This is a genomic window from Flavobacterium kochi (assembly GCF_048286715.1).
Taxonomy (GTDB): Bacteria; Bacteroidota; Bacteroidia; order Flavobacteriales; family Flavobacteriaceae; genus Flavobacterium.
Map to the genome: position 1 here is coordinate 519,043 of NZ_JBLVPW010000001.1, position 57,671 is coordinate 576,713.

Annotated in this window: 53 protein-coding genes (2 of these 53 only partly in view); 22 read left to right on the forward strand and 31 right to left on the reverse strand. The window is 34.5% G+C overall.

The annotated features are described in order from the left end of the window. The 10 genes from ACNQGH_RS02185 to ACNQGH_RS02230 form a co-directional block, all read left to right on the forward strand. Positions 1 to 1,658, forward strand: partial view of a glycoside hydrolase family 3 protein gene (locus tag ACNQGH_RS02185; RefSeq protein ID WP_417954334.1) — the 3' portion only. The gene continues 673 nt to the left of window position 1, outside the view; only the last 1,658 of its 2,331 coding nucleotides appear in the window; its start codon lies off the left edge, out of view; the stop codon is at positions 1,656 to 1,658. 695 nt (positions 1,659 to 2,353) lie between these two features. Then, entirely contained in the window at positions 2,354 to 3,118 is a 765-nt protein-coding gene (locus ACNQGH_RS02190) for an SDR family NAD(P)-dependent oxidoreductase (protein WP_417954335.1), read from the forward strand. A gap of 58 nt (positions 3,119 to 3,176) precedes the next feature. Beyond that, complete coding sequence (locus tag ACNQGH_RS02195; RefSeq protein WP_417954336.1) at positions 3,177 to 4,031, forward strand: fumarylacetoacetate hydrolase family protein; 855 nt, start codon at positions 3,177 to 3,179, stop codon at positions 4,029 to 4,031. 22 nt (positions 4,032 to 4,053) lie between these two features. After that, positions 4,054 to 5,067: a zinc-binding alcohol dehydrogenase family protein gene (locus tag ACNQGH_RS02200; RefSeq protein WP_417954337.1), complete on the forward strand. Its 1,014-nt coding sequence runs from the start codon at positions 4,054 to 4,056 to the stop codon at positions 5,065 to 5,067. 19 nt (positions 5,068 to 5,086) lie between these two features. Continuing rightward, the gene (locus ACNQGH_RS02205; protein ID WP_417954338.1) at positions 5,087 to 5,884 is read left to right on the forward strand and encodes an SDR family oxidoreductase; all 798 of its coding nucleotides are present in this window, start codon (positions 5,087 to 5,089) and stop codon (positions 5,882 to 5,884) included. 10 nt (positions 5,885 to 5,894) lie between these two features. Continuing rightward, the gene (locus ACNQGH_RS02210; protein WP_417954339.1) at positions 5,895 to 6,731 is read left to right on the forward strand and encodes an amidohydrolase family protein; all 837 of its coding nucleotides are present in this window, start codon (positions 5,895 to 5,897) and stop codon (positions 6,729 to 6,731) included. 18 nt (positions 6,732 to 6,749) lie between these two features. Further along, positions 6,750 to 7,562 (forward strand): SDR family oxidoreductase, encoded by an 813-nt coding sequence (locus ACNQGH_RS02215; RefSeq protein WP_417954340.1) that lies wholly within the window; start codon positions 6,750 to 6,752, stop codon positions 7,560 to 7,562. A gap of 28 nt (positions 7,563 to 7,590) precedes the next feature. Continuing rightward, a complete protein-coding gene (uxuA, locus tag ACNQGH_RS02220; RefSeq protein WP_417954341.1) occupies positions 7,591 to 8,781 on the forward strand; it encodes a mannonate dehydratase in 1,191 nt (396 codons plus the stop codon). Between the two features lie 180 nt (positions 8,782 to 8,961). Next, the gene (locus ACNQGH_RS02225; RefSeq protein ID WP_417954342.1) at positions 8,962 to 10,086 is read left to right on the forward strand and encodes a PQQ-dependent sugar dehydrogenase; all 1,125 of its coding nucleotides are present in this window, start codon (positions 8,962 to 8,964) and stop codon (positions 10,084 to 10,086) included. 3 nt (positions 10,087 to 10,089) lie between these two features. After that, entirely contained in the window at positions 10,090 to 10,548 is a 459-nt protein-coding gene (locus ACNQGH_RS02230; RefSeq protein WP_417954343.1) for a c-type cytochrome, read from the forward strand. Positions 10,549 to 10,556: 8 nt separating this feature from the next. On the opposite strand, the gene ACNQGH_RS02235 is transcribed toward ACNQGH_RS02230, so the two are convergent. Further along, positions 10,557 to 13,199, reverse strand: coding sequence for an MGH1-like glycoside hydrolase domain-containing protein (locus ACNQGH_RS02235; protein WP_417954344.1), 2,643 nt, complete (start codon positions 13,197 to 13,199; stop codon positions 10,557 to 10,559). Positions 13,200 to 13,528: 329 nt separating this feature from the next. On the opposite strand from ACNQGH_RS02235, the gene ACNQGH_RS02240 reads away from it, so the two are divergent. From ACNQGH_RS02240 to ACNQGH_RS02260, 5 genes are all read left to right on the forward strand, one after another. Beyond that, positions 13,529 to 14,554, forward strand: coding sequence for a hypothetical protein (locus ACNQGH_RS02240; RefSeq protein WP_417954345.1), 1,026 nt, complete (start codon positions 13,529 to 13,531; stop codon positions 14,552 to 14,554). A gap of 14 nt (positions 14,555 to 14,568) precedes the next feature. After that, positions 14,569 to 15,411 (forward strand): polysaccharide deacetylase family protein, encoded by an 843-nt coding sequence (locus tag ACNQGH_RS02245; protein WP_417954346.1) that lies wholly within the window; start codon positions 14,569 to 14,571, stop codon positions 15,409 to 15,411. A gap of 443 nt (positions 15,412 to 15,854) precedes the next feature. After that, complete coding sequence (locus tag ACNQGH_RS02250) at positions 15,855 to 17,291, forward strand: circularly permuted type 2 ATP-grasp protein (protein WP_417954347.1); 1,437 nt, start codon at positions 15,855 to 15,857, stop codon at positions 17,289 to 17,291. A gap of 38 nt (positions 17,292 to 17,329) precedes the next feature. Then, on the forward strand, positions 17,330 to 18,283 hold the full coding sequence (locus ACNQGH_RS02255) for an alpha-E domain-containing protein (RefSeq protein ID WP_417954348.1): 954 nt from the start codon (positions 17,330 to 17,332) through the stop codon (positions 18,281 to 18,283). Positions 18,284 to 18,289: 6 nt separating this feature from the next. Continuing rightward, the gene (locus ACNQGH_RS02260; protein WP_417954349.1) at positions 18,290 to 19,246 is read left to right on the forward strand and encodes a transglutaminase family protein; all 957 of its coding nucleotides are present in this window, start codon (positions 18,290 to 18,292) and stop codon (positions 19,244 to 19,246) included. 103 nt (positions 19,247 to 19,349) lie between these two features. Here the strand turns inward: ACNQGH_RS02260 and ACNQGH_RS02265 are convergent, their stop codons facing one another. The 20 genes from ACNQGH_RS02265 to ACNQGH_RS02360 form a co-directional block, all read right to left on the reverse strand. Beyond that, positions 19,350 to 20,624, reverse strand: coding sequence for a murein hydrolase activator EnvC family protein (locus tag ACNQGH_RS02265; protein WP_417954350.1), 1,275 nt, complete (start codon positions 20,622 to 20,624; stop codon positions 19,350 to 19,352). A 60-nt stretch (positions 20,625 to 20,684) separates the two neighbouring features. After that, entirely contained in the window at positions 20,685 to 21,458 is a 774-nt protein-coding gene (gene lolB1, locus ACNQGH_RS02270) for a lipoprotein insertase outer membrane protein LolB1 (RefSeq protein ID WP_417954351.1), read from the reverse strand. Beyond that, on the reverse strand, positions 21,458 to 22,807 hold the full coding sequence (locus ACNQGH_RS02275; protein WP_417954352.1) for a tetratricopeptide repeat protein: 1,350 nt from the start codon (positions 22,805 to 22,807) through the stop codon (positions 21,458 to 21,460). The genes lolB1 and ACNQGH_RS02275 overlap by 1 nt, the downstream gene beginning before the upstream one ends. 35 nt (positions 22,808 to 22,842) lie before the next feature. Beyond that, positions 22,843 to 23,853: a sugar phosphate nucleotidyltransferase gene (locus tag ACNQGH_RS02280; protein WP_417954353.1), complete on the reverse strand. Its 1,011-nt coding sequence runs from the start codon at positions 23,851 to 23,853 to the stop codon at positions 22,843 to 22,845. Between the two features lie 117 nt (positions 23,854 to 23,970). Beyond that, positions 23,971 to 24,405 carry a dUTP diphosphatase gene (gene dut / locus ACNQGH_RS02285; RefSeq protein ID WP_417954354.1) on the reverse strand — a complete coding sequence of 145 codons (435 nt, stop codon included), beginning with the start codon at positions 24,403 to 24,405 and terminating at the stop codon, positions 23,971 to 23,973. Between the two features lie 117 nt (positions 24,406 to 24,522). Continuing rightward, positions 24,523 to 25,989, reverse strand: a complete 1,467-nt coding sequence (locus ACNQGH_RS02290) for a lipopolysaccharide biosynthesis protein (protein WP_417954410.1) — start codon at positions 25,987 to 25,989, stop codon at positions 24,523 to 24,525. Positions 25,990 to 26,116: 127 nt separating this feature from the next. Then, complete coding sequence (locus tag ACNQGH_RS02295) at positions 26,117 to 26,539, reverse strand: hypothetical protein (protein WP_417954355.1); 423 nt, start codon at positions 26,537 to 26,539, stop codon at positions 26,117 to 26,119. A gap of 73 nt (positions 26,540 to 26,612) precedes the next feature. Further along, positions 26,613 to 27,056, reverse strand: coding sequence for a GNAT family N-acetyltransferase (locus ACNQGH_RS02300; RefSeq protein ID WP_417954356.1), 444 nt, complete (start codon positions 27,054 to 27,056; stop codon positions 26,613 to 26,615). 91 nt (positions 27,057 to 27,147) lie between these two features. Beyond that, positions 27,148 to 28,008 (reverse strand): ATP synthase F1 subunit gamma, encoded by an 861-nt coding sequence (gene atpG / locus ACNQGH_RS02305; RefSeq protein ID WP_417954357.1) that lies wholly within the window; start codon positions 28,006 to 28,008, stop codon positions 27,148 to 27,150. A gap of 69 nt (positions 28,009 to 28,077) precedes the next feature. After that, entirely contained in the window at positions 28,078 to 29,655 is a 1,578-nt protein-coding gene (gene atpA, locus ACNQGH_RS02310; protein ID WP_126457785.1) for a F0F1 ATP synthase subunit alpha, read from the reverse strand. 38 nt (positions 29,656 to 29,693) lie between these two features. Next, positions 29,694 to 30,227, reverse strand: a complete 534-nt coding sequence (gene atpH / locus ACNQGH_RS02315) for an ATP synthase F1 subunit delta (RefSeq protein ID WP_417954358.1) — start codon at positions 30,225 to 30,227, stop codon at positions 29,694 to 29,696. A 5-nt stretch (positions 30,228 to 30,232) separates the two neighbouring features. Next, positions 30,233 to 30,733 (reverse strand): F0F1 ATP synthase subunit B, encoded by a 501-nt coding sequence (locus ACNQGH_RS02320; RefSeq protein ID WP_417954359.1) that lies wholly within the window; start codon positions 30,731 to 30,733, stop codon positions 30,233 to 30,235. Between the two features lie 86 nt (positions 30,734 to 30,819). Then, entirely contained in the window at positions 30,820 to 31,011 is a 192-nt protein-coding gene (gene atpE / locus ACNQGH_RS02325; RefSeq protein ID WP_007136870.1) for an ATP synthase F0 subunit C, read from the reverse strand. A gap of 96 nt (positions 31,012 to 31,107) precedes the next feature. Next, complete coding sequence (atpB, locus tag ACNQGH_RS02330; RefSeq protein WP_417954360.1) at positions 31,108 to 32,241, reverse strand: F0F1 ATP synthase subunit A; 1,134 nt, start codon at positions 32,239 to 32,241, stop codon at positions 31,108 to 31,110. Between the two features lie 120 nt (positions 32,242 to 32,361). Beyond that, a complete protein-coding gene (locus tag ACNQGH_RS02335; RefSeq protein WP_417954361.1) occupies positions 32,362 to 32,754 on the reverse strand; it encodes a hypothetical protein in 393 nt (130 codons plus the stop codon). A 93-nt stretch (positions 32,755 to 32,847) separates the two neighbouring features. Next, on the reverse strand, positions 32,848 to 33,075 hold the full coding sequence (locus ACNQGH_RS02340) for an AtpZ/AtpI family protein (protein ID WP_417954362.1): 228 nt from the start codon (positions 33,073 to 33,075) through the stop codon (positions 32,848 to 32,850). After that, entirely contained in the window at positions 33,044 to 33,451 is a 408-nt protein-coding gene (locus ACNQGH_RS02345) for a bactofilin family protein (protein WP_417954363.1), read from the reverse strand. Before ACNQGH_RS02345 ends, ACNQGH_RS02340 begins: the two co-directional genes overlap by 32 nt. Positions 33,452 to 33,453: 2 nt before the next feature. Continuing rightward, positions 33,454 to 36,084 carry a type IX secretion system periplasmic lipoprotein PorW/SprE gene (gene porW, locus ACNQGH_RS02350; RefSeq protein WP_470303783.1) on the reverse strand — a complete coding sequence of 877 codons (2,631 nt, stop codon included), beginning with the start codon at positions 36,082 to 36,084 and terminating at the stop codon, positions 33,454 to 33,456. A 232-nt stretch (positions 36,085 to 36,316) separates the two neighbouring features. Next, positions 36,317 to 37,012 carry an ABC transporter ATP-binding protein gene (locus ACNQGH_RS02355; protein ID WP_417954365.1) on the reverse strand — a complete coding sequence of 232 codons (696 nt, stop codon included), beginning with the start codon at positions 37,010 to 37,012 and terminating at the stop codon, positions 36,317 to 36,319. 39 nt (positions 37,013 to 37,051) lie between these two features. Further along, positions 37,052 to 38,521, reverse strand: coding sequence for a DUF5687 family protein (locus ACNQGH_RS02360; RefSeq protein ID WP_417954366.1), 1,470 nt, complete (start codon positions 38,519 to 38,521; stop codon positions 37,052 to 37,054). 123 nt (positions 38,522 to 38,644) lie between these two features. Between ACNQGH_RS02360 and ACNQGH_RS02365 the strand changes: the two genes are divergently transcribed. Further along, positions 38,645 to 39,697, forward strand: a complete 1,053-nt coding sequence (locus tag ACNQGH_RS02365; protein ID WP_417954367.1) for a 2Fe-2S iron-sulfur cluster-binding protein — start codon at positions 38,645 to 38,647, stop codon at positions 39,695 to 39,697. Between the two features lie 196 nt (positions 39,698 to 39,893). On the opposite strand, the gene ACNQGH_RS02370 is transcribed toward ACNQGH_RS02365, so the two are convergent. From ACNQGH_RS02370 to ACNQGH_RS02385, 4 genes are all read right to left on the reverse strand, one after another. After that, positions 39,894 to 40,655 (reverse strand): GLPGLI family protein, encoded by a 762-nt coding sequence (locus ACNQGH_RS02370; protein WP_417954368.1) that lies wholly within the window; start codon positions 40,653 to 40,655, stop codon positions 39,894 to 39,896. A gap of 243 nt (positions 40,656 to 40,898) precedes the next feature. Beyond that, complete coding sequence (locus tag ACNQGH_RS02375; protein ID WP_417954369.1) at positions 40,899 to 43,682, reverse strand: outer membrane beta-barrel protein; 2,784 nt, start codon at positions 43,680 to 43,682, stop codon at positions 40,899 to 40,901. A 244-nt stretch (positions 43,683 to 43,926) separates the two neighbouring features. Continuing rightward, on the reverse strand, positions 43,927 to 44,937 hold the full coding sequence (locus ACNQGH_RS02380) for a glycosyltransferase family 9 protein (RefSeq protein ID WP_417954370.1): 1,011 nt from the start codon (positions 44,935 to 44,937) through the stop codon (positions 43,927 to 43,929). Between the two features lie 43 nt (positions 44,938 to 44,980). Further along, positions 44,981 to 45,586 carry a DUF4254 domain-containing protein gene (locus tag ACNQGH_RS02385; protein WP_417954371.1) on the reverse strand — a complete coding sequence of 202 codons (606 nt, stop codon included), beginning with the start codon at positions 45,584 to 45,586 and terminating at the stop codon, positions 44,981 to 44,983. 86 nt (positions 45,587 to 45,672) lie between these two features. Between ACNQGH_RS02385 and upp the strand changes: the two genes are divergently transcribed. Then, on the forward strand, positions 45,673 to 46,326 hold the full coding sequence (gene upp / locus ACNQGH_RS02390) for a uracil phosphoribosyltransferase (RefSeq protein ID WP_417954372.1): 654 nt from the start codon (positions 45,673 to 45,675) through the stop codon (positions 46,324 to 46,326). Here the strand turns inward: upp and ACNQGH_RS02395 are convergent. After that, positions 46,321 to 47,250, reverse strand: a complete 930-nt coding sequence (locus ACNQGH_RS02395) for a DUF6427 family protein (protein WP_417954373.1) — start codon at positions 47,248 to 47,250, stop codon at positions 46,321 to 46,323. The genes upp and ACNQGH_RS02395 overlap by 6 nt on opposite strands. A 145-nt stretch (positions 47,251 to 47,395) precedes the next feature. Here ACNQGH_RS02395 and ACNQGH_RS02400 point away from each other — a divergent pair, with 145 nt between their 5' ends. After that, positions 47,396 to 47,626, forward strand: coding sequence for a DUF6341 family protein (locus tag ACNQGH_RS02400; RefSeq protein ID WP_417954374.1), 231 nt, complete (start codon positions 47,396 to 47,398; stop codon positions 47,624 to 47,626). Between the two features lie 31 nt (positions 47,627 to 47,657). On the opposite strand, the gene purD is transcribed toward ACNQGH_RS02400, so the two are convergent. Next, a complete protein-coding gene (gene purD, locus ACNQGH_RS02405; protein ID WP_417954375.1) occupies positions 47,658 to 48,932 on the reverse strand; it encodes a phosphoribosylamine--glycine ligase in 1,275 nt (424 codons plus the stop codon). A gap of 133 nt (positions 48,933 to 49,065) precedes the next feature. On the opposite strand from purD, the gene ACNQGH_RS02410 reads away from it, so the two are divergent. The 3 genes from ACNQGH_RS02410 to ACNQGH_RS02420 are packed head-to-tail and all read left to right on the forward strand — an operon-like array spanning position 49,066 to position 52,654. After that, positions 49,066 to 50,385 (forward strand): phenylacetate--CoA ligase family protein, encoded by a 1,320-nt coding sequence (locus tag ACNQGH_RS02410; RefSeq protein ID WP_417954411.1) that lies wholly within the window; start codon positions 49,066 to 49,068, stop codon positions 50,383 to 50,385. After that, positions 50,382 to 51,470 carry a non-hydrolyzing UDP-N-acetylglucosamine 2-epimerase gene (wecB, locus tag ACNQGH_RS02415; protein ID WP_143387309.1) on the forward strand — a complete coding sequence of 363 codons (1,089 nt, stop codon included), beginning with the start codon at positions 50,382 to 50,384 and terminating at the stop codon, positions 51,468 to 51,470. Before ACNQGH_RS02410 ends, wecB begins: the two co-directional genes overlap by 4 nt. Continuing rightward, positions 51,470 to 52,654 (forward strand): glycosyltransferase family 4 protein, encoded by a 1,185-nt coding sequence (locus ACNQGH_RS02420; protein ID WP_417954376.1) that lies wholly within the window; start codon positions 51,470 to 51,472, stop codon positions 52,652 to 52,654. The genes wecB and ACNQGH_RS02420 overlap by 1 nt, the downstream gene beginning before the upstream one ends. Here the strand turns inward: ACNQGH_RS02420 and ACNQGH_RS02425 are convergent. Next, positions 52,651 to 54,015: an undecaprenyl-phosphate glucose phosphotransferase gene (locus ACNQGH_RS02425; protein ID WP_417954377.1), complete on the reverse strand. Its 1,365-nt coding sequence runs from the start codon at positions 54,013 to 54,015 to the stop codon at positions 52,651 to 52,653. The genes ACNQGH_RS02420 and ACNQGH_RS02425 overlap by 4 nt on opposite strands. A gap of 61 nt (positions 54,016 to 54,076) precedes the next feature. Further along, positions 54,077 to 55,060 carry a UDP-glucuronic acid decarboxylase family protein gene (locus tag ACNQGH_RS02430; RefSeq protein ID WP_417954378.1) on the reverse strand — a complete coding sequence of 328 codons (984 nt, stop codon included), beginning with the start codon at positions 55,058 to 55,060 and terminating at the stop codon, positions 54,077 to 54,079. A 207-nt stretch (positions 55,061 to 55,267) separates the two neighbouring features. On the opposite strand from ACNQGH_RS02430, the gene ACNQGH_RS02435 reads away from it, so the two are divergent. Continuing rightward, positions 55,268 to 56,344, forward strand: a complete 1,077-nt coding sequence (locus ACNQGH_RS02435; RefSeq protein WP_417954379.1) for a glycosyltransferase — start codon at positions 55,268 to 55,270, stop codon at positions 56,342 to 56,344. Here the strand turns inward: ACNQGH_RS02435 and ACNQGH_RS02440 are convergent. Further along, the gene (locus tag ACNQGH_RS02440) at positions 56,313 to 57,617 is read right to left on the reverse strand and encodes an O-antigen ligase family protein (protein WP_417954380.1); all 1,305 of its coding nucleotides are present in this window, start codon (positions 57,615 to 57,617) and stop codon (positions 56,313 to 56,315) included. The genes ACNQGH_RS02435 and ACNQGH_RS02440 overlap by 32 nt on opposite strands. Next, on the reverse strand, positions 57,580 to 57,671 hold the 3' portion of the coding sequence (locus tag ACNQGH_RS02445; RefSeq protein WP_417954381.1) for a hypothetical protein. Its footprint extends 982 nt past the window's final position; only the last 92 of its 1,074 coding nucleotides appear in the window; its start codon lies off the right edge, out of view — the gene reads right to left on this strand; its stop codon occupies positions 57,580 to 57,582. The genes ACNQGH_RS02440 and ACNQGH_RS02445 overlap by 38 nt, the downstream gene beginning before the upstream one ends.

Sequence of the window (57,671 nt, forward strand, 5' to 3'; positions counted from 1 at the left end):
AAAAATTTGGGTCCATTGCTGCTAAAGAATACAGGGCCCTAGGAATTACCACAGCCTTATCACCACAGATTGATTTAGCGACAGAACCAAGATGGAATCGTTTTGTGGGTACTTTTGGGGAAGACCCAAAATTAGCAACGGATATGGCAAGAGCCTATGTAGATGGATTTCAAACATCCCCAAAATCAATTGATGCTTATGAAGGATGGGGGAGCCAAAGTGTCAATGCAATGGTAAAACATTGGCCAGGCGGAGGTCCCGAAGAAGGAGGTCGCGACGGTCATTTTGCCTATGGAAAATTTGCAGTCTATCCAGGTAATAACTTTGAAACTCATTTAAAAACCTTTTTAGAAGGGGCATTTAAATTGAATGGCAAAACTAAAAAAGCATCGGCGGTTATGCCTTATTATACCATCTCCTATAATCAGGATAAAAAATACGGTGAAAATGTTGGAAATGGATTTAGTAAATATATCGTTACTGATTTATTAAGAAATAAGTATGGTTATGACGGTGTGGTGTGTACGGACTGGCTGATTACAGCAAACGAAGGAGCGACGCCTGATGTCTTTGCAGGTAAGTCATGGGGTGTTGAGAAATTAAGTATTGCCGAAAGACATTACAAGGTTATGATGGCTGGGGTAGACCAGTTTGGTGGAAATAATGATATTAAACCTGTGCTTGAAGCTTACCAAATGGGTATTAAAGAACATGGCGAAACTTTTATGCGTAACCGTTTTGAACAGTCAGCGGTTCGTTTACTTCTGAATATTTTTAGAGTGGGACTATTTGAAAATTCTTATTTAGATCCTAATGAGACAAAAGCAATTGTGGGTAAACCTGAATTTATGAAAGCAGGCTATGATACACAATTAAAGTCTATCGTGATGATTAAAAATCAAAATAGCACCTTGCCGATACAAAAAGGAAAGACCGTTTATATCCCGAAAAGAGTTACTCCTGCGAGCATCAACTTTTTTGGTCAACCGGTTCCTGAAAAAATTGAATACCCTATTAATTTAGAATTGATTAAAAAATATTATACAGTCACGGATAACCCTAATAAAGCTGATTTTGCTATCATATTTATCAAAAGTCCAATAAGTGGCGGATACAGTAAAGCGGATAGAGAATCCGGTGGAAATGGATATGTTCCTATCAATTTACAATTAAAAGACTATACTGCTGTGGATGCCCGAGCCAAAAGCATAGCTGCAGGAGATCCCGTTGTTGATCCAACGATTACAAACAGATCGTATTTGAACAAAACATCTAAATCAAATTCCTACCCCGATTTAAATACGATTCTTGATACTAAAAAAGCGATGAACGGGAAGCCGGTACTTGTATCTGTAAACATTACTAACCCAATGGTTTTTGGTGAATTTGAAAAAGAAGTTGATGCAATAGTGGGTGAATTTGGTGTACAAGTAGAAGCTTTAATGGATATTGTTTCTGGAAAAACAGAGCCTTCCGGGTTGTTGCCTTTACAAATGCCATTAAACATGTCCACGGTTGAAAAACAAATGGAAGATGTTCCTCACGACATGACTCCTTATACAGATAGTAACGGTAATGTGTATGATTTTGGTTTCGGATTAAACTGGAAAGGGGTAATCAAAGATAAAAGAACTGAAAAATACATCGTTACGAAATAATGAGATATACTAATTGTAATTAAACCGCCTGCAATAATCTGTGGGTGGTTTTTTTATGTCCAGTCCCTAATTTTTTAGCCAATTCGAATTACTATTCTTTTTCAAAATAATTTTTTCATAATAGACTAATTCGAATTCATCCTACTAATTTTAACCAGAAATAAACGAAAAAAACAACCGTTTTGACAAGACGCCATTTTATTTTTTCAATTTTGTTAAAAAACAAAGATAATTAACAATTAAACAAGAATAATTTTGAACTAAAAAAGACAATTTAGTCACTATATCTTTATATCTTTCGCCCTCTGAATTATTAATTAATTTAAATTAAATATTTTTGTGATTGAATGTGCAATCGATTACGCAAATACAAAGAGTTTCGAATAAATATACAATTGGTTGCTGCCTTTTATTTTTATTACCTTTTTATTCTTTTTCGGATGTTTTACAGGAAAGTTCAGGATAATATTATAAAAGTAGTTTAATGGCAATGTAGAAATCGCAACTGGAAAAGAGAGAAAGTAAACAATTTTGATTCATTTACTCTAGGATTGCATAGCCTTATTTATGTAATGATTAAAGTAGCCAGTGGAAAATTATTTCAAAAGCAGTACAGTTAATCAAGACGATTTTATTTCATCGCAATGTGGAATATCGCTATAAGAAGTTTAAAATTTTAAACCTAAGAAAAAAACATGTTTTCATTACAGAATAAAAAAGCAGTGGTTACTGGCGGAGGAAGCGGCATAGGAAAGGCAATTTCAGCATTATTTGCAAAGCAGGGAGCTGAAGTACATATCATTGAATTAACTGATGAAAGTGCTCAGGCAGCTATCGAGGAAATACGTGCAGCAGGTGGAAAAGTGTTTTCACATGCTTGTAATGTGGCCAATCAGCAAGAAGTATTGGCAACATTTGAGAAAATTGGCAACATTAATATTCTTGTCAATAATGCAGGAATAGCACATGTGGGTAAAGTGGAAACTACTCCAGAAGCCGACTTTGACCGTATTATGAGTGTCAATGTAAAAGGAGTTTACAATTGTTTGCATGCAGCAATCCCACAATTGCGACAATCAGATGGCGGAGTTATTGTGAACATGGCTTCTATTGCGGCTTGGGTAGGCATTCCAGATCGTTTTGCTTATTCAACTGCTAAAGGAGCTGTAATGGCTATGACTTTATCGGTTGCCAAAGATTATATGTCCGAAAATATTCGTTGTAACTCCATTTCTCCTGCAAGAGTACATACACCGTTTGTGGATGGATTCATTTCCAAAAATTATCCAGGAAAGGAAGCCGAAATGTTTGATAAATTATCTAAGTCACAACCTATTGGTCGTATGGGAAAACCAGATGAAGTAGCGGCTTTGGCGTTATACTTATCTAGTGACGAAGCTGGCTTTATTACCGGTTGTGATTATCCAATTGATGGAGGATTTATTAAATTAAATAACTAGGTCTCTCTCTTCCTATTGATACAATTATTAAAAAAATTATACTAAAAAATAGATAAAAATGAAGCTAATACGTTTTGGAGAAACTGGTAAAGAAAAACCAGGTATTTTAATTGGAGAAAAAAGATTTGATGTATCCTCAATTGTTGGGGATTATAATGAAACATTTTTTGAAGGAAATGGACTAGAAACATTAAAAGCAGCTTTAGAAAACAATCCCCTTTTGCCTGAAGTTGATGCTTCTGTACGTTTGGGTTCGCCGGTGGCAAGACCTTCGAAAATAATATGCATTGGATTAAACTATGTTGACCACTGTAAAGAAACTAATGCACCAATACCGGCAGAACCAATTATCTTTTTTAAATCGACTACTGCCTTGTGTGGGCCTAATGACAATTTAATAATTCCTAAGAACAGTGATAAAACAGATTGGGAAATTGAATTGGTCTTTATTGTAGGAAAAAAAGCAAGTTACGTTGAAGAAGCAGACGCGATGGATTATGTGGCAGGTTACTGTTTACATAACGATTATAGCGAAAGAGCGTTTCAATTGGAACGCGGCGGACAATGGACCAAAGGAAAAGGATGCGATACATTTGCACCACTTGGCCCCTTTATGGCAACAAAAGATGAAATCGCTGATGTAGATAATCTGTCAATGTGGTTGACAGTAAATGGGAAAAAATTCCAAAATAGCAATACCTCAAATTTAGTTTTCAAAATTCCTTTCTTGGTTCATTACCTCAGCCAGTTTATGACATTGCTTCCAGGTGATGTTATCAGTACAGGAACGCCTCCTGGCGTTGGTTTAGGAATCAAACCACAGCCAATTTATCTTAAAGCCGGAGATGTGGTTGAATTAGGAATGGAAGGTCTAGGTACAAGCAAACAAGTCGCAGTCGCATACAGTAAATAATAATAAAGAAAAATTTTAAGAGATGAAATACATTGTATGCGAAAAACCCCAAGAGTTTAAGTTAAAAGAAAAACCCATGCCGGTGCGCAAGGATGGTGAGGTATTATTAAAGATTAAAAAAATAGGCATCTGTGGTACGGACATCCATGCCTTCGGTGGGACACAACCCTATTTCGAATATCCAAGAATTTTAGGGCATGAGCTTGCTGCCGAATACATTGAAGGCGAAGCTGAAGGTTACAAACGGGGCGATAAGGTAACTTTTATTCCTTACTTTCATTGTGGTGAATGTGTGGCTTGTAGAAATGGACTTACGAATTGCTGTGCAAAAATTACCGTTTTTGGAGTTCATATCGATGGAGGAATGGCAGAATATATCACCATACCTGAACAGTATTTACTGCATGGTCAGGGATTGGACTATGACCAACTAGCATTGGTTGAGCCGCTTGCTATAGCTGCGCATGGTGTAAGAAGAGCTGCTGTAAATTCAAACGATACGGTACTTGTTATGGGAGCTGGTCCAATAGGAATTGGCCTGATACAATTTGCAAAAATAGCAGGCGCGAAAGTAATAGCGATGGATATCAACGAATACAGGCTGCGTTTTTGCAAAGAAGAACTTAATGCTGACGCCACCATAAATCCTGCAAATGAAGATGTCACGGCAAGACTTATGGAAATCACAAATGGAGATATGCCTACAGTTGTTATAGATGCCACTGGTAACCGCAACGTTATGAACAGCGCTTTTAATTATATAGCTCATGGTGGACGGTTTGTTTTAGTGGGGCTGCAAAAGGATGAGCTCAGCTTTAGTCATCCTGATTTTCACAAACGGGAATCCACTTTAATGAGCAGCAGAAATGCAACAAAAGATGATTTTCTCTATGTGATGGAATGCCTTAAAAATGGCAAAATAGACCCCAAAAAATATATTACCCACAGGGCCGACTTTACCGAGATGATAACTGAATTTGAAAAGTGGATTGATCCAAAAAACAACGTCATCAAAGCGTTGATAGAACTCGATTAAACTTAATAACAAAAATGCTATGGATTTAAGATTAAAAGGTAAAATTATAGTCGTTTCAGGATCGGCAGGAAAACCAGGAAGCATTGGGGAGACCATTGTAAAGAGACTGGCTGATGAGGGTGCCATACCGGTACTTGTAGACCGCAACGACAGAGGTTTTGGCTATGCGGAAGAACTCCAAAAAAGAGGTTTGAATTCATTATTTGTTCAGACTGATGTAACCAATCCGGAGCAAATGGAAGCTGCCGTAAAAAAAATTATTGAAAAATACGGACGAATAGATGCTGTTATCAATAACGTGGGAGTAAATGATGGTGCCGGTTTAGATGCCAGTTATGAAGAGTTCATGGACTCTTTAAAACTAAATCTGGTAAGCTATTTTTTACTGACCAAATATGCACTTCCCTACCTTAAGGAATCTAAAGGTAATATTCTTAATATCGGCTCTAAAGTTGCCTTAACTGGACAAGGGGGAACTTCAGGATATGCCGCGGCTAAGGGTGGTGTATTGGGTCTTACCCGAGAATGGGCGGTTGACTTAATTCAATATGATATCCGCTCTAATGCTATTATCATTGCGGAAAGCCTTACACCTGCCTATGAAGACTGGTTAAAAACGTTACCTGATGGCGAGATGGTATTGGCAAAAATAAATAAAAGTATACCGTTTGAGGCAAGGATGACAAGCCCTGAAGAAATAGCAGATACGGCACTGTTTATTATTTCTGATCGGTCTTCGCACACTACCGGACAATTCGTTTTTGTAGACGGAGGGTACGTACATCTGGATCGATCATTAATCAACGATATAAATTAAACAGCGCTTTATGTATAAACGTATTGACGCCCATCAGCATTTTTGGAAGTTTGATCCTGTCCGGGATAGTTGGATTGACGGGGCTATGCAAAAAATTCAAAAGGATTTTTTGCCAGAAGATCTTCTGCCATTACTGAACGAAAATAAATTTTCTGGCTGTGTTGCGGTACAGGCCAGCCAATCAATGGAAGAAACTAATTTTCTGCTCAACTTAGCGACAAAAAATGATTTCATCAAAGGTGTGGTCGGATGGATAGACTTATTAGATGGCAATATCGCTGAGCGACTGGCTGCTTTTTCAACTCAAAAAAAGCTAAAAGGCTTTAGACACGTAGTGCAGGGCGAGCCAGACGATTTTATGCTAAGAAATGATTTTCGTAACGGTATCAGTGAATTAAAACCGTTTGGTTATACCTATGATATTCTCGTTTTTCATCGCCAGCTGCCTGCAGCAATAGATCTGGTTAATCGTTTCCCTGATCAAGCTTTTGTTTTAGACCATATTGCAAAGCCTGATATAAAATCAGGAGCCATTCAATCATGGAAAGAGAATATAAAGGAATTAGCAAAAGCAGAAAATGTGATGTGTAAAATTTCAGGAATGGTCACTGAGGCTGACTGGCATTCATGGACAATGGATGATCTAAAACCGTATCTCGATGTGATTTTTGAAAATTTTTCGAAGGAAAACCTAATGTTTGGTTCTGATTGGCCCGTTTGCAATCTTGCCGCAGATTACAATTTGGTAGTAAAAACGCTGGAGGAATATCTTTCGCAATTACCAACTCAGGAGCAAGAACTGATTTGGCATGGCAATGCCAACACTTTTTATAAACTCGATCAATAAAAATAATAATACATATATATGGATAATTTATTCAATTTAAAAGGAAAAGTAGCTTTAGTCACGGGAGGATCTGGAGTTTTAGGAGGTCAAATGGGTGAAGTTTTGGCAAAATCGGGAGCAATAACAGTGATAATGGGATCAACCTTAGACAAGGCTGATATCGTCGTTAATAAAATAAAGGCAAATGGCGGAGAAGCTTTTGCTGTGGCTGCCAATGTACTTGATAAACCATCACTAGAAAAAGTAAAAGATTTAATAATAGAAAAATATGGACACCTTGATATTTTAATCAATGCTGCAGGAGGAAATGTCCCAGGAGCAACTATTGCTCCTAATGATACTATTTTTAATATGCAGACTGTAGATTTAGAAAAAGTATTAGACTTAAATATTATTGGTACCATACTGCCTACACAAGTTTTTTCAGAAATTTTTGCTAAACAAAAACAAGGGGTAATCATCAATATTTCTTCTGCAACAGCACAACGTCCTTTGACACGTGTGGTAGGCTATTCGGCATCAAAAGCTGCAGTAGATAATTTCACCAAATGGATGGCTGTAGAAATGGCTACTAAGTTTGGAGAAGGGATACGGGTTAATGCTATAGCTCCTGGATTTTTTATTGGAGAGCAAAATAGAACTTTATTGTTAGAGCCTGACGGAAGTTTGACCGCCAGAGGGAAAAAGATCATCGATCAAACGCCAATGCGAAGATTTGGTAATCCGGAAGATTTGGGAGGAACACTAATTTGGTTGTGTAGCGATGCCTCAAAATTCATTACCGGAATTATTGTAAATGTTGACGGTGGATTTGGAGTTTCAAGTATATAAAAAAGTAAAAACATAAAAAATACCGAAAATGGAACAAACATGGAGATGGTTCGGACCGAATGATTCAGTTAAATTATCTGATATAGCACAAGCGGGTGCTACAGGTATTGTGACTGCACTACATCATATCCCTAATGGGGAAGTATGGGAAGTAGAGGAAATTTTAAAAAGAAAAAACACAATTACTTTTAAAAATGTCGCGGTTGACAATACACTAACAGGTCTTCAATGGTCAGTGGTGGAGAGTATTCCAGTACACGAAGACATTAAAAAACAAACAGGAAATTACCTTCAATATATAGAAAACTACAAGCAAAGTATTAAAAATCTTGCTGCCTGTGGAATTCATACGGTGTGTTATAATTTCATGCCTGTATTGGATTGGTCAAGAACTGATTTAGCTTATGAAATGCCTGATGGATCAAAAGCACTGCGATTTGACATTAACGAATTTACCGCTTTTGATTTATTTATTCTTAAAAGACCGGAAGCAGAGAAAGATTATTCAGCAGAAAGAATTGCTGCAGCAACTGCTTGTTTTAAGGCATTGAGCGAAGCTGACAAAGTGAAACTACAGCAAAATATTCTTGCAGGCTTACCCGGAGCGGAAGAAGCTTACAGTGTTCAGGAATTTCTGACAGTTTTAGACGGTTATAAAAACATTGACAGTGCTACACTAAAAGCGAATCTTTATTATTTCTTGAAAGAAATCATCCCAGTTGCCGAAAGTGTTCATGTAAAAATGGCAATTCACCCGGATGATCCTCCATTTCCAATCCTTGGTTTACCAAGAGTAGTAAGTACTGAAGCTGATTTGACTGCAATGTTAGCCGTTGTGGATTCTCCTTCAAATGGTTTTACTATGTGCACAGGTTCTTATGGTGTAAGACCGGATAACGATCTTGCCGGCATGATTGAACGTCACGGTGCTAAAATGAATTTTATTCATTTAAGAAGTACCCAGAGAGAAAGTGATGGAAGTTTTTTTGAAGCAAATCATTTAGAAGGTAATGTGGATATGTTTGCTGTTGTAAAAGCAATACTCAACAAAGAAAAAGAAACAAAAAATATTATACCAATGCGTCCGGATCACGGACATCAAATGTTGGATGATTTAAATAAAAAAACAAATCCCGGCTATTCTGCTATCGGTCGTTTGCGTGGTCTTGCTGAATTACGAGGATTAGAAATGGGAATCAAAAAAAGTTTATTTAATTGATTTTTTTATAATACTTTGGGAGAGCGCACTGTATTATAAATTAATAAATCGAAATAAAAATATTTACATCTATCCGTGCAATCATTTTTTAGCAAAGTTTAAAAAATGATTGCCTTTTTAGATTCCGTTTTTACTATCTTTAAAAAAGATTTCTATTCAACAGAATTTAAAATTAAACTCATGAAAAAAATTACACTGGTTTCACTTTTGATCCTTTCTTCTATTTTTTTCAGTTGTGAAGCACAGGTAAAGCCAAACGATATTCCCATTCAGGAAGAAGTAAAAAACTATACTTTTGACACAGTCGCTTCTGGTATTGCGATACCATGGGGAATGACTTGGTTGCCTGATGGAACAATGCTGGTTACAGAAAAAAGCGGTATTCTTTATCAAATCAAAAATGGCGCAAAAACCGAAATAAAAAATGTTCCCCAAGTATATTCTCGTGGACAAGGTGGTTTATTAGACATCGCTTTACATCCCAACTATGCTAAAAATGGTTGGTTGTATATGACCTATGCCTCCAGTGAGGGCGAGGGTGAAGGCGGCAATACTAAACTGATTCGAGCAAAATTACTGGATGGAAGTCTCACACAAATAGAGTCACTTTATAAAGCTGCTCCAAACACCACAAAAGGCCAACATTTTGGTTCCAGAATTGCATTTGATAACGACGGTTATTTGTATTTCTCTGTGGGAGAGCGTGGCAATCATTTCGTAAATCCTCAAGACATCAAGCGCGATGGCGGAAAAATATACCGACTAAATGATGATGGGACCATCCCTAAAGACAATCCTTTTGTAGGACAAGCAGAAGCGAAGGAAGCCATCTATTCCTATGGCCACAGAAATCCACAAGGAATGGCAAAAAATCCGTTAACAGGCGCCATTTGGATACACGAACATGGACCACAAGGAGGAGATGAAATCAACATCATAAAAAAAGGAGCCAATTATGGCTGGCCAGTAGTTACCTATGGTATCGACTATGACGGAACTACCATTAGCAAGGAACAGGAAAAACCAGGAATAGAAAAACCCATTTATTATTGGCTGCCTTCTATCGCTCCTTGCGGAATGGCATTTGTCACTAGCGACCGTTATCCCGATTGGAAAGGACATTTACTAGTTGGATCATTAAAATTTCAATATCTTGAATTGGTGAAACTGAAAGGTGACGAAGTGATCGGACGACAAAAAATTGCCACAGACATAGGGCGTTTGCGGAATGTGGCACAAAGTCCAGATGGTTATATTTACATCGCTGTTGAAGGAAAAGGAATACTCAAAATTATACCTAATTAATCTATGTTGACCAGTAAATTATATTTTGAATTTGGCCTGTTTTTATTGGGATGTTTTTATTTTGAAAACCAAATACCTCTTGACAACGTCATTTCAAAAAACAGCTATACAACCGTAGCTAAAGATAAAATAGTGACGCAGAGCCAAACGCCCGGAAAAGAAATCTATCTTGATTTTTGTATCCAATGTCATGGTGCGAATGGAAAAGGAGATAGTAAGAACTTTCCGGTTCTCGATGGTTCTGACTGGCTCATAAATAAAAGAGCCCAAAGTATCCATGCGGTTAAATTTGGACAAAGTGGGCAAATTATTGTCAACAAAATGAAATTCAATAATAGCATGCCTCCCATGGGGCTCTCCAATCAGGAAGTGGCTGATGTGATGAATTATATAATGAATTCCTGGAGTAACAAACAAAGCAAATTGGTCACTGAGAAGGAAGTTGCAGGAATTAAGAATTAGAACCAATCTTATTTCACATATAACTGTCGGATAACTTCCGAGATCAGTCCAGTCCACCCTGTTTGATGATTAGCCCCTAGCCCTTTACCGGTATCTCCATCAAAATATTCAAAAAACAAATGATTTTTGTTGAAAACCGGATCATTTTGAAACTTCTCGTATTCGCCATACATTGGAATTTTCTTGTTGTTGTCCGGAATAAAAAGAGACAATAATCGCTTAGAAACTCCTTCAGCAGCTTGTTTTATATTCATCATTTGTCCCGAATTTGTAGGGAATTCTACTTCATAATCGTTTCCGTAATAACTCGAGAATTTTTCTAAAGAGTCTAAAATTAAATAATTCATTGGGAACCAGATAGGACCTCTCCAATTTGAATTTCCTCCAAACATATCTCCTGTCGCCTCGGCCGGAGTATAATCAACTTGAACTGTTCCTCCCTCGTACGTAAATTTATAAGGATGCTCTTTATGGTATTTAGACAACGAACGGATTCCAAAATCGGATAAAAACTCAGTTTCATCAAACATTCGCTTCATAATCATTTTCATTCGATGTCCTCGAAGGATTGAAAGCAAACGGGTTTCGCCTTTTCCAGGATGATACCAACTGGAGATTAAACTTGCCAAATCGGGACGATTATTCAATACCCATTCGACACGGCGTTTAAAATCTGGTAATTTTTCTAACAAATCTGCATTTAAAACTTCGACTGCGAATAAAGGGATTAACCCTACCATGGAACGAACTTTTAAAAGTTCAGCATCACCATTCTCTTTGTGAAGCATGTCGTAGTAAAACTGATCGTCTTCATCCCAAAGATTTAATTTATCGCCACCAATGGACTGCATGGCACCTGCAATATGCAAAAAGTGCTCGAAGAATTTAGAAGCCATATCCTGATAAACAGGATTTTGAAGAGAAATCTCGCAAGCAATACGCAACATATTTAAGCTATACATCGCCATCCAACCTGTTCCATCGGCTTGCTCTAAATGACCGCCTGTTGGCAAGGCTGCCGAACGGTCAAAGACACCAATATTATCCATTCCAAGAAATCCGCCCCCAAAAATATTATTTCCTCCTTCATCTTTCAGATTCACCCACCAGGTGAAATTTAATAGCAGTTTAAGAAAAATACGTTCCAAGAAAACGAGATCTCCTTTTCCACCATTCATTTCCTTGTCAATTTCATAAACCTTCCAAGTCGCCCAGGCATGCACCGGAGGATTCACATCTGAAAATGACCATTCGTAGGCAGGTATTTGACCATTTGGATGCATGTAATATTCCCTCAAAATAACTGACAATTGTCTTTTTGCAAAATCAGGATCGAGGCGAGCTAACGGTAAGGTGTGAAATGCTAGGTCCCAAGCTGCAAACCAAGGATATTCCCATTTGTCCGGCATCGACAGAATATTGGAAGTATACAAGTGTTTCCAGGAACTATTCCTTCCATTCATCCTATTTACATCAGGTTTTGGCATAGATGGGTCACCCTTTATCCACTCAAAAACATTATAATAATACCATTGTTTTGTCCAAAGCATCCCAGCATACGCTTGACGTTGCACTGATCTCAAATTTTCTTCTTCAATTCCTTTTTGAAGAACGGCATAAAATTCATCGGCTTCAACAAGTCGTTTTTGGAAAATGTCATCAAAATCCCCGAAAGGATTACTCGGGGTCTGATTAGTAAATCGCATGCGATATTCCTTTTTCCCATTAGCAGGAATGAGATCGTCATATTTTACTGAAGCTTTAGTACCAATATGATTCGGATTTACGGCCTCTTTGTCATTATTGACTATATAATCATTTATGCCATCTTTAGTGTAATTTGTCGGATTGGGAGAGTTGTAAAGTCTGTCAAAATTTGTTTCATTATCGCAAAATAAAATTTTATTTGCGTTTTCGGCGTACAATTTAAAATGTCCAACTAAACGATGATTTACTTCAATAATGGAGTTCCCAATACCAGTTAATATCGGTTTGTGGCTATATTTTTCATACCCCCAACACCAGGTATTCCTAAACCAAAGAGTTGGCAAAACCGTCATGGGAGCTGCTATATTTGAGCGATTTTCTACTGTAACTTTAATTAAAATATCCTGTTCATCGGCTTTTGCATATTCTATAGAAATATCAAAATAGGCGTCTTTATCAAAAACTCCCGTGTCCAGTAATTCATATTCCGGTTCAAGACGCGTTCGTTTTTTGCTTTCGTCAACCAGTTTTTCATAGGGAAAAGCACATTGTGGATACTTATAGAGCATCTTTTGGTACGAATGGGTAGGCGTAGAATCTTGATAGAAATATATTTCTTTAACGTCTTCACCATGGTTTGATTCATTTCCTGTCAGCCCAAAAAAACGCTCTTTTAAAATATGATCGTTGTGGTTCCAAAAAGCAAAAGCAAAACAAATATGTTGTTTGTTATCAGAAATTCCGCCAATTCCTTCTTCACCCCATCGATATGCTTTAGAGCGTGCCATGTCATGGGTAATATTATTCCAGGCATCACCGTTTTGCGAATAATCTTCCCTAACCGTTCCCCATTGTCTTTCGGTTAAATAAGGCCCCCACTTTTTCCAGCCCTTATTATCGCTCCTTAATTTTAATCGCGATCGTTCTGCATCTAATTCTGACATATTACCTTTATTAATTGTAATTCGCAATTTATATAAATACGCATTAAAAACAGTTAATTATTCTGTAAAAATCCTATGATCTAAATATTAATAAATTATTTTTTATTCCTTTTAATTTATGATAAGGCATTCGCATAAAAAAGAAATTTATCCGTTTAACAAAATAAGTCTCCTTTACAATCCAATTCCTGTTAAAATCATGACACTCTTAAATCCCCAATCTAAATCTGTGAATTATATAAAAAATATAATCCTTAGGCGGTATTATAATTGACAAGCCGTTCACAAAATGCTTTATATTTGCATTGAAAACTAAATACCGTTTATTTATGAAAAAGCTAGCTCTCGCATTACTTATACTTCCCTCTTTATTTATTGTTGCCAGTTGCAATCGAGGAAAAGCAGCTGATGCTGTAAACGAAAAAGAAAAAATGCAGACCGTAAAACCCGATTCCATAACGAAAAAAACGGTCCTTACAATTGACACTGCAGACTACAACAAAAGAATGTTGGCGTTAAGTAATAATGACACCACTGGAAAATGGCCTGTAAAAACGCCTTATCCTTTGCCAGGAGCTTTACTGCCTTACCATCGAATCATCGCCTTTTACGGAAATTTATATTCCAAAAGAATGGGGATTTTAGGTGAACTTCCCCGAAACGAAATGATTAAAAAATTAAAAGGTGAAGTGGCCAAATGGCAGGCCGTAGATCCATCTGTAAAAACAATTCCTGCTTTGCATTACATCGCTATCACTGCTCAAGGCGCTCCCGGTAAAGATAACAAGCACAGAATGCGTATGCCTTTCAAACAAATTGACACCATTTTGAGTTGGGCAAAACCCATTGATGCTTTGGTATTTCTAGACATCCAAGTAGGTCATAGTAATGTAAAAGATGAAGTGACAACACTAGAAAAATACCTATCAATGCCTAATGTCCATTTAGGAATTGATCCAGAATTCTCTTTGAAAAATGGAGAAATACCGGGTTCAAAAATAGGCACTTTTACCGCCGATGATATCAATGATGCGATTGATATTCTGGCTAACCTGGTACGCAAAAATAAATTGACTCCAAAAATATTGGTTGTACACCGTTTTACGCAAGGAATGGTTACCAATTATAAAAAAATAAAAACAGTACCAGAAGTACAGATAGTAATGGACATGGATGGTTTTGGCGACAGAGTCTTGAAAAGATCTACTTACTTGAGCTATATCTACAGAGAACCGGTTCAATTTACCGGTTTTAAATTATTTTATAAAAATGATATTAAAAAAAATTGGGTAATGTATACTCCGCAAGAGCTGATGAAATTCACTCCTAAACCGATCTACATTCAGTACCAATAATACGCTTTTGAATTATGAAAAATATTTCGTTTTTAGTTTTTACAGGTCTTTTTTTATTGGTTGGTTGTAACTCTAAACCAAGTAAAATAGAAAAGGCGACAACTGAGGTTAGCCTGCCGGTGCAAAAAGTTGCCCCCAAAAAAGAAATGGCTGACGTAGCAACAATTCTTTCCAAAAAAGAAGTGCCTATATTATGCTATCATAATATTAAAGAGCTTAGTGCCAATGCTGGTGAAATGACAAAAACCTATACGGTGACTCCCGCTAATTTTGCCCAACAAATGAAAGCATTGTCAAACGAAGGATATCACTCCATTTTACCGAATCAATTGTATGAATATTTAGTTCACGACGCTCCTTTACCTGCTAATCCTATAATGATCACTTTTGATGATACGCGTGGAGAACAATACAGTATAGGCGCTGCAGAAATGAAAAAATATGGTTTCAAAGGAGTATTCTTTGTAATGACTGTCTCTATCGACCGCCCTAACTATTTAACAAAAGAACAAATTAAAAGTTTATCTGACAGTGGAAATACCGTTGCAGCGCATACTTGGGATCATCATATGGTAACTAAATATGCAGGAGAAGACTGGAATACGCAACTGATAAAGCCCAAAAAGAAACTCGAAGACATCATTGGTAAACCAGTGACTTATTTTGCCTATCCTTTTGGTTTGTGGAACAAAGAAGCTATTCCCGAAATAAAAAAGAACGGATACCAAATGGCATTTATCTTGTCTACCAAAAGAGATTCAACTGCTCCGCTCTATACAATCAGACGTATTATTGTTGCAGGACAGTGGTCTACTCCAAGTGTAATGAAAGCTATAAAATCTTCATTTAACAAATAGTCAAAACACGGTTATTTACATAAAATCCTAACCCCAGTTATTAAATCTAATTAATAACCGGGGTTTTTCTTTTAATCGGAATAAAAGGCGAACCAAAGATTTACTGTATAAAATTGACGTTGCTTTTTATTAACAGAAAGTATTCTTTCCAAATTTTCTATTTCTTTAATTACTTGTTTGTTTTTCAAACAACAAACCTTCATGTGCCCTACTTAAAGGGGGTCCGAAATAAAAAATATTTTTTAGACTGCTAAATCAAAAAAAACAACATTGCAAAACAGCGTAATTATCAAAAAACAATAGTCAAAAAAAGAATGTTGTAAAAATTATTAAATAGCCGCATAATTCTTATTTACATAAAATTTAAATTGGTATTTTAGCTTTAAAGATGCGTTTTTTACAACAAAACGCCTCAAAGTTTAATTTTTTAATAATGTATTATTATGATGAAATTGATACCTAATTTAAACCAAAATGGTTGGGATGAAATGTTTTCTAATGAAGGAGTTCGGGAATCTTACCGTCAGGTATTGCAAACATTACAAAGTTTAAATCACGAAAAACTAAACGATAAGCACAGGCAAGCTTCTGATTTTTTTATGAATCAAGGAATCACTTTTACCGTTTATAGTGACGATAATCAAGGTATTGAACGGATTTTCCCTTTTGATATCATTCCAAGAATCATTACCCAAAAAGACTGGAACGAAGTAGAAACAGGTATAAAACAAAGGCTAAAAGCACTCAATTTATTCCTTGAGGACATCTATAACGAACAGCTTATAATAAAAGAAGGCATAATTCCGGCTTCATTAATTGCCACTTGTCCGCACTATATCCAAGAAGTTCATGGTATTAAAGTCCCACACAACATTCATGTTCACATTGCAGGAATAGATTTAATTCGGGGAGCAAAAGGAGAATTTTATGTATTGGAAGACAATTTACGTTGTCCGAGTGGCGTGAGTTACATGCTTGAAAACAGAGAAATAACCAAACGTATTTTTCCAGAAATGCTCGCCTCTAATCATGTGAGTATGGTAAGTAATTATCCGATGATTTTTCATAATATCTTGGTTTCGCTTTCTCCAAGAAATATCGCTAACCCTAATGTAGTCCTGTTAACTCCAGGAGTTTATAATTCGGCATATTATGAACATACCTTTTTAGCCCGACAAATGGGAATTCCTTTGGTCGAAGGAAGAGATTTAGTTGTAAATAACAATAAAGTTTATATGAAAACCACTTCAGGGCTTCATCAGGTGGATGTTATTTACAGACGCCTCGATGATGAATATCTTGATCCTTTGGTTTTTAAACCGGATAGTACGCTGGGCGTTGCCGGACTTATAAGCGCTTACAAACAAGGGAATGTAGCATTGGTAAATGCAGTAGGGAACGGTGTCGCCGATGACAAAGCCGTATATGCCTATGTGCCGGCTATGATAAAATACTACATGAACGAAGAACCAATCCTCAAAAATGTGCCAACATACAGAATGGAAAATCTGGACGAAAGAGAAATGGTTTTTGCCAATATGGAAAACATGGTTATCAAGGAAACCAACCAGAGTGGTGGCTATGGAATGACTATGGGAAATAAGGCCACACAACAGGAATTAGAAAATGCAAAAATTGCCATTGTTGATAATCCACGTAATTTTATTGCACAACCCATTATTCAACTCAGTACGGTTCCTTGCCTTATAGACGGTGAATTAAAACTACGTCATGTCGATTTGAGACCTTACGCTTTGTGTGGTCCTAATGGCGTAAAAATAGTCCCTGGTGGACTAACTCGGGTAGCGCTTACCGAAGGCTCATTAGTCGTCAATTCTTCTCAAGGTGGAGGAAGTAAAGACACCTGGATCATAAAGTAAGGTCTAATCATGCGAAACCTTTTTAAAAAATAAACAAAATGAAAGTAAATATGCTCAGCCGGGTTGCAGACGGAATGTTTTGGCTCAACCGATATATGGAAAGAACAGATGGAATGTTACTTACCCTAAACACCTTTTATATCTTATCTTTTGACAAGGAAACAAATGATTCTCAAGGGTACAAACCTTTATTGGAATACTATACCGATTTGCCACTGGAACAAATAAATCAAGTACAATACGATACAAATTTCGTTTTAAAGTATATCATTTGCGATAGTCCAAACCATAATTCCGTAAAGAACCTTGTCATTAAAGCACGAGAAAATGCGAGAGGCTCACAAGATAAAATTACAAAGGAACTTTGGGAACACATCAATTCTTTGTATCATTTTATGAATTCACCTGACTTGCCAAAAAAATTAGAAACTTCTGACGCAAGTAATATTATCTCTAAACTCAATAAAGATTTTTTACTGTACAATGGAATTCTTCAGGTTACGATGCCCAGGGGACTAGGTTGGTGTTTTTCAAGTATTGGCAAACACATAGAAAGATGTCTGCAAACTATTTCTCTAACCCAAGCTTACTATGCTCCTATTCAGTACAATCTTGATGGGAAAGAAGATTTACTGTATTGGAGAAGATTATTACTTTCTCTTTCAGGTTATGAATTGTATTTAAAAAGCTACAGCAATATTCCGCACAATCGCAAGGTAGTACAGCAGGTTATCTTTAATAGAGATTTTGCCCATTCCGTGATTTATACTTTAGAATTAATAGATACCTATTTGAACAACCTGTTCAAAGATAATAATCTTAGCGAAGCAAGGACATTGCACAATCAATTTGGAAGACTCAAAAGTTCTGTTGAATTTACAGATTATCATCATCTTACCAACCAAGAATTGGAAGACGTACTTAACAATACCAGAACACAATTGATCCAGTTTTCGACAGATTTTTCTAAATTATTTTTCTCTTATACGTAATATAAAATGGCAATTTTCAAAATAGTTCACATCACAAAATACCAATACAATTGGCCTATAAAAGAAAGTATAAATGAGATTCGTTTATTTCCGCACCATTTTGACAACCAGGATGTTCTTCAGCACCAACTTTTAATAACGAATAATCCTGAAGTAGAAATTTCACAAGATTACTTCGGTAATCGAGTGGGCAATTTCAATACTTTGGAAGCACATACTGAAATGACTATCGAATCCCGAATGTTAGTACGGGTCAATCATTCGCTTAAAATCCCTGAAATAGATTATACTACTGTAAAGGATTTGGCAAAAGAGACTGAAAAAAACATTTCTTTACTGCGACTTTGTTATCCCGAAACAATTGAAAAACAAAATGAAATTAATGTCATTCTTGACGGAATAAACACTACTGACAAACCCATTATAGAAATTGCACAACAATGCAATCAATATATTTTTACGAATTTCACATACACCAAAGGAATCACTAATATAGAAACCACGGTCGATGAAATCTTAGAAATCAGAAAAGGGGTTTGCCAAGACTTTGCGCATGTGCTATTACAGCTCTTGCGTACCGCCGGAATTCCCTCGCGATATGTGAGCGGCTATATTTGTCCAAACGAGAGCGGGCTCAGAGGTGAAGGTGCTACGCACGCCTGGGTAGAAATTTACACTCCAAAACAAGGCTGGCTAGGGTTAGACCCTACTAATAACATCTGGACGATGGACAACCACGTGAAACTGTCAATCGGTCGAAATTTTTATGATTGTACTCCGGTAAAAGGAACTTTCAAGGGACTTTCCAGACAGACGCTTTCCGTATGCGTTTCGATAGGCTACGAAGATGGAAGACAATTTGAAGATATAAATAATGTGCAACTGGAAGAAGTTTCCATAGAACTCCAGGAACAATTGGATTACATAGAGCTACTCCAGCAGCAGCAGCAGCAGCAGCAATAATACTCAAGTTGTTTTATCAAAAGAAAAGCGAATCAAATTATTACTTTTGATTCGCTTTTTTTATTAAATTAAGGTCTGAAACTTCCTTAAATCCAATCCATTATCACATATTATACAACCAACTTTGAGGATTGTTATATGTGGTGTTTTGAAGAATTAAAAATTTAATTATGGTTCTGCCTTCGCTATTGGTTCTTACTTTTCCGATACTTTGTTTTGTGCTTACTTTATCCCCTTTGTTTACATATACAGAACTTAAATTCTGATAAACCGTAAAGAAATCCCCATGTTGTATCATTACCGCTTTATTTATTGGAGACAAAACGATTACACTTGTTACTTCCCCTCCAAAAACGGCTCTTGCACTGGATCCTTGATCCGTAGTGATTTCCACTCCACTATTGTGAATAACTAATGTTTTATAAACAGGATGCGCCTGATCTCCGTATCCTAATGACACAAATCCTTTTTCCACAGGCCACGGCAATTTACCTCTATTGGCTCTAAAATTATCCGCAATTAATTTTGTCTCAGCGGTCAGTTCAATTTTTGAGGAAGATACTGAAGACGAAGAAGCAATTTCTTTAGCGCGTGTTTTTATCTCCGCTTTTGAATCTGTTTTTGAATCCGCTTTCGATTCTGCTTTTGCTCTTTCCATCGCTCTTTCCATCGCAGCTTTTCTATTGGCTTCGGCAATAGCCTGACGAATTAATCTGTCAATTTGTCTATCAATCGATCTGGATTCCTGTTGTTTTTTCTTGATTTCAGCAAGTATCTTGCTTTTGTCTTTCTTTATGGATTTGACTAATTTTTCCTGCTCTTGTCTTTCTTTCTCTAATGACAAACGCTCTTTTTCATTTTCAACAATGAGCTTTTGTTTGGCTCTTTTTTGTACATCTAATTTTCCATTATATACAATAAGTTCTCCCGTTTTAGATTTGATCTCCTCGCCTTGCATCTTTCTGTAATTCGTGTACTGTTTCATGTACTGTGCCCTTTTATAGGCCTGCAAGAAATTCTCAGATGATAATAAAAACATTGCTCTACTTTCCTCAGAACGGCTTTTGTATGATTTTACAATCATCTCAGCATAATCTGCCTTTAGTATTTCCAGTTCTTTTTTAAGTTTATTGATTTTTACCTGATTCACATACATGTCATTCCCTAAAAGCTTCTTTTGCCTTTCCGTCGTGTTAATCAGTTTTTCTTTAAGCTTTATCTTATTGCTTTGTACAATAATTACATTTACTGCCGTTTTTTCTTTTTTCTTTACGGTTTGTAACAGCTTTTCATTTTCGCGAATTTCTTTTTGAATCTGGGCTTTTCGTTCTTCTAATTTTTCTTGTTGAGACGTTTGACTCCACATTAGTGAAGTCATGCTTATAAAAATTAGGCTTAGGAGAAATTTTGGCATCTTAAAAAAATATTTTTTGCAAATTTACTTAATTATAATTCTTTTGTACCCATTTGGAACACTATAAGGAAAAGAAAGTTCTTCATTGAACGTTATACTGTTGTAATCTAAATTAATTTCCGTTTTACCTTTCTTTTGAACTGTATTTATTAGAACATTTGAAGGCAATGTTGCTTCATTGTACACTTTATTATCGGAATAAGCCACCTGAATCATTCTGTCTTCAGCCGTTTGTTTTATTTCCTGTCTTTTAATCAAAAATTTCTCGGTATCAAAAAAGAACGATTTTTTAGTATTGTTATTCGAAACATCATCCAGTCTATAGGTTTGTTCAACTAACGATTCAGTATATTTTCCTTTATTCAAATCATCTATTGCATCGCCAAGCAACATATTTTGGATTTTATTAAAATCCAGATCAGTTCCTAACCACTGACTCAATCCTTTGAAATCTCCTTCAAAATAACTGCCATTTATTTTTTCATAATAATTCACTGCAGTTGGCGTAATCAATGCTTTTGCCATTGTAATTCCTAAAAACCGAATACTAATCAAAATTTGCTGGTCTTTCTTTATTTTTATTTCGGCAGTAACATTTTGAGTTTGCTTCTCATCAGCATATCTTGCATTGGACTTAATATATAATGTAGAAAAATTGTTTTTATTGTTGTAATGATTTTCTATTATTTTATCAGCAGTCAAATAGTTTGATTTTATACTTGCCTCGGCTACAACCGATTTCGATTTACAGGAAACCATAAAGACCACAAGTGCTACTAGTATTGAAATTTTTTTCATTATTTTTTTTGTTTTAATAATTCATTTGCTTTGGAGAAATAAAACTCTTTTTTCTTGAAATCTCCCAAACCATTATATGCCTCTCCAAGCTGTATATTGAAATTCGTTTCTAATGTTATGTCATCTACCAAATAATCCAATCCCATTTCCAAAATTTCTTTGGCTTTTTTATATTGTTGCAATTGATTGTTCGCTAAACCAGAATAATAATAAAACTGCGGTTGCGTGGGAAATGTTTCAATCATTGTCATGGCTTTTTTGTCCACCAAATCAAATTGCTTTACTTCGGTATATGCCTGGAGTAAAAGCAAATTCGTTTCGATATCTTCGGAAGGGCCATTCTTTAATGCCCTCTCATAATATGTAATAGCTTTGTCCCATTGCTTTTTACTATGATAATATTTTCCAATTTCTTTGGCAACATTAACTGTCGCATCATTGTCGAAATAGACAATGGCTTTTTCTAAATCAGGAGAATATTGAGGATTTTTGTCTACAAAAATCAAAAACTCATTCAGCATTCTATGTTTTATCTTAGAATCTATCTTGACACTTGCCAAAGAAATATTCATCGCATTTATGGCTTTTGGAGCTTCATTATTATCCAAATAAATTTTGAATAAGCTCACTTGCGCCCATTCAGAATTTGGAATTGCTATTACTAACTTTTTCGTTATTTCAAATGCTTTCTCGGCTTCATTATTCTTGGAATACAAATTAATCAGTGCAATATAATTTGATTCTTCTTTTGGGTTTTTATCGATCTGCGCTATTAAATTCGCTATCTCTGTATTTTGATATTTCCCTTCAGACAAAATCTGCATTTTGTATACTTCCCTTCTTTCTGATTTTCCAAAAGTAGCATTCAATTCATTGATGAGATCAAGGGCTTTATCAAATTGCCTGGTTCCCATATAAAGCGACGTTAAATCCTCTTTGTACTTTTCGTCAAATGGTATTAATTTATTGATAGCAATCAGCGCCTGATTGTAATTAGCGGTTTCATAACTCACATCATACATTCCAACCCAAAACCATTTGTTTTTGGGATCAATTTGTGTCGCGTGCTCAAATGAATTATAGGCATTTCCATAATCCTTTGATGCGAGATAATTTTTTCCCAATTCGAAATATACTGTGGCATTACCAGGTTGCAGCTTTGCACATTGTTCCAAAGCTTTAATTGCTTTGTCATAATTTTCGATCCCTTTTTGAAGCAACGATTCATAAAAAAATTCTTCAAAACTATCTTTTTCCTGCTTAATTTCTTCCGGTTCAGTTTGTGCCCATAGCAAAGGTGAATTGCATAGCAAAACCAAAAATAGAATTATGAAAGCTCTTTTTTTCATTGAATGTTTCTTTCAATTTCACCGCTTTAGATCTGCTATTCTAACACTGAATAATCTCCTATGCTTATACTTGCAAAATTACCATTAAAACGGGCATGATTACCTATCATGGCATTATCCAGATTAGCATTTTTTATATGAGAATGAGTTTGTACCAAACTATTTTTTATCGTGCTGTTTGATACATGACACCCGTTTCCTAACGATACATTAGGGCCGACAGTTGCATTTATCAAAATTACATCTTCCCCAATATAACAGGGTGGAATAATGGTTGAGTTTTCTGACTTAACATCAAAATCTATCAAATGTACCCCATCGTTGTGTAAAAAACCTAACATTCTGGAATTCGTTTCCACAGTTACGTTCTTATTCCCACAATCCATCCACTCGCCGACTTTACCAGGAACAAATTTCATGCCCTTTTGTTTCAAATTCTCTAAACCATCCGTCAATTGGTATTCTCCGCCTTTTGTAATTTCATTGTCCAACAGGAATTGCAGCTCGGTACGCAAGTCTTCTCCTTTTTTGAAATAGTAGATTCCTATTATCGCTAAATCTGACACAAACTCCTTTGGTTTTTCAACAAAATCCACGATTTCATTCTTTTCATTCAGCTGAACTACGCCAAAGGCACTCGGATCAGCAACCTGCTTGACCCAAATTACACTGTCAGCAGCGGTATCCAAACTGAAATCAGCTCTAAAAAGGGTGTCAGCATATGCCACAACGATAGGTCCGTCCATACTCTCCTTAGCACACATAATGGCATGTCCGGTTCCTAAAGCTTCATTTTGATAATAAATAGTTCCTTTGGCTCCTAATTTTTCGGCAATGGCGATTAAATCAACTTCTACCGGTTTTCCAAAATCTTTATGGATGACAAATGCAATTTCATCGATTTTCTGATTGATTACACTTGCAATATCTTCCACTAATCGGTGAACAATAGGTTTACCTGCAATAGGAATTAATGGTTTAGGAATGGTTAATGTATGTGGACGAAGACGTGAGCCACGTCCGGCCATTGGGATTATTATTTTCATGTTTGGTTATTTTATTAAAAGATTAAAGAATTTAAAAATTGAAAGAGGACCTCCTTTTTAAATCTTCAAATTATTCCATTTTTAAATTTACTATGTTTTTAAACTGAACATTGCTGTCTATTTTACTCCGGTACTTCCAAAACCACCTTCGCCTCTCGAGGTTTCCGTTAGTTCTTGAACTTCTTCCCATTCTGCACGTTCGTGTTTTGCGATGATCAGCTGTGCGATGCGTTCTCCGTTTTCTACTACAAAAGCTTCCTGGGATAAATTTACTAAAATCACTCCTATTTCACCTCTGTAATCAGCATCAACTGTTCCGGGAGAATTAAGAACCGTGATTCCTTTTTTGGCAGCCAAACCACTTCTTGGGCGTACTTGTGCTTCATAGCCTATTGGTAATTCTATGAAAAGACCTGTTTTTACAATGGCTCTCTCCAATGGTTGTAGCGTTATTGGGTTCGTTAGGTTTGCTCTTAAATCCATTCCTGCCGAAGCTATGGTTTCGTAGTTTGGCAATTCGTGTTCTGATGTATTGATAATTTTTATAGTCATTTTTATTTTTTTTTTAGCCCCCGATAATTACGAATTTTTTTTGACTCACCATTTTCGGCGAGGTAAAAAAGAGTATACCGGATCGCAGGAAATAGTTCCTGAAATTTTAATTAAATTCTAGTTGTTTTTTCGGTTCAAAATTCTGGTTAACATTTCTTTTTCGTTGTAATATATAAAATACATAAATGCGAGTAATAATGGAATTCCAACAAAATAATTTTCTCTGAAACCATAAAATGAAATAACAGAAAATCCTATTGAGAGAGAAAGATACCCGCCTATTTTCTTAGTTTCATACGGTATTGGGTAGTATTTATTTCCTAAATAATAAGAGATAAACATCATGCTTCCATAGGCTGCGATAGTTGCAATTGCCGACCCATAATAACTCATGGTCGGAATGAGCATATAGTTTAATACCAATGTTATTATGGCACCAACAATGGAGATATAAGCTCCAATATATGTTTTGTCTATTAGTTTGTACCAAACAGAAAGATTGGTGTAAATCCCTAAGAAAAAATTGGCGAGAATAATCAATGGAACCACTTTCATCGCTTCCCAATAAGACGTATCACGAATCATAAAATATTTCAAAATATCGGCAAAAACGATTACCGCCAATAAAATAAAGGATCCAAAAATGACAAAATATTTAGTCACTGTAGCATACGTTTGAGGCGCATCCTTGTTTGAAGCATGGCTAAAAAAGAAAGGTTCTATTCCTAAAGTGTAAGCCGTTCTATACAAAACCATGAACAACCCTAATTTATAACAGGCGGAATACACTCCAACTTCAGCTTCAGCGCTATTGGCAGGTAATAATCGTCCCAATAAAATTTTGTCGAACTGTTCGTTGATGGCAAATGCGATTCCTGCTACCATTATGGGCAATCCGTAGCGCATCATTCGTTTCCATAGACCAGCATCAAACTTCCATTTTAGCAAAATGTAATCCGGCGACAGCACTACAAATGTCAATAAACTGGAAATGATATTGGCTAAGAATATATAACCAATCTGAAAATTTTCTATATACAAAGAACCTAAAAACCCATTTGGATGGGATTCGGCAATTTTGGGTAAATAGAGTAAAAAGAAAACACTCAGAGAAAGATTGATTAAAACATTTCCGATTTTAATTGCAGCATATACCATCGGTTTTTGGTATGCCCTCAATTTTGAAAACGGAATAATAACCAAAGCGTCCAACACTAAAATCCAAATCGTATACGTAATATATTGCGCGTCTATTCCAGACCATTGTGCCAATGTATTTCGGAATAAAAGGGCAACAAACAGAAAAGAAATTGAGGTCCAAAAAATCGAAACCATTGTAGTTTCTACAACTGATTTCTTGTTGGTTTCATTATTGTAAAACCTAAAAAAAGCGGTTTCCATTCCATAGGCAAGAATAACATTGAAAAAAATCATCCAAGCGAAAATTATCGAAACTTTTCCATATTCGGCTTTTGGCAGCAAATCAGTATAAAGTGGCACTAGTAAAAAACTGAACATCCTCGGTAAAACCGTCGCTAGTCCGTAAATTGCTGTTTGTTTGAAAAGACTTTTATATAATCCCAAAATGGTTTGTCTGTTTATATTTAGAAAACAAAAATAACTAATTCTTTGGTTTAATCCCGTGAAGATAATATTTGTTTTTTGGGACATGGAATACTCATGGTAGAAAAATCTTCATTCCTGATTCCTCCTATTTCATCGATGGATGGGTAATTGCTGGCTTTTCTTTGACATTGATTATTTTGTAAAATTGGGTTTTATTCATTTTCGTATATTCTAATACCGCTTCATCAGGTTTTAAATCGAATTTCCCTTTTGTTATAACTGGTGCTTTATTCCCATATTCTTTTAAGGAATCACGATCCATAATTAAATCCAGATTAATATTTTTTGGAGGGAAATGGGCGAAAAAAATATTTTTGCCAACTTTCTTAAGATTCGTTACCTGATTTCTAAAATAAATTTTCTCAAGCTTAATATCTCTAGAAAGAACCTTTTTGAATTCTATATAAAAATCGGTTCCGTTTCCGGTTTCTTTTTGTTCACCAATCCATCTTTGAAAATAAACTGATTTTATTTCCTGTGGAAATTCCGTTTGAAGTTCTTGTTTCATGGCACAAAAAGTTAAGCTAATTGCAATTATAAAAAGAGCATAATTCTTTTGCATCGTTTCATCTTTTTGAGATCTAACTTAATCCTTCTTCGTTTAAAATTTTAAGAAAATGGAATCCTTTTGGGACATAGCCTTGGTTGTAATAAAAGCGATGTGCGGTGAAATTTCCCGTAAAAGCATCCAAAACTATCATTGTACAACCGGTTTCTTTGGCTTTTGCATCTATGTAATCTGTCATCATTTTACCCAAACCCTTAGAGCGATGTTCCGGATGAACAATAAAGTTGTCTATCTCAATGTATTTTCCCGACCACAGTTTTGTTCCCGACCAAAATCCTGAAACTGCAACACAGACCTCATTTTCAAAAACGGCTACTTGCCTGTAATTATGCGGAATCATCTCAACCAGATAGGATTCATATTTTTCTAAAGTAAATGTGGGATACAAAAATCGCATTACTTCAATGTTGTTAAGCATTTCACCTAATGTGATTAATTCTCTAATTTCCAGTTTCATTCTTTTCTAATGATTATTTAAGACTATAAAATTAATAAAAAAAAGAGCCAACAAATGTTGGCTCTTAGAATATATTTTGAATCAATAATTATTATCCATTCAATGCTTCCGCACCACCAACAATTTCTAAGATTTCATTAGTAATAGACGCTTGACGTGCTTTATTATAAGTCAATTTCAATTGATTTCTCAACTCAGTTGCGTTATCAGTTGCTTTGTGCATTGCAGTCATACGTGCTCCATGCTCAGAAGCAAATGAATCACGAATTCCCTTATACAATTGTGTTTTCAATGATTTTGGAATCAAAGTCAACACGATTTCTTCTTTTGAAGGTTCAAAAATATAATCTCCAGCTGAAACTGTAAGATCTGATTTTATAGGTGCTAATGGCAAAAATTGTTCTGTTTGAACAATTTGTGTCGCAGCATTTTTAAATTGGTTGTAAATCAACTCAATTTTATCATATTCACCAGAAACAAATTTTTCAGTTAATATATCAGCAATTTTGGCAACATTATCAAAAGTCAATGCATCAAAAATAGCACTTTGATTATCCACAATCGTTAGTGATTTGCTCAAAACATCATTTCCTTTTTTACCAATAGCAAAAATATCAACTTGTTTCCCTGCATAAAACTCAGAACGGCTTTTAGCTTCTTTGATAACATTAGTATTAAATGCACCACATAAACCTCTATTTGAAGTAATGGCTACAACTAAAACTTTTTTTACCTCACGTTGTGTCGTAAACTCTCCACCCGCATCACCTTCAAGTGTAGCAGAAAGATTTTGCAATAATTCCGTTAATTTTTCGGCATAAGGGCGCATTGCTGTGATTGCATCTTGTGCTTTCTTTAACTTTGCTGCAGAAACCATTTTCATTGCCGATGTAATTTGCATCGTAGATGAAACGGAAGTAATTCTATTACGGATTTCCTTTAAATTTGCCATTTTATTGTGGTATTGGGTTGGGTATTGGGTGTTAGACTACAGCCTAAAACCCAACACCTATAAACCTAATTAGTTATATTTTGCTGATAATTCTTTTGCTACAGATTCGATTACATCTGTAATTTCGTCTGTTAATTTCCCTGCTTTCAAAGCATCAAGAGTTGCTCTGTGTTTGTTGTTCAAGAATTCCAAGAAATCTTTCTCAAATTCTCTTACTTTATTCACAGGAACATTTCTCAATAAGTTTTTAGAACCAGCATAGATAATCGCAACTTGATCTTCAACAGTATAAGGATCATTCAAACCTTGTTTCAAGATCTCAACGTTTCTTCTTCCTTTTTCAATTACGTTCAAAGTAACTGCATCTAAATCAGAACCAAATTTAGCAAACGCTTCCAATTCACGGAATTGTGCCTGATCTAGTTTTAAAGTACCTGCTACTTTTTTCATCGATTTAATTTGTGCATTTCCTCCAACACGAGATACAGAAATACCTACGTTAATCGCTGGACGAACTCCTGAGTTAAACAAATCTCCATCAAGGAAAATCTGACCATCTGTAATCGAAATTACGTTTGTTGGGATATATGCAGAAACGTCACCAGCTTGAGTTTCAATAATTGGTAAAGCAGTAAGTGAACCACCCCCTTTTACAATTGATTTCAATGAATCTGGTAAATCGTTCATGTCTTTAGCAATTCCATCATCAGCAATTACTTTACAGGCACGTTCCAATAATCTGCTGTGTAAGTAGAAAACGTCTCCAGGATATGCTTCACGTCCCGGTGGTCTTCTTAATAAAAGAGAAACCTCACGGTAAGCAACAGCCTGTTTAGATAAATCATCATAAACAATTAAAGCTGGACGACCTGAATCTCTAAAGTATTCTCCAATTGCAGCACCTGCGAAAGGAGCATACACTTGCATTGGAGCTGGATCAGAAGCATTAGCAGCAACAATAATGGTGTATGCCATTGCTCCTTTTTCTTCTAACATTTTAGCAATTCCTGCTACAGTTGACGCTTTTTGTCCAATTGCAACATATATACAAAATACAGGTTTTCCTGCATCGTAAAATTCTTTCTGATTTAAGATAGTATCGATACAAACAGTTGATTTACCTGTTTGACGGTCACCAATAACCAGCTCACGTTGTCCACGTCCTACAGGAATCATCGCATCTACAGCTTTTATCCCTGTTTGTAATGGCTCAGTAACTGGTTGACGGAAGATAACTCCAGGAGCTTTTCTTTCCAAAGGCATTTCGTATAAATCTCCACCAATTGGTCCTTTTCCATCAATTGGAAAACCAAGAGTGTTTACTACACGACCTACCATTTGTTCTCCTACTTTAAGAGAAGCAATACGTTGTGTTCTTTTTGCAGTTGAACCTTCTTTGATTCCTGTAGATGGTCCTAAAAGTACCACACCTACATTGTCTTCTTCAAGATTCAAAACAATAGCTTCTAATCCATTGTCAAATTCAACTAACTCTCCATATTGAACATTCGAAAGCCCGTAAACACGAGCAATACCATCTCCAACTTGAAGTACTGTTCCTACTTCTTCTAGTGTAGCACCAGATTCAAAACCTTCTACTTGCTTTCTTAATATTGCTGAAATTTCAGCAGGTTTGATTTCCGCCATCTTAATTTATAATTTAGACACTTAAATGTGTAATAAAACTAATTACTTAACTCTCTTTTTAATACTTGTAATCTGTTGGCTACTGAAGCATTATACTGCTTGTCACCTATTCTTAGAATAAACCCTCCAATAATTGAAGCATCCACTATATTTTCTATTGTGATTTTTTTATCCGAAAGCGTTTCAATTTTAGCTAAAACTTTAGCTTTTAAATCAACATCCAATGGAAAAGCGGTAGTTACTTTTGCAACTTCAATACCGTTCATTTCGTCAAACAATTTGTTGTATTCCAAAGCGATCGCTTCAAGAATTTCAAATCTTTTGTTTTCGAACAACAAATGAAAAAGTCCTTTTGTTACCCCATTCACATCTGCAAAAACTTCCAATAGTGCATTTTCTTTAACTTCAACTTTAATAGTAGGATTTTCAATAAAAGTGTTCAATTCCTGATTTCCGTTGATTGTCGAAGCAATTAAAGTCATGTCATTGCCTACTTCATTGGCTACACCAATGGAGTCTGCCATATCCAGAATTGCTTTTGCGTAGCGAATTGCTGCTCTTGTACTTGCCATAATTGTTAGTTTATCTTTACGTCACCTAACATTTTCTCAACTAATTTAGTTTGAGCTTCTTTGTTAGATAATTCGTCTTTCAATATTTTTTCTGCGATACTCAATGACAATGTAGAAACTTGTAATTTCAATTCGGCCATAGCTGCATTTTTTTCACTTTCAATTGCTGCTTTCGCTTGCTCAATCATTTTTAAACCTTGAGCCTGCGCTTCATTTTTAGCATCAGCAACCATTTTCTCTTTCATTTCACGAGCATCTTTAAGCATGTTGTCACGCTCTAATCTAGCTTCTTGCAAAATACGTTGGTTATCAGCTTGAAGATTTTGCATTTCTTTTCTAGCATTTTCAGCTGAAAGCAATGCATTTTTAATTCCTTCTTCTCTATCATTTACTGCATCAAGAATGGGTTTCCAAGCGAATTTTTTTAATAAGAATATTAATCCGACAAATATTAAAACTTGCCAAATAAACAAACCAAACGAAAAATCATTTATTAACTTATCCATTGTATATTATTATAAATTTTTAATGTTTTAATTTTAAAAACAATAGTCACAGCCAACCGCTGTAACTATTGTCTTTGGTGTTTTAATTAAGATGCGAATAACGCAGCGAAACCAATACCTTCAATAAGTGCAGCTGCGATAAGCATAGCTGTTTGGATTTTTCCTGAAGCTTCTGGTTGACGAGCAATAGCATCCATTGCTGAACCACCAATTCTACCAATACCTAAACCTGCTCCGATTACAATTAATCCTGCTCCTACAATAGTTGGAATTTGCATAATATATATATTAAAAATTAAACATTCTTGTTTGAAAGCTGTACGCATTAGGCGCTAGGCCAGATGCTAAAAAGCTTTTTTTGCATAAGCATATGCTTAATGCGATTCTTCGTGATGATGCTCTTCGTTTCCTGCTCCAAAATAAAGGGCAGATAACATTGTAAAGATATATGCTTGTAAAAAAGCGACCAATATTTCAAGGATAGAAAGCGCAAATGCTAATCCAAAAGACAAGGTACTTCCAATCCAGCTTTTAAAGATAAACATTAAACCAATGATACTCATCAAAACTACGTGTCCTGCTAAAATGTTTGCGTACAAACGTATCATTAATGAAAATGGTTTGATGATTGTTCCTAATAATTCAATTGGAGCTAAAATAAATTTCATTGGAGTTGGCACACCTGGCATCCAGAAAATGTGTCCCCAATAATTTTTATTTGCCGAGAACGTTGTGATTAAATAGGTTAACAAAGCCAAAGATGCCGTGATAGCAATATTTCCCGTAATGTTAAATCCTAATGGAGTTAATCCTAATATATTAAGGAAGAAAATAAAGAAAAATATAGTCAACAAATAACTCATATATTTTTTATATCCTTTTTCTCCAATGTTTGGAATTGCGATTTCGTCTCTAATATAAAGTACAATAGGTTCAAAAAAGCGTCCAGCTCCAGAAGCTATTCCGCTATTTTTACCATATGATTTTGCCAGACCAGTAAATAATAAAAACATTAAAACGGCAATACCTAAAATCCCTACAACACTTTTAGTAATAGATAAATCAAGTGGAGTTGCATTAGTAGGATGACCGTGTTCCCCTTCTGTTAAAGTTCCGGAAGCATCCGTTTTGTATATTTTTTCGTGATGTAACACATAGTAATTGCCATTGTGTTCTGCAGTTTCCTCACCATGATGAAATTTTGAAGAAGAAAAAACCTGAAGACCATTATCCCAAAGAATAATTGGTAATGAAAAACCATAATGCTCACCTGTCTCTTCATTTACAGATAATGTAAAATCATGAGCATCCAAAAGGTGATGATTGATAAATTCCTTAATTTTAGATTTTACATCTGTTGGTTCAGCATGAGCCTCTTCTGTCACCTCATGAGCAACTTCCGTTTTTACTTTCACAGTATCCACTTCAGGATTTGCAAAACTGATTAAAGGAAGACATGCTACTAAAGCTACTAATATAAATCTAAGTGGTTTGTTTGAAATCACCATAACAGTTAATTATCTTAATTTATTACGTTTCTGAAATTTGGTGCAAATGTACATTTTTTATTAATATTCAAAAGCATATAAAAATTTATTTTTGGAGTATTTGTCACCTAAACAATATATTTATTGCTTTTCGTTTAATATGCGTATCGTTAAAATCGTTTCAATTGCTAAAAAGAGAATAAACATCATAAAAAAATTCTTTCTTTCTATCGTGTTATTTTGAGTTGAAACCTGTAACAAAGGTCTTAATATCAAATAACAAAAAATCATCTTAACGCTCGTACTCAATAGAAATGACATTCCCACGTTGTCAAAACTGCGCTCTTTAACTTTCAACAAAACAATAAAGACAATTGTTGATAAACCTAAAAATAGCAAATAGAGCGTTTCTAACGAATAGTGAAAAGTGTCATCATTTATATTTAAAACATAAAAAACAATTTTATGAAGGATGTAGGCTAATGCCGCAAGTAACAATAAGTTTAGCAGCGGTTTGTATTTTTGTAAATTCATTGGGTTTGTTTTTGCCGTGAAGGCGCAAAGTTATCTTATATCTAATCTATTACAAACGCACAATGTTTTTAATATTTATACTGATCTAAAAAATTATTGTGATTTATTGATTTCATTAACTTGTCGTATCACATTATACAACGCTAGCGCAACACCAAACATCACTAAAATTTTATTGTAATACACTTTCGGACTCGGATGATTTTCATCTAACCAGTTTCCCAAATAGGAAAATAGAAAGATGATTGCTCCCATTTGAATTGGAATATTAATCAGCGCAAGCCACTTACTAGCTTGTTTTTTGTTGGGTTTGTTCTCCATCGTGTGCCATTAGATTTTTTACATTAGCCTTCATTGTACAAGATGCACTAAAATCAGCACCAGGTTCTACTGATAATTTCCCTACCGAAACTTCGCCATGAATACTTGCTTTTGACTTCACATTCAGGATCTCAGTAACATGAATTTTACCATTGAATTTCCCTTCTATATCCGCATTTTTACAAACTATATCACCGGTAACACTTCCCGCAGGTCCAATAACAATTTTTCCGCTGGATTGAAAATTACCTATTAATTCCCCATCTAGTCTAAAATCGGCCTGAGAAATAATATCGCCTTTTATAGTGGTTCCTTCTACTATTCTATTGGTCTTCCCCAAAAGATCCGTATATGATTTTGGCTTTTTATCAAACATGATTATGGGTTTTTAGGCGCTACATACGCTTCCAGGTTTTTCTTGATTTGAATTACTTTATAGTTTTCGCTGGTAACCACAATAGCAGGTTGATCGATTTTATATTTCTTATTTTCTTTTAAGATCTGAATGATGTTTTTCGCATAAGGCTCCGAATTAATTCCATGGATAGTGATGAAGTTTTCTTTTTCAGTATAAACATCATACGAATAGGACAGCGTCTGAAAATTCTCATTGGCAATAAATAACTTTAATTTATCTTCAATTTCTTTTGTGTTTTTATCGGTTCTTGCCCCTACTTTATAAAGAATTTTCCAATTCTTGGTATCTACGCTGCTAAAGTCCTTTTCTTCTAAAAACGGGATTTGCGTTGTCAGGATCTCGACAGCTTTTTTACCTTCTTCGCTATTCGGATAATTATCCGCCAATTCCTGCAATGCTTTTTTATAGGCCGCCAGTCCTCTAAGCTTTCCAAGAGTACTTGCCTTTAACAGCTCAAATTTTGAAACAATTTCATCTCCTGAAAACTGATTAATCAAATCGTCAATTTTTGCTAACACAACCGAATACTGTTCGTCTTGATACAATTTATACCATTTGTTATATACTTTATCCGGTGATTCATTATCTGAAGCTACATTCGAATTTGTATTATTTATTATTTGTGCATAACGAGAATTTGGAAATTGACTCGAAATTTTATTTTTAATTGTTTCGGCTTTAGCCGCATCCGTAATTTGATAAATTTTATATAAATTATAAAGGGCGGGAAGAATCAGTTTTTCTTCTGGATTATTTTTTAATAATTGTTCCAGTTTTGCACTGGCCAATTCATATTCCTTGAATTTTTCTTTATAAATAACCCCAAGCTGATAATAGGCAAAATTACGTTCTTTGGCAATGCTGTCAATTGCGGTTTGATTTGTTGGAAGCTGTTTTAGGTAGTAGTCGGTTGTGTATTTCTCAACTGGTTTGTCAACTGCTAATTTGCCTTCCAATGTTGCTTTCTCTCCGTTTATCGAGTCTCTCACAACAAAATCAGTTTTATTGGCTGACAATCTCCAATTCCCGTTTGAAGATCGGTCCCCCCATGTTTTTTTAAATTCCAGTTTTCCAAAAGCAATGGTCGTAGGGTTATAAAAATAGAAAACACTGGCCGACTGTTGTCCGGAGATACTGGTCATAGTAGGTGGTGCTAATGCCGATTTCTTTGCTGGTTTACCTGATTCCTGATTAGGAGCAGCCGAATCAACAGAAGCCGTTTTAATATTTCTTTCTATATTTTCTTGTTTGGCTTTCTCTTTTTCCTCTAAAATTCTTTTGGCTTCATCATTCTTTTTTAATGCATCGATATGTTTTTCAAAATATAAAACCCTGTCTGTTTCTGGCAAAGCAACCACATTCAAAATACTGTCGTTCGTTTTGGCAATCGCTTCGAGTTGTATCACTTCGTCTAAATCTTTTCTGGCTTTTTGAATGCGGATAAATTCTCTGGTTTTAACGTCCAGCTTCACTAAAGTACTGTCATAGTACTTTGCTGCAACCGGATAATCAGCATTCTTGAAATACATATTTCCCAAATCCCGATAATTTGAAGCAATCAAATATTGATCAGTTGTTGCTTTTTTTAGCGAAGCATTATAAAAATTTAAAGCTGTTTTTTGTTTGTTGTTTTTATCATAAAACACTGCCTTTTCCCGATAAATAACATCCAGAAATGGTCTGTTTTCTCTGTCGGCTATTAGTTTGTTGTATGTTTTTAAAAACGCAGTTGTATCTCCACTTTTATAATCGAATAGTTGTGCTTTTTTGGCATAAGCCTGAATAACATATTTCCTTTCGGATTTTCTGTTCATATCAATCACCGATTGGTAGCTGTAAATAGCGCTGTCCTTTTTACCTAATTCCTCGTACAATTGCCCAAGAATAAAGCGATACCTCGCTCTTTCTGCATTTACTTTCGTATTTCTTTCGGCTATTTTTAATTTTATTAAAGCGCTGTCTTTTTCTTCCAAGTTCAAAAAAGCTTCTGATAAAAGTGCATTCGCATCGGCAAAAACTTGTCTTTTCAACTCTTTCTCCTTCAGAAGTTTGGTCATGTTTTTTATTACCAAAGCATCATTACCAAGTCGCATGTTGGTTTTTTCACGCCAAATTTTAGCTTCATAAATTCTGCTGCTGTTGGGATATTTGTATAAAATATAATTGAATGCATCTAGTGCCGGAACGAATCTTTGGTCGTAATAACGTGATTTACCAAGCAGTAGATATGCTTCGTCTATTTGGCTGTTCTTTTCTCTCCCGCCAATATTCATGGAATGTTTTTGAATTGCTTTTGTAGCTTTGGTCTCGGCCAATTCAAAATCTGCATTTTTAGGTTTTCCGTCAGGAGAAATCTCCTCATCCATTTGCATTCTTTCAACAGGCAAACGCTTCCAAAAATTATCTTTGTTATTTGATTTTATACCCTTAACCCCTTTGTCTAAACCTATTTGCCCGTTGTATAAAATATTATATTTCGTGCTCAAAGCATGTGATTTTCTCGCCAAAAAAGTGTCCTTTTTGGTAGAACACGCTACCAAAAACAATAAAAATCCTAGAGAAAATATATGTTTGAATGTGTTGGCTTTCAATGGTAAACGGTTTTTATCAATTAACTTCTAAAAATACTATTTAGTATAATGACTTGTAAAAATACGTTTCTTTTTGATATCGTGGAAATTATTAGGTTTCTTTTTGATTGCCGGTTTTGCATGAGGGGTGGAAGCAGAAATCCCTTTCTATTCTTTTTTCAAGAATAAAAAAGATCGAGCGGGAGAAGCCCGAGCCTGCATTTTTCTTACCGGGCCACGACCAAACTAAATTTTACACTGCAAAAAATAGTTCCAGCTCTTGAAGTGTTTCTGCAGCTGTTTGAATATCCTTCACCACTTCACCTTTGTTTAACGCCACAATCCTGTTACAAACCTCAACGGTATGCAATAAATCATGACTGGAAACTAAAACCGTTACATCAGGATTCTCGGCTAGTTCTTTGATAATTTTTTTTAATCTGTTGACCGTTGTTGGATCTAAATTAGCAAATGGTTCATCTAAAATTACCACTTCCGGATTTCCAATGAGCGTGGCGATGATTCCCACTTTCTTTTGGTTCCCTTTAGATAAATCTCTCAGATACTTCTTGTTGTTTAAGATTTCTCCATTAAAAAACTCCTCGTGTTTGGTTAGCAAAGTATCGATGTCGGCTTTGTTTTGTCCACGTAAATCTCCTATGAAATAAAAATATTCTTCCGGTGTCAAGTAGCCGATTAAAAAACTTTCATCAAGAAATGAAGCCGTGAAAGGCTTCCAGTTTTCGCTTGAATTTACCTGAATCTCATTGTTGATAATGTGCCCCGTTGAAGGTTGGATTAAATCCAAAAGCAAGCTAAAAAATGTCGTTTTTCCAGCGCCATTATTCCCTACCAGCCCAAAACTTTGCCCTTTTGGGATTTCCAGATTTTCGATTTTAAGAACCGTTGTACCGTTATATATTTTTGAAAGATTGTTTACCTGTATCATTTGTTAAAGTTTAATCGTTACGTTAATCCCTCTTATTAATTAACTTTTTTGTTTGTAAGCCGCTATGGTTTTATACTTCTCTGTTTTATAGACCTTTTCTATTAGTTTGAAGACTTTATCTCGCAAAGCAAAACCTATTATTCCGGCAATCGCCACAAAAACTAATCCTAAATTGGGATTCATTATTTTAGAACCAATCCAATAAAGTCCTAATGGTAATAGTAATTTAGGCAACGAAATCAACATGGTATTTACATTAAAGGCTTTTTTATCTCCAAAAGCGCCTTTGCCGGAATCTAAATCAATTGGCGTTTTTGTATAAGCACCTGCAAGAAGCACCAAATGCGAATTCACTCCAATATTATAGAGGGCACCCACAACAATTGTCAGATAGACCTGCCATCCAAAATACAAATAGAATGAAGCTAAAATCGTCGAAATAACTGTTGCAATAACAATCAGCCACCATTTTGAACTCAAATAGCCGCGATACGGAATATTTTGCGTCATCATCAGTTGATAATAGGAGCTGTCCCAACTAGGCACAAATTGCCCGAAGGTGAATAAAAAACCTCCTGAGACAAAAATTCCTGCAAAAATGTGCATTATGGGATTATTGTATGCTTCTATTCCATTGGTAAAGAACAGAAACCCATAAAATAAAAAAACAACACTCATGATAACTGTAGTTTTGGATCGTCTGTTTCTTTTGATGAGTTTAATGTCATTTTTCAAGAATGTTCCCAATGTTCCAAATTGGTTCAGCCATGTTAAATCTTCCGTTTTGGCGATTTGTTGTTTGTTAGAAAGTCCTGAATCAAGGTATAGGTTGTTTTTGAAATAATTAAAGGTAGTATAATACAATCCGATTAAAGCAACAATTGGAAATAAAAACATCCATTTTGTGTGAAATAAACCCTCAAAGAAAACTGTAGTATAATTGGTAACGTCAAAAACTTGATAATACTGACATCCTCCTAAAACAAGAAAAATTCCAACAAAAACAGCAAACAAATTGTCTTTATTGTTCAATATAATATTTAAAAAATTGCTGATGTAAATCAACGAAATCATGGCCAAATGCCAAAGCAATACGCTCACCACATCATATCCTTCTATAATTAATACTATAGAAAATGGAAAGAAGAAAAAGGCGTGCCCGTAATTAAAAAAGGACAGTATGGTTTTCCCTAAAGAAAAATGAACAATTATTGGTTTTCTAAACGGTAAAACCAATAAAGGGCGAATATTCATTACCGGGATTTTCTGCAATAGCAGACGAATAATTAAATCAAATAAAAAGTAGTAAATCAGGAATTTATTTACTGTTATCAATGGTTCCAAGTTCATTTTCTGGATAAAATAAAAGGCTCCAATTCCCAAAGCCAAAAAAACTAAAGCAAAATAAATAGCCAAAAAAAACATCAGGATTTTTAATCCTAAATTTGTTGCAAAAGAAGCTGACCTCGTAAAAGCCTTCCATTCGAGATAGATAAATTTTTTGAACATCGTTTATAGTTTGGTTTCGTAATTGGTAGTTAAATTCTTGAAATGTTACATCTAATATAAAAAAAACGGCAATTATAATCCTCATTTATTCGTCGTTTCCTACTTTTGTAAAAAATTAATCACATGCCATCCTTTTTAAAACTTATTATAAAAGAAGTAAAACGTGAAACCAAAGACGCGGTTTCTATACTTTTTAATGTTCCTGAAGAATTAAAACCAAACTATATTTTTGTTGCGGGTCAATATGTCAATCTTAGACTTACGCTAGACAATCAGGAAATTCGCCGAGCTTATTCTCTTTGTTCCAGTCCGGAAAGTGGTGAATTACGAATTGCAGTAAAAGCAGTAAAAAATGGCGCTTTTTCTCAATTTGCCACTACAAAACTGAAGGCAGGTGATGCTCTTGAAGTAGGAAAACCAGAAGGAAAATTTACTTTTGAGCCACAAGCTGAACGACAAAAAAATTATGTGGCTTTTGTAGCCGGAAGTGGCATCACACCCGTACTTTCTATCTTGAAATCAGTATTAAAAAGTGAACCTAAAAGTTCTTTTGTTCTTGTTTATGGTAACAAATCTCCCGAAGAAACGATCTTTCATCAAGAATTGCACGATTTGCAATTACAATATGTAGGCCGCCTTTTTGTGCATTTTGTTTTCAGTAAAGCCAAAGCAGAAAATGCATTATTTGGTCGAATAGAGAAATCGACCGTGAATTTTGTTTTGAATAACAAGCACAAAGAATTGGAATTTGATAAGTTCTATTTATGTGGACCTGAAGAAATGATTAATAGTGTCTCTAGTGTCTTAAAAGAAAAAAACATCAAAGAATCGGCTATCAAATTCGAATTGTTTTCTACTTCTTCCAAAGAACATAAAATCGAAAAATCATTAGAAGGACATTCGAAAATCACTGTTATGGTGGATAATGAAGAGACCACTTTTGAAATGTCACAAAAACAAACCATCCTTGAAGCAGCTCTAAAACAAGGTCTTGATGCCCCCTATTCTTGTCAAGGCGGAATATGCAGCAGTTGTCTTGCTCGTGTTACATCAGGAACTGCCGAAATGACTAAAAACTCTATTCTTACTGATGGTGAAATTGCCGAAGGTTTAATCTTAACCTGTCAGGCACACCCAACATCAGAAAGTATTTCTGTAGATTATGACGATGTTTAAAAAACGTAAAATAAATAATAAACGAAAGACTTCTCTGAAATAGGGAAGTTTTTTTTATTTTAAAAATTTCAGGAAAAAGCTGTATCGATTGTGTACAAAGCTTTTATAGAGAATAAATTTGATTTTTTTCGCCATATTGATGACGTTTTTCTATGGAAGCAAGTGAATCCAGGATCAAAATCAAGTTGTTAAAGAACTATAAAAAAGCATTCCACAAAAACATATTTTTTTGTCTTTTGTTTTCTTCTTTGTCCTCGCCATAGCTGAACCAATCCTTTGTTTTTTCTTCTATCAACGATTTTAGCTCCTTTAAATCATAGATTTTTTTGGCTGTAATGGGTTTTATGTCGGATGGGTTACTAATTTTTAATTCTATTTTGGTAGCTATAAATGAGGTGTATAATCTTGGTATAGAAAGCCCCAAAATCATACCCGGCAAACCATTTATAGAACATGGGCCGCCAGAAATAGTAATATCGTCTGTATAGAAAGCAAATACATATACGTCATCCATTATTTTGCCTACTGCTTTTCGGCAATTATAACCTGCTATTTCTCTATGTTCATTTGTGACTTTCCATTGTATGTTTGGTACGCTATCTTCTATCACAAAATTAGTTCCCACTATTTGCTTTTGCATATTCATTTTTCTTGTTGTAAAATCAAAATACCAAGTGTTTTCTTCATCTGCATCTTTTTGGTGTTTTGCTATTCTTGTTTTTGGGCTCCATCTATCAAATTTGTATATGCTTTTGTTATCTGCAAAAGTACAGGTGAAATAGGAAATTTTTAGGTCAGAGAGGTTGTCTTTCATCATCTCATCCCAGCTATCATCACTCATCATCTTTTTGAGATTGGTATTTACTTCATATTCTATTACAGCTTTATCTATAAATTGTTGTGCTTTTGATGTAGTTGTAAAAATTAATGCTGCAATAAAAAAAAGTATTGATTTCATATGTTTCTATTTATTGTTTTTTATCGGTCATATGTAATTCGCATATTATCATTGGGTGTTCTCGACCCAATTACGCTCATGCTCATTTCACATATAGATAATAATTAGATTTTGGAATTTTTAAATGATCATTATTGCTACACAGTGAACTTAGTTTTGTCTCGTTCTTTGCTTTTTTCTGCGATAAAAACAACAAAATTGCGTTGTCAAATTTGTATGTTTTATTTCAGAACAATTGCTAATTTATTTTTTTGCTATTTCGCCTTTGTTTTTAAAATTCCAGGTAAAGCCTATCATTGCATATCTTTTGAGCCTATCGTTTCGTTCCTCACTTATTATGTTTTCATAAATGTTTCTATTTACACCTATATTTTGATTCAAAATATCTCGCACTAGGATATAAGCCGTAAACTCGTCGTTTTTGAAAGTGCGTTGTAGCCTTGTATTCCACAATTGATTGGTAAGATTGGTTTGAAAATCGGCCGTTTTTTGACGAGCATTTAAATTGTAATCTGTGGACAGTTTCCATTTTTCTCTAAAATAAACCCCTATATCCAAGTTCAAATTATTGGTGTTAAATGATTTTATCACATCATTTTGAGAAGTACTGCTTCTGCTATTTGAAAAATTATTACTTAGGCTAAAATCGTATTTCTTTTCTTTTGATTTATTTAAATAAACTGTGAATCCTGAATTTAAAGTATTAGAATTGTTGATTTTGCTATTAATACTAAGTATCGATTTGTTATAGTTAATAGATGGATTAAGGTTAATTCGTAAATCTATTTTTTTTACCTTAAATCCATACCCAAAATAAAAAGTTCCGGAAAAATTTCCGTTTGTGTTTATAGGTTTGCTAATTGTTTTAGCACTTTCTGGATCTATATCTTTGTTATAAGAAATTAAATTGGTAGTAGTTCTAAAATAAATACCTTGGTAAAATTGCGATTCTGTAAGAATACTAAAACTATTTTGTGATATGCTTACACTATTGGTAAAGGATTGCTTTAAATCTGGATTACCTAAAGTTTGATTAAAAAAATCTTGATTGTTTCTCAAAGGCTGTAATTGATCGATGGTAGGCTGTTGGGTTGCACCTTGATAATTGAAACGTAAATTACTATTGCTTTTGTACTTGTAAGAGAGATTTGCAGTTGGAAAAAAGTTAGTGTAGCTGCGCTTGTATTGGTTGTTTAAAGTTTGATCTAGCAAATCAAACGAAGTAAAACCAAAACCACTTCCAAAGCTATAATTTATTTTTTTGGCATTGTAACTCAATTTTATAATGGGCTTGTTCGTTGTTATTGTCTGTTTGAACTGGTTTGATAAAGAATGTACAACCAAATCATACTTGCCTGTAACATCTGAATAACCGTATGTTAAATAATTACTATCGCCGGTGTTATGTGTAACTTGATAGGCAAATTGCAATGCAAATTTCTTGCCAATAGGCTCTGTATAGCTAAGGTTTAAAGCGAGATTTTGATTTGTTTTCTCTCCTATTTTGTTTTGATCCACATCATCCCTAGAGGAAAAAACACCTCCATCATAACTTTCGTTAGAAGACTTTAATAAATTATTTGAATTCGTACTCAAAGTGTTCCAACTACTGTTTACAGAAAATGTACGACGAGCTTTGGCGAATTTATGTTTAAACAAAATACTGGCAGACAAAGATTCCTTATCGGAATTTGTAGTAAATGTTTTTTCTTGTTTGTTTTTTAACAATCCTTTATCTCCTGTGGTAATTCCGTTGGTAAATTCATCGCTATCGGTATTATAAAAATTGGTTTTGGCGGTAAATTTTAACGAATTTACTGAATCTAATTTTACGTCGTAAGTAGCATTCAGTTTAAAATTACTTCTGTTTACATTACTTACCGTTGATCTGTTTTCGTTTAGTTGGGTTTCTCCTACCTGTGCTTGGGTAAGCCTGCTGTTATTGTTGGTGTAAATTTGCTTATTAAATTTTGGCGATAGATTCAATGCTTGTTTATCATTCCACTTGTTGCTGTACTGCAATCCTGCGTTGGTATTTTTGATAAACCCATTTTGAGTGTCAACATAAGGTTCTTCATCAATATTACCATCTGTCCATTCATAATTTACATTTCCATCATCATCCATACTCATATTTATATCATTATCTCGTCCCCCAAATTTTTCGCTATCTTGCCAACCAAGTCCGTCCTGACCTATATTCCCATTTAATAAAAAAGCGGATAGTTTCCTTTTACCTTTAAAATCACTAAACATAAGATTACTATTGTATCTTGAATCGATATTTGTTAATGGTCCGTTTGCAGCGTCTATTTTTCCAAAGTACCCTTTCTTTTTATCCTCCTTTAATTTTAGGTTAATTGTTTTTTTTGTGTTGCCATCATCTATTCCTGTAAATTCGGCTTGATCACTTTTCTTATCAAAAACTTGTACTTCTTTTACTGCATCTGCTCGTAAGTTTTTTACCGCCATGCCTGGGTCATCACCAAAAAATTCTTCGCCATCCACCAATACTTTTTCTACTGTTTCACCCATGGCTTTTATGGTGCCATTTTTATCTACTTGTATTCCTGGCAGTTTTTTTAGTAATTCTTCTACGTTTGCATTGGCACTTACTTTAAAATCACCTGCCCTGTAACTAGTAGTATCTCCTTTAATTCTAATAGAGCCCGACTTTATAATTACTTCTTTTAACAGTTTAATTTTGCTTATCAAAGCAATTGTTCCCATATTTTTTTCGTTTTCTTTAACGGTTATGGCGTCTACATAATCGGCATATTGGCTATGAGCAGTCATCAATATATAGTTCCCAGCTTTAACGTTTTTGAGATTAAAGTTCCCTTCTTTATCCGATCGGGTAAACTTGTATAAAACAGAATCTATGGGGGTTAATAAAGCCACAACCGAATTGTTAACGGGCGTTTTTTCGCTACCATCGGTTAAAACGCCCGAAAGGTTTATTTTTTGAGAAAAGACTGAAAAAGAGCAAAAGAATAAAATTGCAATTGTTACTGTAATTTTTGGCATAAATAGCTTCTATTTTATTGTTTTAGCATTTCAAGATTTCTAAAAGCAACTTAGTAGAACGAACGACCATCTTCCGCATAAAATTAGCTTTTGGTGCAAAACCTGACGCACATAAACCAAAAATAGTATTATTCCCACTAAAAATTTAAGATTTTTTTGTTATTAAAATGTTAAAGTTTTTCCTACATAATAACAACAAAAGTTTGGGGGAATTAAAATTCGATACTATATATTAAATCTTAATTTATTGCTTGTCAGTATTTAAAACCTCTAGGATAGAATTAACAGAAATCGTTCGCATGGCATCTTCATATCCTGCTACTTTTTTATTTCCATAAATGGATGTCGGCAATTTTGGAAAAAGATTTCTATCGGAAACCAAAGCATTTTCTATTGGTTGTCCAAAAGGTGAAAATCCTGCAAATGGATGTGTTGCACCCCAAAGCGTAATGACTTTCACGCCAAGCATTGCGGCAATGTGGGCATTCCCGGAATCCATCGAAAGCATCACATCAAGATTACTGATAAGTTCCAATTCCTGTTGGAATTTGATTTTTCCTGCCATAGTGATGACAGCTGCTTTGTTGGAAGAAAACGAATTTAAGATTTCAATTTCTTCTTTTCCACCGCCAAAAAGAAAAATTTTGCACTCCTGCTTTTCCAATAATTGATTGATGACTTCCTGCATCAAATCCAAAGGATACACTTTGGAATCATATTGTGCAAAAGGTGCAATTCCTATCCATTTCTGGCTTTTTTCTCCGGTTAATTTGATAATTTCGGTATCTAAAACTTGTTTTTCAGGGAAAACCGGATGAGATAAATCAACTGTAAAACCCAGTTCTTCAAATACTTTTACGTGTCTTTCAAACATCGTTGGCAGTGGCTTGAAAACTTTATTTTCAGATTGTGTCAAGGCTTTTTTTTCTGCTCTTCCTTTATCAACTGAAGCTACATTTTTTCCGCTTAAAGCAAAAAGTGACCGGACGATTTTAGAACGCAAAACGTTATGTAAATCGGCAAAAGCATCGCTATTAAGTTGTTGTAAATCTTGGAACAAACGCAACAATCCAAAAAAACCTTTATGCCTTTCTTTTTCATCGAAAGCAAAAAAAGAAACATTGGGAATGGAATCGAAAAAAGGTTGAAAAAAAGGTCTGGAAACGACGGTTATTTTAATTTCCGGATGCTGATTTACAAAAGCATGTAAAACAGGAACCGTCATGGCGACATCTCCCATTGCGGAAAGCCTCATAACGGTTATATGTTTGATTTTTTGGGACAATTTAAAACGCGAATTACTTCTTGTTTTGGTACAAAACAGGATTCAAATCATCATCATTGTACATTTTCATCTGCTTGTACACTTTCATGAATTTATCTCCATTTTCAATGTCTTTTATTAAGTCATCAATCGCTGTTGACAAATCCGTTCTTTGTTCTAATAGAATATTCAATTTCGCCTGACATTTATCTCTGTGTTCTTGTGAAGCTTCTGTACGAGTTGCTTCTTCGTTCATATGATAAATTTTTAAAGCTAATATTGATAGTCTGTCAAAAGCCCAAGCTGGACTTTCTGAGTTGATTTTTGCATTGTCTTTCACCTTTACATGGCTGTATTTTTGAAGAAAATAACTATCAATGTATTCCACCATATCCGTACGCTCTTGATTAGAAGCATCAATTCTTCTTTTCAAAGTCAAAGCTGCAACCGGGTCAATATTGGGGTCCCGGATAATATCTTCAAAATGCCATTGAACAGTGTCAATCCAATTTTTATGATACAATAAATGCTCGAATTTATCCTTCGGAAAGGGATTATTTATAAGCTGATCTACATTATCAAATTGATGATAATCCTTAATACTTTGTTCGAAAACGGAATAAGCTAATTTTGAAAACATATCTTTATATATTAAAAGGCAAAGATACTTTTTTATACTTTTATAGATAAAAAAAACTTTAGAAGTTTAATTCCAAAATTAAAACCATGCAAATTCATATTTTATCAGAAAACAACAGTGTCCTGAACCATTTTTTAGGACAAATCCGAGATGTGAATGTTCACAACGACAGCATGCGATTTCGAAAAAATATTGAGCGTATTGGTGAAATAATGGCTTATGAACTGAGTAAAAAACTGCATTACAAAAACATAGAAATTCAAAGCCCTCTTGGCATAAAAAAGACTACTGAAATTGAAGACCAATTAGTGCTGTGCTCCATTTTGCGTGCAGGATTACCAATGCATTTGGGTTTTTTAAATTATTTTGATAATGCAGAAAACGGTTTTATTTCAGCCTTCAGACACCATCCTAACAATGATGACTATTTTGATATTATTGTCCAATACCAAGCAATTGCAGATATAAATGGCAAAAATGTGCTATTGATTGACCCTATGCTTGCCACCGGACAATCTATAACTGCCGTTTTTAATAAATTGATGGAAAGAGGAACTCCAAAAGAAATTCACATTGCAGTTGTAATTGCTGCTCCTGAGGGCATTTCATATCTCAAAACCCATTTACCGGATACGTGTCATCTTTGGATTGCTGCATTAGATGAAAAACTAAATGAACACAGTTATATAGTTCCAGGGCTCGGTGATGCGGGAGATTTAGCTTTTGGGGAGAAACTATAATTGGGAGAAAAAGGCAAAAAGACTGCATAGAATAAAAACAAACAATACGATTTCCTGTTTCAATTTTAACTGCACAATTTCAATATGACTTGTTGCCATGATTGCCAATGGCGCAAAGGTAAACATCAATAAATCATTACTTTTATTAGATGAAATCAAGAAAATCACTATTCCAATAAAGAATGAGGCTATTATTTTTTTGAAAGAAACATGTAAAAGCTGTGGCCTGTTAGACAATGTTGCAAACATAGATACAACAAAAAACAACGCGATAGTAGCATATATCGAAAAAGCAGCATTTTGGTAATTATTAGTAAAATAATCAATGCTGAAATCCGTCGTTACACTTCTTGTTATATATTCTATTACATTAACATTAAACACCGCAGCATATAATAAGAACATAATTCCCGCAGTAAAAAAGGCAATAAACGGCAAGAACCAGTTCCTATAATCTCGGGAAACATGAAAAATTATTGATATAAAAACCAATACAATGAAAATAATACTCCAAAAATGAAATAATGTGGCTAAAAAAATCCACAATGATGCATCAAATATTTTTTCTTTAGAGGCCTTAAGCGATTGCAATGAAATCAATCGGCGAAGGGCTAGCAGTATAAAGAAATTAGCAATAATTAGGTTGGCATTGTCTAATACCGAAGGAAAAAAAAGTAGGAATAAAAAATAAAAGAAAACGGTGTATGTACTGTCTTTACTCAGTCCATTCTTTTTAACAATGAAATTCGTTACGAAAACTGAAGCCAATAAAACACAGAACAGCACTGCTTTTTTTAAAATTAAAAAAAGGGAATTACTCCAAGACAAATCTTGAAATTGATATATTAAAAAGAAAACCAGCATTAAAATTACAACCAATGAAAAATTTAATGGCGTAGATTTTTTAAAAACACTTGTTATCATAAGGATATTTTATACTTTTGTGATTGTAAATATAATACTTGTTTGAAAGGAAACCCTGCAAGTTCATAAAGATTCTTTATAAAATAAGAACTGTATACTATCCGGAGTTCCTCAAAAACAATTAATAAAATTAATTTTATACATTATGAAAGCATTTTTCGAAGGAATACAATACTTATTTGTAAATATTTTATTTGCTCCTCTAGATTTTTTACGTTCATTAGAGCTTAAATCCTGGTTTGCTGCCAATACTGTCAACTGGATTTTCATGATTATTTGTGCATCCGCAATGGTATATTGGATCAAACAATTGAAAATTTTTGAAGACGCAGGAAAAGAGAATCAAGATACTACCGCTCACTCTTTCTTAAAGTAATAATTAAAAAAAAGTGAACGACAATTGGAACCTATTTTAAATCGTTTCCAATATCTTTTCTAAAATACATCTTATCAAAATTTAGTTTATCTATGTTTTGGTAAGATTTTTTTATGGCCTCTTCGAAATCATTTCCATAAGAAGTTACGGTTAAAACTCTTCCTCCATTCGAAACAACATTTCCATTATCAAGTTTAGTTCCTGCATGAAAAACAATAGAATCCTGAATGTTTTCTAATCCTGAAATCACTTTTCCTTTTTCGAAATCTTCCGGATATCCACCAGAAACCACCATAATTGTAGTAGCACTTCTTTGGTCAACTTCAAGCGTGATTTCATCTAATTTTTCATTGGCCACTGCCAAAAACAATTCCACTAAGTCCGTTTTCAATCTTGGAATAACCACTTCCGTTTCCGGATCGCCCATTCTCACATTGTATTCAATTACGATTGGCTCGTTATTCACATTAATCAATCCAATAAAAACAAATCCTTTGTACGGAATTCCATCTTTTTGAAAGCCGTCAATCGTAGGTTTTACAATGCGTGTTTCGATTTTCTCCATCAAAACAGCATCAACATAAGGAACTGGAGAAACTGCTCCCATTCCGCCTGTATTTAACCCGGTATCGCCCTCGCCAATGCGTTTGTAATCTTTGGCAGTTGGCAGGATTTTATAATTTTTCCCGTCCGTCAGAACAAAACAACTTAATTCTATTCCGTCAAGGAATTCTTCAATCACAACCTTAGAACTGGCATCACCAAATTTCTGATGAACCAGCATGTTTTTTAATTCTTCTTTGGCCTCGGCCAAATCGTGAATAATCAAAACCCCTTTTCCAGCGGCCAGACCATCTGCTTTTAAAACATAAGGCGGCTGCAGTGTTTCCAAAAATTCACATCCTTTTTCAACCGTTTCGGCAGTAAAACTATCGTAGGCAGCAGTTGGGATATTATGTTTAATCAAAAATTCTTTGGCAAATTCTTTACTTCCTTCTAATTGAGCACCAATTTTTGATGGTCCAATAACCGGAATATGCTGTAACTCGGTATCATTTAAAAAGAAATCGTAAATACCTTTTACTAATGGATCTTCTGGCCCCACAACAACCATTGCTACTTTTTCCTGAAGAACAAATGCTTTAATAGCATCAAAATCAGTTGGACTTATATCGATATTGTTAGCTATTGCGGCTGTTCCGGCGTTTCCTGGTGCTACATAAAGTGTATCACAAAGCGGGCTTTGAATCATTTTCCACGCAAAAGCATGTTCTCTTCCGCCTGAACCTAGTAGTAAAATTGTCATGTTGTCGTTAATTAGTTGTAAACCGCAAAAATAATTGCTTTTGAACTTAAAAAATAATTAATTTTCAAAAAGTTATTGGTTCTTGGTCATTAGTTGTTCTTAAACATTATTTTTGATGAAATATACCCTTACTATGTTTCCACTTTTCGACTTATCACTAAAGATAAATGGTTTCCCAATGAAGGAAGCCAAAGCCGAATTGCGAAAAATAGTTTCATTTTCAGAAAAAGAATACAGCGCGTTCCTTGAAAATAAAAAGGTAGAAATCGTTAATTTTCATTTACAAAACAATCCATTTTATCAGGAATTAGTAGGCTCAAATTCTACCGACTGGGATGATTTACCCGTTTTAAATAAAAGAACCTTACAAAAACCGTTACTTGAAAGGCTTTCGAATGGTTACTCCACCAAGAATAGCTATGTCAATAAAACATCAGGTTCCAGTGGAGATCCGTTTATTTTTGCCAAAGACAAATACAGTCATGCTTTGACCTGGGCTTCCGTTATTTATCGTTTTGGTTGGTATGGAATTGATTTTAACCGTTCGTATCAAGCACGCTTTTATGGGATCCCAATGGATTTTATTGGCAACAAAAAAGAACGCTTTAAAGATTTCTTAGGTCGGCGATTTCGGTTTTCTATTTTTGATTTATCGGATGAAATTTTAGAAGGATTTTTGAAACATTTTCAAACAAAAAAATTTGATTACATTAATGGTTACACAAGCTCCATTGTTTTATTTGCCAAATTTTTACAAAAGAAAAATATTGTTTTAAAAGACATTTGCCCTTCGCTAAAAGTATGCATCGTGACTTCCGAAATGCTTTATGACGAGGATCAAATTCTTTTAAAGCTACAATTTGGAATTCCAATCATCAATGAATATGGTGCTTCTGAGTTGGATTTAATTGCTTTTCAAAACCCTCTGGGCGAGTGGCAAGTGAATTCGGAAACGCTATTTGTTGAGATTTTGGACGACACTAATCGAGCTGTCCCAAACGGCACTTCTGGCCGGATCGTGATTACTTCCTTATTCAACAAAGCACATCCGTTTATACGATATGATATTGGCGACATTGGGCTTTTGGACGAAAAAAGCACACTAAAAAAACTGATCCTTAAAAAATTAATTGGAAGAACAAATGATATTGCTATTTTGCCAAGCGGAAAAAAATCACCTGGATTGACTTTTTATTACGTGACAAAAAGCATCATTGAAGACGATGGTAATGTTAAGGAATTTATAATCAAACAAACGAAAATTGATACTTTTGAAATTGAATATGTCAGTGAAAATGAATTAACGGCAATACAAATTCAAAAAATAGAAGATGCGATTACCGTCTATTTAGAAAATGGTCTGAATTTCTCATTCAACAGAAAAGAAAAACTGAAACGAAATAAAAACGGAAAATTAATGCAGTTTATTTCCTTAATTAAAGAAATCAAATGAAAATCACCATAGTTGCAGGCGCCAGGCCTAATTTTATTAAAATCGCCCCTATTATCAAAGCGATAGAGAAAAAACAAAACGAAGGTGCTCCAATTTCTTATCGTTTGGTGCATACAGGCCAACATTATGACAAAAGCCTGAGCGATACGTTTTTCGAAGAACTTAATATTCCGCACCCAAATAGCAACCTCGAAGTAAAAAGTGGCTCTCAGTCCATACAAACAGCAGCGATTATGATCGCTTTTGAACAAGAATTAGTAGAAAATTCGTGCGATTTAGTTTTGGTAGTTGGTGATGTCAATTCAACAATGGCCTGCGCCATTGTGGCAAAAAAAATGAATATCAAAGTGGCACATGTCGAAGCCGGAATGCGCTCTGGTGACATGACAATGCCGGAGGAAATCAACCGAATTGTCACCGATAGCATTGCGGATTATTTCTTCACCACATCACTTTTAGCAAATGAAAATCTTTTAAAATATGGAACTTCTAAAGAAAAAATCCATTTTGTTGGAAATGTAATGATCGATACTTTATATCAAAATTTAAATCGAATTACTAAACCTGCTTTTTGGGATGATTACCAGTTAGAACGCGAAAATTATATTATTCTGACCTTGCATCGTCCATCGAATGTAGATGAAGAGCAGTCCTTACAACAATTATTGTTGGGCATTGACGCCTTGGCTGATGATAAAAAAGTAATCTTTCCGGTTCATCCGAGAACCAAAGTCACTTTAGGTGAAAAAAAATTACAGTATAAAAATATCATTTGTGTTGAACCTCAAGGATATTTAGCATTCCTGTACCTTATCAAAAATAGTTTTGCGGTAATTACAGATTCCGGCGGTATTTCTGAGGAAACAACCGTTTTAGGAATTTCCTGTTTTACGATGCGTGAAAATACAGAAAGACCCGAAACGCAATCTGTTGGCACTAATACTTTGGTTGGATTAGGCATCGAAAAATTGGCAAAAATTTACAGCTCCTTTCTAAAAAATGGAAAGAGAGAAAGTGGTATTCCAGCACTGTGGGATGGCAACGCTTCAGAACGAATTATTGACATTTTGCTAACCAAAAGCTAATGGAAGAAATTGTAATTATCTCTAATTATTTTCCGCCGGAAAAGGGCGCCGCTGCCAATAGAATTGAGCAGTTGGCTTTAAAACTACATCAAAATAATTACCAAGTAACCGTAATTTGCCCATTGGCTAATTATCCAAAAGGAATGTTATTTCCGGAATACAGGGGAAAGTTTTTTGTAGAAGAAATGATGCAAAATATTAGGGTCAAGCGACTTTGGATTTATCCAAGTAATAGCAAAAATATCTTCAAACGTATTGTTTCAATACTGTCTTTTTCCATTGGATTATTTTTTTATCTGGTGTATAAAAAAACACCGAAAAAAGTAATAATCCAATCTCCGCCATTGTTATTATCTTTCATTAGTGTTTTAGTGCTTTCGCTAAAGCGAAAGAAAATTATTTTAAATGTTTCCGACCTATGGCCTTTGGCGGCTATTGAGTTGAACGCCCTTCCGGCAGGTTCATTTTCACATAAAGTTTCATTGTTTTTTGAACGATTTATTTATAAAAATGCAACGCTGATTTTAGGCCAGTCTGATGAAATTATTACTCATATTCACTCTTTATATCCAGAAAAAAATTGCAGCTTGTATCGTAATTTTCCAGACCATCAAATTGAAAATATTGAATTAAATTTAGTTGAAAACCAAGCTATTAAACTATTTTACGCAGGATTACTCGGTGTCGCGCAAGGTGTTTTGGAAGTTTGTGAAAAAATGAATTTGGAAAATCTAAATTTAGAATTTCACATTTTTGGTGATGGTGCTGAAAAAGTTCAAATTGAAGGGTATATAAAGGATAATCCTAAAAAAAATATTGTTTTTCATGGAATGCTGGAACGCAATGAATTGATTTCAAAATTAGCAGCCTTTGATATTGCATTAGTTCCGTTGAAAACGAGAATTTATGGCTCAGTTCCCTCAAAAATATTCGAATACAGTACTTTAGGGATCCCCATCCTTTATTTTGGAGGTGGCGAGGGCGAAACTATTGTCTCTGACTATAATTTAGGATGGGTAGCAGAAGTAGCAAATTTCAAAAACCTAAATGATACCATAATCGAAATTTCAAAAATAGATAAACAGCAAATTCAAATGATAAAGAAACAGATTTTTGAAAATGCAAAAAACAACTTTAATCTTGATTTTCAAATAAAAGAATTAATTGAAAAAGAAATTTTTTAATAGGCTTTTTCTTCTCCCTTTACAATATTAACTACCGTTTGGAAAATTATTTTCAAATCCAGAATAAGAGACCAATTTTCGATATAAAAAACATCAAATTTTATTCTGTTGATCATGTCGCCCTCTGTTTCAATTTCACCACGAAATCCTTTAACTTGAGCTAATCCGGTAATTCCAGGTTTAACATAATGGCGTACCATATATTTTTTAACTTTATTCCCATAGGTTTTATTTTGTGCCCAAAGATGCGGCCTTGGGCCTACAACTGACATATCGCCAAATAATACATTTATAAACTGAGGCATTTCGTCAATACTTGTCTTTCTCATAAACTTTCCTACTCTCGTAACCCGGGGATCATTTTTTGAGGCTTCAGTTTCGGTTATCTTATTGATTTTCATAGAACGAAGTTTATAACAGAAAAATTCGTTTTCATCAATTCCAGGTCTTCCCTGTTTGAAAAAAACCGGGCCTCTGGATTCTAATTTTATTAAAATCGCCAATAACGGAATTAGCCAGGATAAGAGAAAAACAATAATTATAAGCGAGAAAACAATATCGAAAAACCTTTTAAATATTTTTGTAACAGGCTCATGCAGCATCGTTTTCTTTAATGACAAGACAGGAAAAAACTCGTAATAGTCTATTTTTAAATTTTTGGAGAAAATCTCTTTTGTATCCGGTATGAATTTTATTGTTTTATTGTTTTCATCCGCAAAATCAATCAAATCTTTCAAATGTTCATTTGAAATTTCATTTAAGGAACAATAAATTTCATCCACACAATTTTCAATTACAAAAGGCTTTAAATCCGCCAATTTCCCTGTGATATTTTGATTTGATTTTTTATCAGAAAAATAACCTAAAAAACGGTATCCATAATCATTTCTTGTTTCAAAAAGATCTTTTAATTGAATTGCTTCTGCTGTATATCCAATAATGACCGCGCTTCTATAATTACTTCCTGTTATTTTTCTATATTCTTTTAAATAATAAAACAGTAGAAATTTTGAAATGGTAATCAGTACTATAACTGAAGAAATAAACGTCGCAATCACTGCCCCACTAAAAACAACTTTTGAAAATGGAAAAAAAGCAATAATTATCAAAAGAAATAAAACCCCTTGTTTCATTATTTTTGAAATAATTTCAATGGGTGTAGTGAAGCGATATATGTCATAAAACCTTATGAAAAAAGCAGCAATAATCCATCCGATTGCCTGATAAATAAGATAATATTCGATGTCTAAATCGAGTTCTTTGAAGACAGACAAGCTAAGCATTGAAATAACTATTAGATCAGTTGAAACACTAATAGGCCGTATGTATTTTGAATATCTTCCTATCTGTGATGCCGTCATAATTAGTCAATGTATGCTATACTATTAATTTAAAAATGAATTCAAAAACGTTATTCTTTCGTTATTTTATATAACCCGAAAAATCTTTATGCTCTTCTTTAGAAAGTTCTTCTTTTGACAATGATTTAAAATAGTCATAGGTAATTTTCATTCCTTCTGCACGATCCACTTTGGCTTCCCAACCCAACAACGTTCTTGCTTTTGTAATATCGGGTTGCCGTTGCAAAGGATCATTTATTGGCAAAGGAAAATAAACCACTTTCTGATTGGTTCCTGTTAGCTTTATAATTTCTTCCGCAAAATCTTTAATAGTAATTTCGTCCGGATTGCCAATATTTACAGGAAGGACATAATCAGAATGCAATAATCTAAAAATACCCTCCACCTGATCGTCAACATAACAAAAAGAACGCGTTTGCATTCCATCTCCAAAAATAGTTAAGTCTTCACCACGAAGCGCCTGACCTATAAATGCCGGAATAACTCTACCGTCATTGAGTCTCATTCTTGGACCATAAGTATTAAAAATTCGAACGATCCGAGTTTCTACTCCATGAAAAGTATGATACGCCATGGTTATCGATTCCTGAAAACGTTTGGCCTCATCATAAACCCCTCTTGGTCCTATAGTATTTACATTTCCATAGTACTCTTCGGTTTGCGGATGAACCAATGGATCTCCATACACTTCAGAAGTGGATGCAATAAGAATTCTGGCTTTTTTTACTCGTGCTAAACCTAAAAGATTATGTGTTCCAAGAGAACCCACTTTTAGCGTTTGTATTGGAATTTTTAAATAATCTATTGGACTTGCAGGCGATGCAAAATGCAAAATATAATCTAATTGACCCGGAACATGAACAAATTTGGTAATATCATGATGATAAAATTCGAAATGCTCCAGTTTGAACAAATGTTCTATATTTTTTAAATCTCCCGTAATGAGATTATCCATTCCAATGACAAAATAGCCTTCTTTAATAAAACGGTCACAAAGATGTGATCCTAAAAATCCAGCAGCTCCGGTGATAAGTATTCTTTTCATAAATCAATTTTACGATTGCAAGGTATAAATTATCAAGGAAACTATGGCGTTTTACTTGCTGCAGATTCAATAAATTTTAGATATAAATCTAACTACTATTAGTTAATGTGCTTCCGAAGAATTCATTTCCTCTCCCTATTGCTTCTCAAAAAAGAAGTATTGCTAGTTCTATTTTATCTATTTTTGTATAACTAAAAAACCTCTATTTTGAAAGTTGTCCATGTTGTCGAAGCGGTAGCCGGCGGAGTTCATACTTATTTCAAAGATCTATCCTTTTTTTTTGGAGATCATGAAGTAAATGCGACCATCGACACAACTATTATTTATAGTGGCAACCGAAAAGAAATTGATTCAAAAAAAATAAAAGAGGAATTTTCAAATGGTGTTTCGCTTATTGAAGTACCCATGGTTAGGAATTTTTCACCCATTAAAGATTTAAAATCAACAATAGCATTAGCGAAAGAACTCCGAAGGCTAAATCCCGATATTATTCATCTTCATTCTTCAAAAGCCGGAGTTCTGGGGAGATTTGCCTGTTTTCTGTTATTTAAAAAAAAGAAAGTGTTTTACACTCCTCATGGCTATTCTTTTCTTCGAACAGACATCTCAATTTGGAATAAAAAAATATACTGGATCATTGAAAAAAGCTTTCAGAAACTATTCGGAGGCAAAACGATTGCTTGCGGTGACACCGAATATGAAATTGCAAAAAAAATAGGAAAATCTTCTTTAGTAAGAAACGGTATTAACATTGAATACGTTACTAATAAGATAGCAGCATATAAAAATGAGGTCTTAACAATTGGGATAGTAGGACGCATCACTTTTGCAAGAAATCCAAAACTTTTCAATGCTATTGCCCTAAAGTTTCCGGATTTTAATTTTGTTTGGATTGGTGATGGTGAATTAGGACATGAAATAACTGCCCCAAATATCCGAATCACCGGTTGGTTCTTGGAAAGAGATAATGCCTTGAAAGAACTCAATGCTATTGATATTTACATTCAAACCTCGCTTTGGGAAGGATTACCCATTGCGGTCTTAGAAGCAATGGCAATGAAAAAGCCTGTCGTTGCAACCAATATAATCGGCAATAAAGATGTGGTATGTCATAATGAAACCGGATTTCTTTTTAATGAAATAGAGGAACTCGACAACTATTTCGAAATTCTTAAGGATGAAAAGACAAGAAAAATATTTGGAGAAAAAGCGTTAAAAAGATGCCATGATTTATTTGATAAAAACAAAAACTTTAAAAAACTAATTCCTCTTTACCAGCAGTAATTTTCTCCTGCAGCCAATAGCTTCCAAAAATCGAAAACCACAAACCACTAAATGTAATTCCATCAAAACGAAGCAAAAAATCATCTGTAAGATTTGAAGTAAAAAAGATAAAAAAGAAAGCAATAATAATTGCATTCTTTAAACTAAAACCTAAATAGCCAATCGAGAAAATGTACAAAAAAACTACTATTGGTCCCAAAATTCCATATTTTAATAAAAAATCAAGAAACTGATTGTGCGTGGGAAATTCATATTTGGCCAAAAAATGTTGATTCGTTTGCTTGTAATAATTGACTAATTCAGGTTTTCCGTCAGAAGCCCCAACTCCAAAAGGAAGGTTTTTTAACGAAAGTTCCCATGCTGATTTCCAAATGGAAACACGGGTAACAAATGAATTAAATACTTTTATTTCAGGATTTTCTATGGCATCAAGTTTCCCGATTTTATCCATATATGCAAATGTGACCGCTGTGTATTTCTCTTTCATATAAGGGTTTTTTTGGACAAACAGCAAAAAGATGCTACCCAATAAAACCAATCCGACAGCTGCTATTCCAATACCCTTTTTAAAATTATATTTTTGGATAACCTGATAGAAAAAAACCAAACCAAAACCAATTAGCATATTAAACAAGGCCATCCGAGTATTCACAAAAAGAACAAAGAAGAATGACAGTCCAAAAATGGTGCAATTGACAATTTTAATGAGGACCCCTTTTCTTTCCCGAAAAGCATTAAAAACAAAATAAAGATTAATAACAGCCACAAAGGACAAATGCATGTTGAGCGCCGGTGCGTGAATTCCGATGCTATTTGAAAACTCGTATCCCATTTCCCATAAATCAATTCCATTGAGATATTTATTCATTAAATCCGTAGCTATGACCGTAAAACGGATAAAGAAAAAAAGCATAATGCCTGTTGTAAGAAATGAATACAATTGTATCAGTTTAAAGAATTTAATTCGCTGGAAATTACCCAAAATGAACAATGGAAAAATAAACAAGGAAATGCTTTTTTCTATAGATTTTATTCCCATTAAATAAGAATCATTGTTCCAGAAAAGCAAAATTTCCAATAGTAATGGTGAAGCAATAACTGCTCCCAGCAACAACGATGTTTGGGTAAACTTTAATTTTTTTAGAAAGAATAAATTAAATACCGCAAAAAGAATAATTAACCAGGTACATGGTTTTCTAAAAATCATTGCAGTTGCAATAAAAAAAAGAAAGCCATTAAATATTTTGTTGAAGTTCTTTTCTGAAATATTCATAATATAAAGCATAATAAATTAGAGGAAAAACTCCTATTTTATGACGTGTTGCAG

Coding starts and splice junctions, on each gene's coding strand:
- ACNQGH_RS02190 (WP_417954335.1), top strand. CDS start 2,354: ATGTTTTCATTACAGAATAAAAAAGCAGTGGTTACTGGCGGAGGAAGC.
- ACNQGH_RS02195 (WP_417954336.1), top strand. CDS start 3,177: ATGAAGCTAATACGTTTTGGAGAAACTGGTAAAGAAAAACCAGGTATT.
- ACNQGH_RS02200 (WP_417954337.1), top strand. CDS start 4,054: ATGAAATACATTGTATGCGAAAAACCCCAAGAGTTTAAGTTAAAAGAA.
- ACNQGH_RS02205 (WP_417954338.1), top strand. CDS start 5,087: ATGGATTTAAGATTAAAAGGTAAAATTATAGTCGTTTCAGGATCGGCA.
- ACNQGH_RS02210 (WP_417954339.1), top strand. CDS start 5,895: ATGTATAAACGTATTGACGCCCATCAGCATTTTTGGAAGTTTGATCCT.
- ACNQGH_RS02215 (WP_417954340.1), top strand. CDS start 6,750: ATGGATAATTTATTCAATTTAAAAGGAAAAGTAGCTTTAGTCACGGGA.
- uxuA (WP_417954341.1), top strand. CDS start 7,591: ATGGAACAAACATGGAGATGGTTCGGACCGAATGATTCAGTTAAATTA.
- ACNQGH_RS02225 (WP_417954342.1), top strand. CDS start 8,962: ATGAAAAAAATTACACTGGTTTCACTTTTGATCCTTTCTTCTATTTTT.
- ACNQGH_RS02230 (WP_417954343.1), top strand. CDS start 10,090: ATGTTGACCAGTAAATTATATTTTGAATTTGGCCTGTTTTTATTGGGA.
- ACNQGH_RS02235 (WP_417954344.1), bottom strand. CDS start 13,199: ATGTCAGAATTAGATGCAGAACGATCGCGATTAAAATTAAGGAGCGAT.
- ACNQGH_RS02240 (WP_417954345.1), top strand. CDS start 13,529: ATGAAAAAGCTAGCTCTCGCATTACTTATACTTCCCTCTTTATTTATT.
- ACNQGH_RS02245 (WP_417954346.1), top strand. CDS start 14,569: ATGAAAAATATTTCGTTTTTAGTTTTTACAGGTCTTTTTTTATTGGTT.
- ACNQGH_RS02250 (WP_417954347.1), top strand. CDS start 15,855: ATGATGAAATTGATACCTAATTTAAACCAAAATGGTTGGGATGAAATG.
- ACNQGH_RS02255 (WP_417954348.1), top strand. CDS start 17,330: ATGAAAGTAAATATGCTCAGCCGGGTTGCAGACGGAATGTTTTGGCTC.
- ACNQGH_RS02260 (WP_417954349.1), top strand. CDS start 18,290: ATGGCAATTTTCAAAATAGTTCACATCACAAAATACCAATACAATTGG.
- ACNQGH_RS02265 (WP_417954350.1), bottom strand. CDS start 20,624: ATGACTTCACTAATGTGGAGTCAAACGTCTCAACAAGAAAAATTAGAA.
- lolB1 (WP_417954351.1), bottom strand. CDS start 21,458: ATGAAAAAAATTTCAATACTAGTAGCACTTGTGGTCTTTATGGTTTCC.
- ACNQGH_RS02275 (WP_417954352.1), bottom strand. CDS start 22,807: ATGAAAAAAAGAGCTTTCATAATTCTATTTTTGGTTTTGCTATGCAAT.
- ACNQGH_RS02280 (WP_417954353.1), bottom strand. CDS start 23,853: ATGAAAATAATAATCCCAATGGCCGGACGTGGCTCACGTCTTCGTCCA.
- dut (WP_417954354.1), bottom strand. CDS start 24,405: ATGACTATAAAAATTATCAATACATCAGAACACGAATTGCCAAACTAC.
- ACNQGH_RS02295 (WP_417954355.1), bottom strand. CDS start 26,539: ATGAAACAAGAACTTCAAACGGAATTTCCACAGGAAATAAAATCAGTT.
- ACNQGH_RS02300 (WP_417954356.1), bottom strand. CDS start 27,056: ATGAAACTGGAAATTAGAGAATTAATCACATTAGGTGAAATGCTTAAC.
- atpG (WP_417954357.1), bottom strand. CDS start 28,008: ATGGCAAATTTAAAGGAAATCCGTAATAGAATTACTTCCGTTTCATCT.
- atpA (WP_126457785.1), bottom strand. CDS start 29,655: ATGGCGGAAATCAAACCTGCTGAAATTTCAGCAATATTAAGAAAGCAA.
- atpH (WP_417954358.1), bottom strand. CDS start 30,227: ATGGCAAGTACAAGAGCAGCAATTCGCTACGCAAAAGCAATTCTGGAT.
- ACNQGH_RS02320 (WP_417954359.1), bottom strand. CDS start 30,733: ATGGATAAGTTAATAAATGATTTTTCGTTTGGTTTGTTTATTTGGCAA.
- atpE (WP_007136870.1), bottom strand. CDS start 31,011: ATGCAAATTCCAACTATTGTAGGAGCAGGATTAATTGTAATCGGAGCA.
- atpB (WP_417954360.1), bottom strand. CDS start 32,241: ATGGTGATTTCAAACAAACCACTTAGATTTATATTAGTAGCTTTAGTA.
- ACNQGH_RS02335 (WP_417954361.1), bottom strand. CDS start 32,754: ATGAATTTACAAAAATACAAACCGCTGCTAAACTTATTGTTACTTGCG.
- ACNQGH_RS02340 (WP_417954362.1), bottom strand. CDS start 33,075: ATGGAGAACAAACCCAACAAAAAACAAGCTAGTAAGTGGCTTGCGCTG.
- ACNQGH_RS02345 (WP_417954363.1), bottom strand. CDS start 33,451: ATGTTTGATAAAAAGCCAAAATCATATACGGATCTTTTGGGGAAGACC.
- ACNQGH_RS02355 (WP_417954365.1), bottom strand. CDS start 37,012: ATGATACAGGTAAACAATCTTTCAAAAATATATAACGGTACAACGGTT.
- ACNQGH_RS02360 (WP_417954366.1), bottom strand. CDS start 38,521: ATGTTCAAAAAATTTATCTATCTCGAATGGAAGGCTTTTACGAGGTCA.
- ACNQGH_RS02365 (WP_417954367.1), top strand. CDS start 38,645: ATGCCATCCTTTTTAAAACTTATTATAAAAGAAGTAAAACGTGAAACC.
- ACNQGH_RS02370 (WP_417954368.1), bottom strand. CDS start 40,655: ATGAAATCAATACTTTTTTTTATTGCAGCATTAATTTTTACAACTACA.
- ACNQGH_RS02375 (WP_417954369.1), bottom strand. CDS start 43,682: ATGCCAAAAATTACAGTAACAATTGCAATTTTATTCTTTTGCTCTTTT.
- ACNQGH_RS02380 (WP_417954370.1), bottom strand. CDS start 44,937: ATGAGGCTTTCCGCAATGGGAGATGTCGCCATGACGGTTCCTGTTTTA.
- ACNQGH_RS02385 (WP_417954371.1), bottom strand. CDS start 45,586: ATGTTTTCAAAATTAGCTTATTCCGTTTTCGAACAAAGTATTAAGGAT.
- upp (WP_417954372.1), top strand. CDS start 45,673: ATGCAAATTCATATTTTATCAGAAAACAACAGTGTCCTGAACCATTTT.
- ACNQGH_RS02395 (WP_417954373.1), bottom strand. CDS start 47,250: ATGATAACAAGTGTTTTTAAAAAATCTACGCCATTAAATTTTTCATTG.
- ACNQGH_RS02400 (WP_417954374.1), top strand. CDS start 47,396: ATGAAAGCATTTTTCGAAGGAATACAATACTTATTTGTAAATATTTTA.
- purD (WP_417954375.1), bottom strand. CDS start 48,932: ATGACAATTTTACTACTAGGTTCAGGCGGAAGAGAACATGCTTTTGCG.
- ACNQGH_RS02410 (WP_417954411.1), top strand. CDS start 49,066: ATGTTTCCACTTTTCGACTTATCACTAAAGATAAATGGTTTCCCAATG.
- wecB (WP_143387309.1), top strand. CDS start 50,382: ATGAAAATCACCATAGTTGCAGGCGCCAGGCCTAATTTTATTAAAATC.
- ACNQGH_RS02420 (WP_417954376.1), top strand. CDS start 51,470: ATGGAAGAAATTGTAATTATCTCTAATTATTTTCCGCCGGAAAAGGGC.
- ACNQGH_RS02425 (WP_417954377.1), bottom strand. CDS start 54,015: ATGACGGCATCACAGATAGGAAGATATTCAAAATACATACGGCCTATT.
- ACNQGH_RS02430 (WP_417954378.1), bottom strand. CDS start 55,060: ATGAAAAGAATACTTATCACCGGAGCTGCTGGATTTTTAGGATCACAT.
- ACNQGH_RS02440 (WP_417954380.1), bottom strand. CDS start 57,617: ATGAATATTTCAGAAAAGAACTTCAACAAAATATTTAATGGCTTTCTT.